57 protein-coding genes and 1 pseudogene are annotated in these 55836 nt (G+C 69.0%); 19 read left to right on the top strand and 39 right to left on the bottom strand.

Features of this window, described 5'->3' with window-relative positions; all coding sequences use genetic code 11:
* Positions 1-294: 294 nt before the first annotated feature.
* The 3 genes from AB0I54_RS42435 to AB0I54_RS42425 are packed head-to-tail and all read right to left on the bottom strand — an operon-like array spanning position 295 to position 4063.
* Positions 295-1062 carry an ATP-binding protein gene (locus tag AB0I54_RS42435; RefSeq protein ID WP_363301719.1) on the bottom strand — a complete coding sequence of 256 codons (768 nt, stop codon included), beginning with the start codon at positions 1060-1062 and terminating at the stop codon, positions 295-297.
* A complete protein-coding gene (locus AB0I54_RS42430; protein ID WP_363301718.1) occupies positions 1059-2738 on the bottom strand; it encodes a transposase in 1680 nt (559 codons plus the stop codon). Before AB0I54_RS42430 ends, AB0I54_RS42435 begins: the two co-directional genes overlap by 4 nt.
* 56 nt (positions 2739-2794) lie before the next feature.
* The gene (locus AB0I54_RS42425; RefSeq protein ID WP_363301717.1) at positions 2795-4063 is read right to left on the bottom strand and encodes an ATP-binding protein; all 1269 of its coding nucleotides are present in this window, start codon (positions 4061-4063) and stop codon (positions 2795-2797) included.
* Between the two features lie 234 nt (positions 4064-4297).
* On the opposite strand from AB0I54_RS42425, the gene AB0I54_RS42420 reads away from it, so the two are divergent.
* The 3 genes from AB0I54_RS42420 (at position 4298) to AB0I54_RS42410 (ending at position 7196) form a co-directional block, all read left to right on the top strand.
* On the top strand, positions 4298-4801 hold the full coding sequence (locus AB0I54_RS42420) for a hypothetical protein (protein ID WP_363301716.1): 504 nt from the start codon (positions 4298-4300) through the stop codon (positions 4799-4801).
* Positions 4802-5314: 513 nt separating this feature from the next.
* On the top strand, positions 5315-5836 hold the full coding sequence (locus AB0I54_RS42415) for a hypothetical protein (RefSeq protein WP_363301715.1): 522 nt from the start codon (positions 5315-5317) through the stop codon (positions 5834-5836).
* Between the two features lie 463 nt (positions 5837-6299).
* Entirely contained in the window at positions 6300-7196 is an 897-nt protein-coding gene (locus AB0I54_RS42410; RefSeq protein ID WP_363301714.1) for a replication-relaxation family protein, read from the top strand.
* 476 nt (positions 7197-7672) lie between these two features.
* On the opposite strand, the gene AB0I54_RS42405 is transcribed toward AB0I54_RS42410, so the two are convergent.
* The 3 genes from AB0I54_RS42405 to AB0I54_RS42395 form a co-directional block, all read right to left on the bottom strand.
* Positions 7673-8242 (bottom strand): maleylpyruvate isomerase N-terminal domain-containing protein, encoded by a 570-nt coding sequence (locus AB0I54_RS42405; RefSeq protein ID WP_363301713.1) that lies wholly within the window; start codon positions 8240-8242, stop codon positions 7673-7675.
* Positions 8243-8297: 55 nt separating this feature from the next.
* Complete coding sequence (locus AB0I54_RS42400) at positions 8298-9368, bottom strand: IS630 family transposase (RefSeq protein ID WP_363301722.1); 1071 nt, start codon at positions 9366-9368, stop codon at positions 8298-8300.
* 419 nt (positions 9369-9787) lie between these two features.
* On the bottom strand, positions 9788-11698 hold the full coding sequence (locus tag AB0I54_RS42395; RefSeq protein WP_363301712.1) for a multicopper oxidase domain-containing protein: 1911 nt from the start codon (positions 11696-11698) through the stop codon (positions 9788-9790).
* A gap of 384 nt (positions 11699-12082) precedes the next feature.
* On the opposite strand from AB0I54_RS42395, the gene AB0I54_RS42390 reads away from it, so the two are divergent.
* Positions 12083-12286, top strand: a complete 204-nt coding sequence (locus tag AB0I54_RS42390; RefSeq protein ID WP_363301711.1) for a hypothetical protein — start codon at positions 12083-12085, stop codon at positions 12284-12286.
* Positions 12287-12328: 42 nt separating this feature from the next.
* Here the strand turns inward: AB0I54_RS42390 and AB0I54_RS42385 are convergent, their stop codons facing one another.
* Entirely contained in the window at positions 12329-14101 is a 1773-nt protein-coding gene (locus tag AB0I54_RS42385; RefSeq protein ID WP_363301710.1) for an FAD-dependent oxidoreductase, read from the bottom strand.
* 283 nt (positions 14102-14384) lie between these two features.
* On the opposite strand from AB0I54_RS42385, the gene AB0I54_RS42380 reads away from it, so the two are divergent.
* On the top strand, positions 14385-15014 hold the full coding sequence (locus tag AB0I54_RS42380) for a hypothetical protein (protein ID WP_363301709.1): 630 nt from the start codon (positions 14385-14387) through the stop codon (positions 15012-15014).
* A 42-nt stretch (positions 15015-15056) separates the two neighbouring features.
* On the opposite strand, the gene AB0I54_RS42375 is transcribed toward AB0I54_RS42380, so the two are convergent.
* From AB0I54_RS42375 to AB0I54_RS42365, 3 genes are all read right to left on the bottom strand, one after another.
* Entirely contained in the window at positions 15057-15620 is a 564-nt protein-coding gene (locus tag AB0I54_RS42375) for a hypothetical protein (protein ID WP_363301708.1), read from the bottom strand.
* Positions 15614-16150, bottom strand: coding sequence for a hypothetical protein (locus tag AB0I54_RS42370; RefSeq protein ID WP_363301707.1), 537 nt, complete (start codon positions 16148-16150; stop codon positions 15614-15616). The genes AB0I54_RS42375 and AB0I54_RS42370 overlap by 7 nt, the downstream gene beginning before the upstream one ends.
* A gap of 439 nt (positions 16151-16589) precedes the next feature.
* Positions 16590-16772, bottom strand: a complete 183-nt coding sequence (locus AB0I54_RS42365; protein ID WP_363301706.1) for a hypothetical protein — start codon at positions 16770-16772, stop codon at positions 16590-16592.
* 655 nt (positions 16773-17427) lie between these two features.
* On the opposite strand from AB0I54_RS42365, the gene AB0I54_RS42360 reads away from it, so the two are divergent.
* Positions 17428-18321 (top strand): hypothetical protein, encoded by an 894-nt coding sequence (locus AB0I54_RS42360; protein ID WP_363301704.1) that lies wholly within the window; start codon positions 17428-17430, stop codon positions 18319-18321.
* A gap of 17 nt (positions 18322-18338) precedes the next feature.
* Here the strand turns inward: AB0I54_RS42360 and AB0I54_RS42355 are convergent.
* Both AB0I54_RS42355 and AB0I54_RS42350 read right to left on the bottom strand, forming a co-directional pair.
* A pseudogene (locus tag AB0I54_RS42355) lies at positions 18339-18512 on the bottom strand (sugar phosphate isomerase/epimerase); the annotation flags it as partial.
* A 258-nt stretch (positions 18513-18770) separates the two neighbouring features.
* Entirely contained in the window at positions 18771-19124 is a 354-nt protein-coding gene (locus AB0I54_RS42350; RefSeq protein ID WP_363301703.1) for a hypothetical protein, read from the bottom strand.
* Between the two features lie 63 nt (positions 19125-19187).
* On the opposite strand from AB0I54_RS42350, the gene AB0I54_RS42345 reads away from it, so the two are divergent.
* Positions 19188-19541 carry a DUF6233 domain-containing protein gene (locus AB0I54_RS42345; protein ID WP_363301702.1) on the top strand — a complete coding sequence of 118 codons (354 nt, stop codon included), beginning with the start codon at positions 19188-19190 and terminating at the stop codon, positions 19539-19541.
* A gap of 46 nt (positions 19542-19587) precedes the next feature.
* Positions 19588-20004 carry a hypothetical protein gene (locus tag AB0I54_RS42340; protein ID WP_363301701.1) on the top strand — a complete coding sequence of 139 codons (417 nt, stop codon included), beginning with the start codon at positions 19588-19590 and terminating at the stop codon, positions 20002-20004.
* 7 nt (positions 20005-20011) lie between these two features.
* Here AB0I54_RS42340 and AB0I54_RS42335 read toward each other — a convergent pair whose 3' ends face one another.
* The 3 genes from AB0I54_RS42335 to AB0I54_RS42325 all read right to left on the bottom strand — a co-directional run bounded on the left by AB0I54_RS42335 (position 20012) and on the right by AB0I54_RS42325 (position 24949).
* Positions 20012-20941: a Ku protein gene (locus tag AB0I54_RS42335; protein WP_363301700.1), complete on the bottom strand. Its 930-nt coding sequence runs from the start codon at positions 20939-20941 to the stop codon at positions 20012-20014.
* Positions 20942-21154: 213 nt separating this feature from the next.
* Entirely contained in the window at positions 21155-22405 is a 1251-nt protein-coding gene (locus AB0I54_RS42330) for a hypothetical protein (protein WP_363301699.1), read from the bottom strand.
* A 1644-nt stretch (positions 22406-24049) separates the two neighbouring features.
* Positions 24050-24949, bottom strand: a complete 900-nt coding sequence (locus tag AB0I54_RS42325) for a hypothetical protein (RefSeq protein ID WP_363301698.1) — start codon at positions 24947-24949, stop codon at positions 24050-24052.
* Positions 24950-25187: 238 nt separating this feature from the next.
* On the opposite strand from AB0I54_RS42325, the gene AB0I54_RS42320 reads away from it, so the two are divergent.
* Complete coding sequence (locus AB0I54_RS42320) at positions 25188-25361, top strand: hypothetical protein (protein WP_363301697.1); 174 nt, start codon at positions 25188-25190, stop codon at positions 25359-25361.
* A 112-nt stretch (positions 25362-25473) separates the two neighbouring features.
* A complete protein-coding gene (locus AB0I54_RS42315; protein ID WP_363301696.1) occupies positions 25474-26436 on the top strand; it encodes a hypothetical protein in 963 nt (320 codons plus the stop codon).
* A 169-nt stretch (positions 26437-26605) separates the two neighbouring features.
* On the opposite strand, the gene AB0I54_RS42310 is transcribed toward AB0I54_RS42315, so the two are convergent.
* The 3 genes from AB0I54_RS42310 to AB0I54_RS42300 form a co-directional block, all read right to left on the bottom strand.
* Entirely contained in the window at positions 26606-27541 is a 936-nt protein-coding gene (locus AB0I54_RS42310) for a ParB/RepB/Spo0J family partition protein (protein WP_363301695.1), read from the bottom strand.
* Positions 27538-28743 (bottom strand): ParA family protein, encoded by a 1206-nt coding sequence (locus AB0I54_RS42305; RefSeq protein ID WP_363301694.1) that lies wholly within the window; start codon positions 28741-28743, stop codon positions 27538-27540. Before AB0I54_RS42305 ends, AB0I54_RS42310 begins: the two co-directional genes overlap by 4 nt.
* 533 nt (positions 28744-29276) lie before the next feature.
* Positions 29277-29441: a hypothetical protein gene (locus tag AB0I54_RS42300; RefSeq protein WP_363301693.1), complete on the bottom strand. Its 165-nt coding sequence runs from the start codon at positions 29439-29441 to the stop codon at positions 29277-29279.
* A 335-nt stretch (positions 29442-29776) separates the two neighbouring features.
* Here AB0I54_RS42300 and AB0I54_RS42295 point away from each other — a divergent pair, with 335 nt between their 5' ends.
* Positions 29777-32110, top strand: coding sequence for a TerD family protein (locus AB0I54_RS42295; RefSeq protein ID WP_363301692.1), 2334 nt, complete (start codon positions 29777-29779; stop codon positions 32108-32110).
* Between the two features lie 211 nt (positions 32111-32321).
* Here the strand turns inward: AB0I54_RS42295 and AB0I54_RS42290 are convergent, their stop codons facing one another.
* The 8 genes from AB0I54_RS42290 to AB0I54_RS42255 all read right to left on the bottom strand — a co-directional run bounded on the left by AB0I54_RS42290 (position 32322) and on the right by AB0I54_RS42255 (position 36373).
* Entirely contained in the window at positions 32322-32666 is a 345-nt protein-coding gene (locus AB0I54_RS42290) for a hypothetical protein (RefSeq protein WP_363301691.1), read from the bottom strand.
* A gap of 66 nt (positions 32667-32732) precedes the next feature.
* Positions 32733-33284 carry a WhiB family transcriptional regulator gene (locus AB0I54_RS42285; RefSeq protein ID WP_363301690.1) on the bottom strand — a complete coding sequence of 184 codons (552 nt, stop codon included), beginning with the start codon at positions 33282-33284 and terminating at the stop codon, positions 32733-32735.
* Between the two features lie 26 nt (positions 33285-33310).
* Positions 33311-33595 (bottom strand): hypothetical protein, encoded by a 285-nt coding sequence (locus AB0I54_RS42280; protein ID WP_363301689.1) that lies wholly within the window; start codon positions 33593-33595, stop codon positions 33311-33313.
* Entirely contained in the window at positions 33592-34269 is a 678-nt protein-coding gene (locus AB0I54_RS42275) for a GGDEF domain-containing protein (protein WP_363301688.1), read from the bottom strand. Before AB0I54_RS42275 ends, AB0I54_RS42280 begins: the two co-directional genes overlap by 4 nt.
* A gap of 100 nt (positions 34270-34369) precedes the next feature.
* Positions 34370-34864: a hypothetical protein gene (locus AB0I54_RS42270; RefSeq protein ID WP_363301687.1), complete on the bottom strand. Its 495-nt coding sequence runs from the start codon at positions 34862-34864 to the stop codon at positions 34370-34372.
* Positions 34865-34904: 40 nt separating this feature from the next.
* Positions 34905-35357: a Pycsar system effector family protein gene (locus tag AB0I54_RS42265; RefSeq protein WP_363301686.1), complete on the bottom strand. Its 453-nt coding sequence runs from the start codon at positions 35355-35357 to the stop codon at positions 34905-34907.
* Between the two features lie 120 nt (positions 35358-35477).
* Positions 35478-35936 (bottom strand): RRQRL motif-containing zinc-binding protein, encoded by a 459-nt coding sequence (locus tag AB0I54_RS42260; RefSeq protein WP_363301685.1) that lies wholly within the window; start codon positions 35934-35936, stop codon positions 35478-35480.
* Between the two features lie 197 nt (positions 35937-36133).
* Complete coding sequence (locus AB0I54_RS42255) at positions 36134-36373, bottom strand: hypothetical protein (protein WP_363301684.1); 240 nt, start codon at positions 36371-36373, stop codon at positions 36134-36136.
* Positions 36374-36563: 190 nt separating this feature from the next.
* On the opposite strand from AB0I54_RS42255, the gene AB0I54_RS42250 reads away from it, so the two are divergent.
* The gene (locus AB0I54_RS42250; protein ID WP_363301683.1) at positions 36564-36782 is read left to right on the top strand and encodes a hypothetical protein; all 219 of its coding nucleotides are present in this window, start codon (positions 36564-36566) and stop codon (positions 36780-36782) included.
* A gap of 20 nt (positions 36783-36802) precedes the next feature.
* On the opposite strand, the gene AB0I54_RS42245 is transcribed toward AB0I54_RS42250, so the two are convergent.
* The 13 genes from AB0I54_RS42245 to AB0I54_RS42185 all read right to left on the bottom strand — a co-directional run bounded on the left by AB0I54_RS42245 (position 36803) and on the right by AB0I54_RS42185 (position 47404).
* Complete coding sequence (locus AB0I54_RS42245) at positions 36803-37363, bottom strand: hypothetical protein (RefSeq protein WP_363301682.1); 561 nt, start codon at positions 37361-37363, stop codon at positions 36803-36805.
* An 18-nt stretch (positions 37364-37381) separates the two neighbouring features.
* Positions 37382-37570 (bottom strand): hypothetical protein, encoded by a 189-nt coding sequence (locus AB0I54_RS42240; RefSeq protein WP_363301681.1) that lies wholly within the window; start codon positions 37568-37570, stop codon positions 37382-37384.
* A gap of 104 nt (positions 37571-37674) precedes the next feature.
* Complete coding sequence (locus AB0I54_RS42235; protein WP_363301721.1) at positions 37675-40140, bottom strand: DNA translocase FtsK; 2466 nt, start codon at positions 40138-40140, stop codon at positions 37675-37677.
* 113 nt (positions 40141-40253) lie between these two features.
* Positions 40254-40658, bottom strand: a complete 405-nt coding sequence (locus AB0I54_RS42230; protein WP_363301680.1) for a hypothetical protein — start codon at positions 40656-40658, stop codon at positions 40254-40256.
* Positions 40659-40676: 18 nt separating this feature from the next.
* Positions 40677-41570 (bottom strand): hypothetical protein, encoded by an 894-nt coding sequence (locus AB0I54_RS42225; protein ID WP_363301679.1) that lies wholly within the window; start codon positions 41568-41570, stop codon positions 40677-40679.
* 1258 nt (positions 41571-42828) lie between these two features.
* A complete protein-coding gene (locus AB0I54_RS42220) occupies positions 42829-43050 on the bottom strand; it encodes a hypothetical protein (RefSeq protein ID WP_363301678.1) in 222 nt (73 codons plus the stop codon).
* Positions 43050-43553 (bottom strand): hypothetical protein, encoded by a 504-nt coding sequence (locus AB0I54_RS42215; protein ID WP_363301677.1) that lies wholly within the window; start codon positions 43551-43553, stop codon positions 43050-43052. Before AB0I54_RS42215 ends, AB0I54_RS42220 begins: the two co-directional genes overlap by 1 nt.
* Positions 43554-43669: 116 nt before the next feature.
* Positions 43670-45724: a hypothetical protein gene (locus tag AB0I54_RS42210; protein ID WP_363301676.1), complete on the bottom strand. Its 2055-nt coding sequence runs from the start codon at positions 45722-45724 to the stop codon at positions 43670-43672.
* Positions 45725-45776: 52 nt separating this feature from the next.
* Positions 45777-45962: a DUF5999 family protein gene (locus AB0I54_RS42205; RefSeq protein ID WP_363301720.1), complete on the bottom strand. Its 186-nt coding sequence runs from the start codon at positions 45960-45962 to the stop codon at positions 45777-45779.
* Positions 45963-46148: 186 nt separating this feature from the next.
* Positions 46149-46286 carry a hypothetical protein gene (locus AB0I54_RS42200; RefSeq protein ID WP_363301675.1) on the bottom strand — a complete coding sequence of 46 codons (138 nt, stop codon included), beginning with the start codon at positions 46284-46286 and terminating at the stop codon, positions 46149-46151.
* A 112-nt stretch (positions 46287-46398) separates the two neighbouring features.
* Complete coding sequence (locus AB0I54_RS42195) at positions 46399-46575, bottom strand: hypothetical protein (protein ID WP_363301674.1); 177 nt, start codon at positions 46573-46575, stop codon at positions 46399-46401.
* A 91-nt stretch (positions 46576-46666) separates the two neighbouring features.
* Positions 46667-46861: a hypothetical protein gene (locus tag AB0I54_RS42190; protein WP_363301673.1), complete on the bottom strand. Its 195-nt coding sequence runs from the start codon at positions 46859-46861 to the stop codon at positions 46667-46669.
* Positions 46862-47008: 147 nt separating this feature from the next.
* Positions 47009-47404: a hypothetical protein gene (locus AB0I54_RS42185; protein ID WP_363301672.1), complete on the bottom strand. Its 396-nt coding sequence runs from the start codon at positions 47402-47404 to the stop codon at positions 47009-47011.
* Between the two features lie 609 nt (positions 47405-48013).
* Between AB0I54_RS42185 and AB0I54_RS42180 the strand changes: the two genes are divergently transcribed.
* From AB0I54_RS42180 to AB0I54_RS42150, 7 genes are all read left to right on the top strand, one after another.
* The gene (locus AB0I54_RS42180; protein ID WP_363301671.1) at positions 48014-48352 is read left to right on the top strand and encodes a GntR family transcriptional regulator; all 339 of its coding nucleotides are present in this window, start codon (positions 48014-48016) and stop codon (positions 48350-48352) included.
* A 503-nt stretch (positions 48353-48855) separates the two neighbouring features.
* Positions 48856-50556 (top strand): helix-turn-helix transcriptional regulator, encoded by a 1701-nt coding sequence (locus AB0I54_RS42175; RefSeq protein WP_363301670.1) that lies wholly within the window; start codon positions 48856-48858, stop codon positions 50554-50556.
* Positions 50557-50596: 40 nt separating this feature from the next.
* Positions 50597-51577 (top strand): asparaginase, encoded by a 981-nt coding sequence (locus tag AB0I54_RS42170; protein WP_363301669.1) that lies wholly within the window; start codon positions 50597-50599, stop codon positions 51575-51577.
* A 27-nt stretch (positions 51578-51604) separates the two neighbouring features.
* Positions 51605-52066, top strand: a complete 462-nt coding sequence (locus tag AB0I54_RS42165; protein ID WP_363301668.1) for a DUF296 domain-containing protein — start codon at positions 51605-51607, stop codon at positions 52064-52066.
* Between the two features lie 182 nt (positions 52067-52248).
* Positions 52249-52527: a helix-turn-helix domain-containing protein gene (locus tag AB0I54_RS42160; RefSeq protein WP_363301667.1), complete on the top strand. Its 279-nt coding sequence runs from the start codon at positions 52249-52251 to the stop codon at positions 52525-52527.
* 360 nt (positions 52528-52887) lie between these two features.
* On the top strand, positions 52888-53961 hold the full coding sequence (locus AB0I54_RS42155; RefSeq protein ID WP_363301666.1) for a helix-turn-helix domain-containing protein: 1074 nt from the start codon (positions 52888-52890) through the stop codon (positions 53959-53961).
* Between the two features lie 21 nt (positions 53962-53982).
* On the top strand, positions 53983-55758 hold the full coding sequence (locus tag AB0I54_RS42150) for a Helicase associated domain protein (RefSeq protein ID WP_363301665.1): 1776 nt from the start codon (positions 53983-53985) through the stop codon (positions 55756-55758).
* Positions 55759-55836 lie beyond the last annotated feature (78 nt).

The raw sequence follows: 55836 nt of genomic DNA, 5'->3' as shown, positions 1-55836 counted from the left end.
CAGCGGCCGGGGAGGGTGGGGTGGTCGCTCACCCGGCCTGCATGAGAGGAGATGTGAGGCTGAGTCGGAAACGGGTCTTCGGGATGGGGGTGACTGCGAAGGGGCTGGGGTTGTGCCTCCCTTCCGGTACCGTGAAGGTTCGGGCGGGCACTCGCGCTCGTGCTTCAAAATATAATTCAGATCGATTCTGGATCAAGGCTTCCTTGCCTCTGCTCCTGCGCGCGCTGCCGTGCCGACCGCTGAATCCAGGTGACGCCTCGTCAAGAGTCGGCCATGTTCTCGCCTTGGGGGGTGTCAGCTGCCCAGCCTGCTGAAGGCCCAGCGGAGCGCTTCCTGGTCCGGATGGTCTCGGCCTGTTCGTTCAAGTGCGGTCATAGTGTGGGCGGTGAGCCGGGCCCAGTTGCGGAAGTTGCCGTGCGCCGCGTGGCGGTCGGCGAAGGCGATGTCCGCGGGATCGGTTCTCGCCCAGATCGGATGGTAGAGCGGGATGACCTGCTGAACTTCCTCCAGGTGGAGCTTGGTGATGTGCTGCCAGATGAAGATGCGGGAGGAGAGCATCGGCTCCCTCCGCAACACGCTGTGCGCGCCTTCACCACCGGCGAAGATGATCGCGATCTGCGTATACGGGTTATCCCAGGCGAACCGGAAGTATTCGAACGTCTCTCGATTGAGCCACTGTGCTTCGTCCACGACCAGCGTACGCGGCTGAGCTGCAAGGGAGTCCAGAAGCAGCCGGTCGAACTCGGATGGGTGACGCGGGGGTTCGCCTGGCAGACCGAGAGTGGCGAAGAGTTCGTGGCGTACCGCGCGGGCGGTGGGGCGGGCGCGGAAGGTGATCCGGCAGACCTCCTCGCCGCGAGTGCGCTCGAGCTCGCGCAGGCAGACGTTGACGGCGAGGGTCTTGCCGACGCCGGCTGGGCCGTGGAGGCACATCATCGCCCTGGCCTCGATCGTGTCGGTGATGTTCTCCCTCGCGGCAAGGAGCGCGCGGGTCGTGACGACTGCGGCGTCCGGGAGCCGGGTGTAGTGGTCAGTCTCCCGCGGTGGCAGCTGGCTGGTCATCGGCTGTCTTCTCCGGTGGCGGGGCGCAGGGAGGCTGGGGTGTTCCAGTCGTCGGGTGGCGGGGCGGGCGGGATGAGGTCCGGCAGGGCGAGGGCGGCCATGTCGGTGTGGTCGGCCGTCGTGAGTTCCTGGTCGGCTTCGACTGCCGTGACGGCGCCCAGACGCTGCGCGGGCGTGGGAGCGGTGGCCGGTGCGAAGCGCTGGCGGCGCAGGGCCTCGGCCTTCTTCGCCTCCTCGCGCAGGCGGCGGGCTCTGGCGGTGCGGGTACGGCGCAGGGCGTCGAGCTGCTCGGGGGTTGCAGCGTCGGCGAGATGGGCGGTGCCGAGGTGGCGGCCGGCCGGGTCGCAGACCTCGATCTCGTGATCATGGTGGGGCATGTGCCGGATACGGACGCTGCGGCCGGCCTGGCCGGCCATCCACGCGCCGACGTAGTCGCGGCCGCGCCAGCGCACCCCATGGCTGCTCAGCTTCCGCACTCTGCCGTCGTCCTCCAGCATCAACCCCCACAAGGCGGCTTCGGGGATGTCCGAGAGCGGCGTGGGATCGGCCAGCCAGGCCTCAATGGGAGTCCGGCCGGCAAGACCGGCAGGGCGGTGCTCGGCGTTCCACCACCGCGCCCAGTCCAGTAGCTCGGCGGTGAACTCGGCGAAGGTCAGCGGCACAGGCTCGTCGGGTTCGGTCTTCTTCTTGGCGCGCCGCGGCGCTGGAGTAAGGGTGTAGCCGGGCAGGACAGCGAAGAGCATGCGGTCGGCACACCGGTTGAGGTTCTCCACCGTGCCCTTCAGGTGAGGGCTGTAGGCCGGCAGGTCCTCGACCTTGGCCTCCAGGACACCGAACGCGCCCAGGACCGTCTTCGACAAGAAATCCCGGCCGCGGTCGACGCGCACGTGCTCGGGGACGCCGCCCGCCGGTCCGTACGGTCCGGTGCGCAGCACCGCGGCGCGCAGGGCCGCCAGGATCGAGGCCCTGGACGGATGGCCGGGTGTGACTGCGGTACCGGTGATGGCCTTCGTCGCGACATCGATGTACCAGGTCACCCACGGGCGCACCAGTTCCCCGTCGGCGTCGACCAGGAGCGGCGCCTGGACGTGGTCGGCCTCCCAGGTGTGGTTCCGCCACACCCGGGGCCGCCGACCGAACACGTCATGGGCCCGGGCCGCCTCAGGACCCCGCGCCAGGGCCGCGCGTTCTCCAGCGGTCAGGTCACGGCGCACCGCCCGCAGGAACGTCGACAACGACGGGAGCGGGTCCAGCAACGGCACCGCCTCCGCTGGCGCCCCGCCCGGTACCGCAGTGCCCGGCTCCCCGGCCTCCTGCAGGGCACGGACGGCCAGCTGTCGGTGCACCGCCGAGGCGTTACCCCGCCAGTAGGCCAGCAGCACCCGAACCTCGGCCGTGACCTCGAACCGGTTCTGCGACCTGGCACCCGGGCCGGCGGCCGCGCTGGGGTCGGCTTCAGCCTGGGCAAGCCACCGCCACACTGTCCGTTCCGACACCCCCAGGCACTCCCCCGCCAACCGCACATGCCCCCGCGACAGCCGCCCCTGGACCCGCAACCGCAGCAACTGCTGCACAGCAGGACCACGCAGCGCAGCCAGAGCCGGACCCTGAAGCACCGACTCGGGTGCCGACGCGTCCAGCGGCATCGGGTCTTCTGCCTCGGATGGACTGATCATGGAACCGCTCCCCGCCGCCGTGCTCTCCCCATTCCCGCTCCCGTGCACCAGCCCCGTCACGGGTAGGGGCCCAGCCGGGCGCAGGCCTGCTCGATCAACGAACGGTCCACGCGCGTATCCGGGCCGCGCTTGGACAGGGCATAGACGTGGGAGGTGATCTTCGCCCAGGTACGGAAGTTGCCCCGCGCCACCGTGGCATCCGCCCACCCCACATCCGCCGGATCCGCGCCCTCCCACACGTCATGGAACATCGCCAGCGTCTCCGCAAGCCGCTCCTGATCCAGTCCAAGGACCTGATGCCAGGTCAGCACCCGCGACCGCAACGCCGGTGCCCGCGCAATGACCCGCTCCGCGCCCGCCCCGCACAACACCAACGCGGCCGCCGTGCCCGGCTCGTCCCACAGCAACCGCAGATAGTCCAGCAACGCAGGAGACAGACGCTGCGCGTCATCGAGGAACAGCACCCCCGGCCGGCGCAGCACCTCCCCGAGGGCGCGGTCCGCCGGCTGCGCCCGGTGCGAGAGCGAACCCGCCGCCAGCCCCAGCGCGTCCAGAAGCGACGCGCGCATCTGAGGCAGGCCCGGCTTCACTCCGACCACCGCCCGCCACACCGGCACCCGGGAAGGCAGCAGATACAGCGCCTGCTGCACCGCCACCGTCTTCCCCACTCCTGGATCCCCGAACACACACCCGATCCCACGCGCCGCCGCCGTATGCCCCACCGCCTCTACCACCGCAGCAACCCCGGCCGTCGACACCACACGCGCCCCCGGCACAAACAACCGCACACCACCCCGCGAAGGCCCGACACCCTCCTCGCCGTCCCCGTCCGCCGCAGCCCCGGGCGGGGACGGCGAATCAGCGTCGACCACCGGCAGGCCCTCACCCGCCCGCTGCAACTTCAACTCGGCCAAGACCCGGTCATAGCGGCCAGCCTCCACCCGATTCCGGGACGGCCTCGCCACCTCCAGCACCCGCCCCGCACGCAGGTCCCGCTGTACCGCGCGATGCAACGTGCCCAGCGACGGCACACCCCCAGTGAGGTCATCGGCCGTCATCTGCCGATACAACGCCGCGACGTTCCCACCCACCTCCGCCAGGACCGCCCACAACTCGTCATCCAGCGTGAACCTGTCCTGCCGCGACACCGGCTCCAACCGGCCCTCACGCGCCTCGGACAGCCACCGCCACACCGTCCGGACCGTCACCCCCGCAGCCTCCGCCATCACCCGCACATGCAGCGACGACACCGACCCCGAACCCTGATCCACCGCCAACAACCGACGCACCACCACACCCCGCGCCAGCCGGCCATCCGCGTCCATACCCACCAGCACACCCGAGCACAGAAACCACACACACAGGAATGAGCAACCCCATGACAGCCAACCACCACCCTGCTATGCAGCCCATGGCAGCAGCCTGGTCATCCCATGACAGCCGAGATCAACATAGAAAGACCACACGACCAGCGATAACCACCCCACACCAGCTGACGCCCAACCACCGCCACCCACCCACCCATTCACACATCTCTAGGCGAAACGAAGGGGAAAAGAATGCAGCTCAAGCCGGTTTCTCTGGACGTCATCGCAGAGGCCCGCGAGGAAGCGCACGCGGTCGTGATGACGCTCATGGCGCGGCTGGCGCCGGGTGAGCACGTCGTGCGGCTCGGGGTCGACATGGAGGGGCAGGAGCGCCCCTTGAGCGCAACTCTGCCGATCACCGTGGAGGGTGACGGCGGCTCTGATGACCTGGTGGGCGCGGAGCCCGAGTACCTGGACAACTTCGTCTTCCTGCTGACCTGCGGGCTGGCGCAGACCCTGTGCTCGGGCGTCATGTACCTGCGCTCCCCCGGTGCTGGCGGGAGCGCCACGGTGCAGGCCTGGCACCTGTGCTGGGGGGCGCTGAACGAGTGCCCCGCTGCTGAGGCGGCCGAGCTGCTCGGGGACCGTGAACCCGGCGCCTACGTGGACGCCTTCGGTGTGCACTCCGCCGACGACGGCGACGACGAGGACGGGTGCGAGGCGGTCTACCCGCCGGTCGCCTACACCGTCCTGTAGAGGCCCCATGGGCCCGGGGTGGCTCCCCGGGCCTACTTCCCTGCCCCGGTTGGCCCGTACCGGGGCGCGGAGGGGTGCTGGCGATGGCGACCCGGCACCCCTGCGCACACAGCTCCCCTCCCCAGCCACCAACGCCGGGGAGGGGAGCCCAGCGAACCGTGTCCCACTGGGCGGGGAGCGCAGCGGACCGCCCCGCCAGTGCGGACGGCGCAGCCGCCCGCCCTCACTTCCCCAGGGCGCGCAGCGCCCCGGGACACCCGCTCCGCGGGGGGGAAGAAATAAAGGCGAAATGCTGCGCCGCGCCATTCCTTGCCCGGGTGCTTTTCTTGGAATCGGGCCGGTTCATTAGTGGGGGCGAATTAAAAAATGCTGGCGGGGAATTTCGGATACGAGCGGGTCGGCAAACCCTCTCCGGAATTCCCTGCCAGCGCATCTCTAGGAGAGACTGGTCTAGTGTAACGGGAGTTGGTGGTCGTGATGCTGCGCTGCGCACAGCATGAGGGAGTGTCGGTGATGAGCGGGGACGGCGCGTCGCGTCGGATCGTGGGCGGCCAGTGGGTGGTGAGCCGCGCGTGGGTCATGCAGCTCACCGGAGCGTCGGCGGCCACCGTGGCCCGCTGGAAGGCTCAGCGTGAGCAGTACCCGCCAGAGCGCCGGTTCCCGGAGGTGGCGTGCACGATCGGGCGCACCCGCTTCTACGTCCAGGAGGCCGTAGAAGCGTTCTGGGCGGCTTGGCAGGAGGACGTCGGCACTGGTCGTCTCCAGACCGCTGGACGGCGCTCCGGAGACAGCCGTGGCAACCAGGGAGGCGGTCCCAGCCGCGCCCAGCGCGACCAGGCCGTGGCCACCGCCCTCGCAGAACTCCGGCAGGCCGGCGGATACCGGCGCGGCATCGCCGCCCAGCTGGCGCGCGAGCACGGCGGCAACGAGCGCAGCTGGCAGCGCGCCGTGACCGAGGCCCGCGCCCTGTACGAACACGGACAGGACCCGGACGACGCGGGGCCGGCCCCACAGTCGGCACAGCCGTCGCCCTGACCCTGTCGGCGCAGCTGCGCCCGGCCGGCGCTCCGGTCCCCTGGTGCGCCGACTGTCCGGCGCGGAGCTCGGCGGCCCCGCCGACGCGCAACACCCTTGAAGGCCGCCCGATCCCCCGAGGCTCCGCCACACCACGCCCGCCCTCCCCTTTTCCCTTTCTTCTTCTAGGCGGGGGCGTTGTGGGGGTGCAGAGGGGGATGTCTGGCTCTCCGACCACGCCCAAAAGGCATGGTGACCTGCGGATACGCCGTCAGACGCCCGGTGGGTGCGAGCAGTTGTCAGCGGGGATACCGGAGGGGTCCCCGGTGGGGTCCCGGGCGTGGTCGGGGGCGGGGTTATCGCATCGTGACGCTGGTCGGGCCTTCGTGGTCGGTCCTCTGGTCGGGGCCGGCTGCTGGCCTGGGTCCTGAGCGCGGCGCCGGGCAGAACGGCGCCGCACCGTGCGGAAGGGACGACGGTGGCGATGCTGAACGCAGACGCAGGAGGCGGGGACCGGCTGGCGCTGGCGGTGCTGGCGCAGTACCGGATGGCGACGACCGAGCAGATGCATCTGGCGATCGCACCCGGGGTGCGGATCGAGCAGACGCGGCGCCGCCTGGCCAAGCTCCGCGACGAGGGTCTGATCGAGCGCATCACCCTGCCGCAGGCCGGCCGCACCCGGGTGTGGTTCGCCACCCAGTACGGCGTGAACATCGCCTCCGAGTGGCCTGAACTGCGGGACTGGCGGCCGCCGAAGCTGATCGCCGACCCCACCGCCGCACGGCTACGGGTGAGCCACTCGCTGGTCGTGACGGAGACCGGGCTCGCCTTCCTGCAGGACGCCCGCCGCCGCGGCGACGTCTGCCGGCCTCTGGACTGGATCCCCGAGGTCTATCACCCTCTAGGCAGCGGCGAGGCCGTCATCCCGGACGCTCTTCTGTACTACCGCACCTCCGCCGACGGCGGGTCGATGCTGCGGGCCTTCGTCGAGGTCGACCGGGCCACCATGGGACCCGAACGCCTCGCCGCGAAACTCACCGCCTACGCCCGCCTCCACAACTACATCACCGCACCCCCACCCGGACGCCCACGGACCGCCGTTGGGCAGCAGCTCCTCGAAGAGAACTGGCGGCGCCGCTACCCGTTGTTCCCGCGACTGCTGTTCGTCCTCGACGGCACCGGACCCACCGGCGTCCAGACACGCATCCGCGCCCTCCACGCAGCCGCCTCGGAACCGGCACTGACCGGCTTCCTACGCAACGTCCCCGTCCTGGCAGCGCCCATGACCGACCTGCTCCAGGGCGGCCCTTCCGCACCCGTGTGGCGCCCCGCCCAAAACCCCGAACACCAAGTCCCCTGGAGCCACGCCCGACACCCTTAGACGAGCCTGCGCAATCGCTGCGGACCAGAGCGGGAAGCGAGTGGGGCGCCGCCGGTGCCACGGGCGGCGGGCGACTACCCATTGGACTCTTGGACGTGGTGCGCATCAGAGGGGCGGCTCGCCTGTAGGTGTCCGATGCTGCCCTGGCTGAGACGCTCCCTGACGCCGACCCCTAGGCCCCCGCGCTCCCGCGCGTCGACCCGGCCGAGCTGGCAGCGCTCTACTGGGATATGCACACCAAGCGCGACCGCGCCGTACGACCACGCCGTGGTCGAGCGCGGCCCGCTCGGCGTCGTCCAGTTCGGCGTCGGGGAGGAAGTCCGCAATCTTGCCCGGCACGTCGAGGGCGACCCGGCCGTTCCAGGGCCGGGGTGTCCTTGTGGCCCGCGGCGTGTTCGGGCATAAGGTCGGCGACGGCCGTGCGGATGGCTCCGCGGCTAGTGCTGTGACCGGGAAGGTTCGCCGAATCAGCTCGGTCAGTCCGATCGTGCTGCTTCCCACCTCCATGAGGTTTGGCGAGGGAGGCCGTCGAGGTCCCCGCGGCCGGTGCACCAAAGAAGTACCTGGGTGGGGTCTCCGGGCGGGGCGACGGGGAAGAGTCGGTTGAGTACGGCTGCGCTCAGTGGTGCTGGTGGTAGCCAGTCCACGGACAATCCCTGCGTGATGTCGTGGGTGTGCAGGAGTGTTTCGGCGACGCCCATCGCTGCGAACCCGTCGGGGTCGCACGGACCCCAGTGCCAAGCACGCAAGGTTGGGCTGGCCGTGGCCAACGCGCTGCTGAGCAGCCCGCCGCAGGCGGTGACGGCCTGGAGCACCTCAGCCGGTGAGGCAGTGGAACGGACGTTCAGGTCGAAGGGAAGGTAAGCGCCGGCGGGCTGTGCTGCCAGCTGTCCCGCGTAGGCCAGCAGGTCATGGCCGATGTGCGCTGCTGTTTGCCAGCAGGTCCATTCGAGCGGCCCCGCCGGCACCGTCCAGTCCTCGGCGGTATGGGGGCTGAGTATCCGCAGCATCTCTGCCACGGCGGCGTCGACGTCCTGATGGTCCATGCGGAGCTCCTTGCGGTTCGTGCTGTGCGACTGGGCTGTGACGGTAGTCGTCCATTCACGCTGCCAGGCACCTGGCACGTCCGCCCCAGCGGATGCCTTTCTCACTGCGAATGCGGGCGCGCTCGCGGCGTTGGGCGGCCAGTACGTCGGGGTGGCGAGCGTTCTTGTTGCGCCACCGCAGGTAGGCGTGCAGGGCGCGGGTCTGTGCGGTGTGGTTGCGGTGGTTGGAGTTGGCGACGGTGAACTGCCGCAGCGGTCCGAAGTGGGCCTCGATCGGGTTGGCCCAGGAGGCGTAGGTCGGGGTGAAGCACAACTCGACCCGGTTCTTCCGGGCCCAGCGCCGGATCGTGTCGCCCTTGTGGGCGGACAGGTTGTCCAGGATGACGTAGATCGGGGCGCCGTCCGGGCGGGCCGCCCGGATCGACCTCAGCGCGGCCAGGGTGTTGGCGGCGCCCTTCTTCCTACGATTGACGCCCCATAGGGTGTCGTCGCCGACCGAGTAGCAGCCGTGGAAGTAGCGCACCCCGTGCGTGCGGTGGAAGGTCGCGGGATGCCGCTCGGGGCGTCCCTTCCCGGCCCAGCACGAGCCGGCGGTCGGTCGGATCCCGAGCGGCCCGAACTCGTCGAACGCGAAGACCCGGTCCGGGAAGCGTTCCAGGACCTCCTCGATGCGGTCGAGCTTGGCGTCGCGCTCGAGGGCGGGTGACTCCTTCCATGTTTTGGTGCGCTGGAAAGTGATGCCACGGCGGGCGAGCAGGCACCGTAAAGCCTCTCGGCCGATACGGATCACGCGGCCGTGGACGCGGCGCAAGTAGGCGGTGAGTTTGCGGATCGACCAGCGGGTGAAGGGCTGGCCGAGCTTGGTCGGGCGGGTGGTGGCCGTCTGGATGACGAAGTCTTCGTCCTCAGGACTGAGTTGGCGGGGACGGCCTCCCGCCCACCGAGGGTCCAGACAGGCCAGGCCAATCTCGTTGAACCGGTGGATCACGTCCCGGACCGTGTCCTCGTCGGCCTGCACCAGCTTCGCAATCACCGGCACCCGGTTCCCGCCGCCCGAGGCCAACAGCATCATCGCGCGCCGGTATCGCACCGAACTGGTGCTGCCCCGGCGCACGATCTGCTGCAGCTTCTGCCCCTCCTAGTCGGTCAACCTGCGTACACGGACAGGCTCTCCCACCACACCCCCAGCAGTCGGATCCGACGTCATCGCACATCCAACCGCCACAACCACCAACCCGGCGAACCTTCCCGGTCAGAGCACTAGCGTCGTCTTCGCGGGCGAGACTGGCGATGGACTGGCCGTCCAGGTACGCGACGCGCACGTCGTGGGTCTTCTCGAGTGTGATGGCCGGGCGGCGCCCGCCCTTGTTGCCCTCGGCGGCCCGAAGCCCGTCGTAGGTCAGCTCGGCTGGAGGTCGCCGACGGCCGCGTCCGTCCTCTTGCGGGCGCCGTACTCGCGAGGATCCGGGGAGGGTCCGGTCATGGCGTCAGTGCCGGTCCGGGCCCCTTGGGCGCAGACCATCACACGCGGGTCGACCGATCCCGTCAATGGCCGTCGCCGTGGTCGTGGTCGTCGTGGCCGACGATCGTCCAGGGGCGCATCAGGTCGTCGTCCTCGTGTTCGAGGAGGTGGCAGTGGTGGATGTACGTCGCCGGGAGCTCGGCGCCGCTGCCCGGAATCGACGCAATCTCATCCTTCGGCGGAATGAATTCCTGAATGATGATTCTGGTCACCATCTGCGCAGGAGCCTTGACCGTGTCCTTGTAGGACAGCGCTTCGTCCGGGTCCGGCGGAATCGGTGAGCCGGTGAAATAGTTCGCCAGCACCGGTAGGTCCTCCGGTTTGCGGCCACCGTAGACCCAATTTTCGTAATCCGTCTGGTAGCGGGCCGCGTCGATCGGCTGTCTGTCCAGCACCTGGAAGTTGACGAGGTGGACATGCATCGGGTGGGCGTCGTGGTTGGGATTGATGTACTCCCAGATCTCGGTCGAGCCCTCCTTGATGAAGTCCTGGGACGGCTCCATAAACGGCACCGCGTTGAACGTCATCGTCCTGAAGAGCTGGTGCTGGTACACGACCCACTGCCGCCGACGGGTGTGCGGTTTCGGCTTGATGGGCGGGACCGACTGCAGCTTGAGTTTCTCGGGTGGCGTCGTCCTGTCCCCACCTCCGGACAGTGGCTTGTTGACCCGGAATCGCATGATGTCCGCGATTTCCGGTCCGCAGCCGGTGATGCCGGGGAAGTGGACCTGCGTTCCCGGGTAGTTCGTCAATGTTACTTCGCTACCCTTGGCCGGACTGAAGTCGACGATCAGGTCGTACCGCTCGGCTGGACTGATCAGGAAGTCCAGCATTTGCAACGGAGCACGGAAGCCGCCGTCTGTGCCGATCAGCCAGAACGGCAGTTGCGGCTGAAGAAGTACATCTCTGGGAACGTCGAACCTCAGCCGCCAGAAACGCTCGTTCGAAGCGTTGAGAATGCGCAGCCGGTAGCGTCGCGGCTCGACGTCCAGGTAAGGGTACGCCTTCCCGTTGACGACCGGGGTGTCCTCGCCTTCCCTGTCGACCATGGTGTAGGCGAGCGAGCCGTCCTCGTAGAAGGTCCGGTCCTGCAGGATGAGGGGGACCTCGAATTCGCCTCGCGGCAGCCCGAGCCGCTCGTCGGCGGGGTCACGAATGAGGTAGAGACCGGCAAGTCCCGCATAGACGTTGAGAGCGCTCATCCCCATGGCGTGATCGTGATACCAGAGCATGCACGAATGGTCGTGGTTGGTGTAGCCGTAGATCGCTTCGTTGGGTTTGACCCGGCCCGGGTCCAGGGTGGTGTAGCCCTCGGCATGGAAACCCTTCGGGCTGAACGACTGCAGCGGCAGGCCGTCGGACTGAGGTGCTGTGTAACCGCCGTGCTGGTGTACGACGTTCCACACGTTGATGTCATCGGGGAACTGCGGGACGTACTTGTAGGGAGGCGGAGGGATCGGGGCGACGACGGCTTTCTTGTTGCGAATGTCGTCGATCACGTCCTGGAACATGTGGGTGGTCGGCAGCTCATTGCGCCACTTGACGACCGTCGGGTGGTCCCTGGTCGTGTTGAAGGTCGGCCCGAGATAGCCCATGCCGATCGGGTTGCCGGGGTCGTGCGGGTTCGCGGCCCAGTAACCCCACACTGGTGAGGGTCCGAGATCCCGGTGGAATTGCCACGAGTCCTGCCGCATCGTGAACTCGTAGTAATCGGCGCCCGGATAGACGGAAGGATCCGAGATGGCTGTCATCGGCCTGGGCAGCGGGTCGACAAACCTCTCCAGCGGAGGGGTGTTCGGCGTCCCCGCAGGGTCCTCACACCCTGCCGGCGGGTCAGCCGGCGCCCCATACGCCCGCCCTCCCAGAACACCCTGTGGAAGCATGACCGCAGCCCCCAGGCCACCGGCCGCGAGGAATTTCCTTCGCTCAATCATCGTCTCCAGCCTTCCCTCGCCTCACATAACGTCCAAGGGGTACAGGGCCGGTTCGGAACGCTGCCGCAACACGCCGGTCCCGTCCGGGAAAGCCACTCATTGAACCGATCTCAGCAGCAATTCGACCGGCATCGGAATCGAATTATTACCGCCAGTCTGAATACATTCAAAACCATCTCACCTGGTGCGGCCGAACTCGTTCATCCCACCCGCAGCCGCTCCCGCCGAACGCCGACTTCCCTCCGCGAAGCAGTACCATGACGCGCCATCTGTAAGCACCCTGAATGAGTCGACAATCCACTAAACGTTCTTCTGGCGCGTCACATTCGGCTGCGCCGCGGACTGCGGGTCTAAGTTTCGGTCGACGGGTGGGGCGTGACCGCCATGACCAAAAAGAGAAGCGAGCTCACCCGCTGGGCGCGGATGGCCCGCTACGCGCAGACGCCCGGCTCCTTCGTGCTGCTGGGCGCAGGCTCGTACACGCCCGCCTCGATCCTGCTGCCCAAGCGCGGGGCGCCAACCCCCGCGGACGTCGAAAGGTTGCGGTCGATCCTCGACCGCAACCTCGAGCGGCTCCAGATGTATTGACCCCGCAGCGTTGTCCACGCGGCTGAGGGGCGGCTTGGCGGCCTACGGGCCGAGGTAGACGCTCGCCGGGAGCCATGGCGGGCGGGGCAGGCCGAAGTGCTCCTCCAGCATCAGCTCGGCCTGGGTGAGCGCGCCGTAGACCCATCCCTGCCCGGTCGACCAGGCATCTCCGCAGACGTACAGGTTGGCGTCGGGGAGCGGGCGGCGCATGCGCGGCATGACCTCCCAACTCTTCGCCCCCACCTGCCAGAAATGGTAGGCCGCTCCGTACGGGTCCTGCACCCAGTTCTGGAAGTAGGCGGACGTCGGCTCGGGGATACGGGCGTCGGGGCCGTGCAGTTCGCGCAGCTGACGCTGTGCCTCGTCGACCAGTGGCCCCGAGGCCGTCGCGTCCATCGGCCGGGGCGGCCGGGTCACCGACACCGGGGCGAGGCGGTTCGGGCGGGTCAGCAACTCGTTCCAGAACTCGACGTCGTTGAGGTCGTTGTAGGAGGCCAGCAGCAGGGCGTTGCGGTTGCCGGGGTCGGCCCCGGGCTGCTTCCCCTCCACGCCCCAGTAGTAGGTCTGGCGCAGCGGCAGGTCGGTCACCGAGCGGCCGGCGCGCAGGCCTAGATCCTCCCACCACGGCCGGTCGTAGCCGAGGAAGAGCTTGGAGGCGGGCCTCGGGACGATCGAGCCGAGGTCGGACAGGAACCGGTCGCTGGTGAAGAGGAAGGTGTCCGGGTCCAGCAGCTCGATCGAGCGCTGGGGCATCGCCAGCACGACGTGCCGCGCCCGCACCGTGAGCGGCCGTCCCTCGGGCCAGACGGACAGGGCGAGGTTCAGCACGTCCTCGCCGTGGACGGTCTCCCTGTCGATTCGGCGGACCTGGTGGTGGAGGTGGACGCTTCCGCCCTCCGCCTCGAACCGCCGGACGAGTTCCTCGGGCATCGTCTGATAGCCGTTGACCAGGAGCCGGTAGTGCGGTGGCGGGGAGCCGACGAAGTCGGCCACCGACGCCTCCATGGCCTCGATGCTGTTGACGTTGTCGACCACCGAGCCGTAGCCGAAGCCGTCGTGGAGGAAGTTCCACCCCTCTTGTCCGACCGTGTCGAGCAGCAGGTTCCAGAACCCGATGTCGTAGAGGAGCCGGCCGTCGGCCGACGCCGTCGGTTTGATCTTGTCCCACGCCTGGTGATCCATGGTGGCGGCGCCGGGGACGAAGCGCTCGATGACCGACACGAGTGCGTCGTCGGGCGTCTTGCCCCGGATCGCGGCCGGCAGGGCGTAAGGCACGACCGTGGGGTCGTTCCACTGGGCCTGGGTGAAGCGGTGGCCGCGCAGATAGACGAGGTTCTGCGGCTCGTCGACCGGGAAGCGGGTCGTCGGCAGCCCGAGATGGTCCACGAGTTGGGCCACGACCGGCTGGTCGGTCAGGTAGCGCATCCCGCCCAGCTCGGCGTGCAGGTGGGGCATACCGGGCGGCGTCACCGAGAAAAGGCGGCCCCCGACGCGCTCGCTGCCCTCGAACAGGCCCACCGCGAGAGGACCACCGCGCCGCCGCCGAAGCTCCTTCAGCGCGCGGCTGCGCTCGGCCTCCTGGCCGAGTAGCCGCCAGGCGGTGTACGCCCCGGACACCCCAGCACCGATGACCGCGACGTCGAGCACGTCGTGCCGGTCCGGCGCCGACGCGGCCTGGTCCGAAGGCGCCTGCTCCGGCCTCGTGCGGACGAGTGGACGCGCCTGGGCCGATGTCCCCAGAGCTCCGTCGGCGAGGGTGGCGGCGCCTAGCGCCGCGGTCCCCTTGAGCAGGTCGCGCCGTGTTGGTTTGCCCATCTCCGGCAGCCTCCAGCCTGGATGCCCTCGGTGTAGATCACCTGTTGCGGCCGCCAGACTGTACCAATTCGGACATTCCGCTACGTTGGCGAGTGGCGGCGGGCGAGTCGCCGGGAAGTGCCCGGGCGCGCAGGCGCAGGGGTGCACGGGGGCGTACAAGCAGTTCGCGTCCGGGCATACGAGCAGATCAAGAGGATCCGGTGCCCGCGCTCGGCATGGTGTCGGGCCTGTGGCGTGATCCGCGTGAACACTGGTGGTCTCGGAAGCAGGCGGGAGAGCGCGAATGCACAACCTCAGCCCTCAAGGAGCCGGGGAAACCACCTCTGTCGGGGCAGGCGGCCATCGAGAACCCGTTCAGCCGGGAGTCGTCGGCATCGCTCTCGCCGCCGTACTCACCTTCGCCCTCGCGCAGGGGTCCTGGCAGTGGTTCGCCACCTACATCGGTGTGACGCTTCTCGTGGTGGTCCTCTCCTCCTACCGACCGCCGACGGTCATGCCGGATCTCCGCTTTTCGTATGTGCAGGACCTGACGGCGTATTCGCTGGTGGTGGGTCTGTGTGCCGCGGTCGCGCTGGCTCCCATGATGCAGCGCTGGGCATGGCTCTTTCCGATGGCGGGGACCCGCAAGCAGTGCATTCGGCTGGGCACCTTCGAAAGCCTCCGCACGCAGGCCTCGTTGGCGAACCTCGCCAGCCGTGACCGTACCGCCCTGGCCAATGCGCAGGTCGTCCACCGCCACGACGCCATCGCCGACTGCCTGGCATCCACGACCACCCTGTGGCTGCCGGTCTACGGAGCCGGGGCGGCCCTGCTGACGGGTCTGGGCGCGTGGGCCTTCGGCCGCGCTCGGCAGGGGCGGCGTACGGCCGCGGGCAGCCCCAGTGCGCAGACCGGGCAAGGAAAACCGCCGTAAAAAGCGCGCAAACCAAACCGGCCCCAGGACAACTATCGCCCTTCAGGCAACATCTTGGTGAACGGCGAGCGCCACGCGGTCAGGACGCGGATGCCGCCCACGGCCGGATGGGGTGAGAGACGTGCTTCGTGGTGGGCTCACTGCGCACGACCGGGCTACCGGACCGACACGCCAGCGGCCGACGGCGCGCCGGGCGAGGGTCTCCGGGTCGACAGCGGGCGCGGCCGGGGCGGCGCCGTCCGGGATCCAGGTCACACCGACACGGCCCGTGTCCGGGCACAGGACCTGATGGACCGCCTCCTTGCCGCCGCGCCTCTTGCCGTCCTGCATAGCCAGGTTGTCCGCCGGCGGCTGAGGAACGAGCTTGGTGTAGGTGCACTTCGGCGCCGCGGAGCCGCCCTTGCTCTTGCCCGGGGTACCGGCAGACGCGGGTGTGCCCGAGCCGCCCGACAAGCTGGAGTCGTCGTCGGCGCAGACTTCGACGTACCTGGAGGCGCCCTTACAGCCGGGCGTGCCGATGCCGCGCCCGCTGTCGTCGGCGTGCGCGGTGACGGGAACGGCGGCGGCCAGGACCACGGCCGCGGCCGCCGCCGCGCGCCTCAGCATGTCCAGTCGCCCTGCGGGGTGAAATCGGTGACCATCCACCGGCCCTTCCACCGCTCCGCCTTCGCGGTGGCCAGGTAGCGCAGCGGCCGGCTGGTCGGGAGCGGGATCACCTTCTTCGCCCGCGTGTCGTACGTCTGGTACCGCGAGAGGTCAATGCAGTCCGACAACGTCGCCTTCGGCGTGCCGGCCTTCAAGTCGAGGCTCGTCACCTTCGGGTCGTGGCCGACCTCGCCCCGCACGACCGTCCCGGCCTCCTTCATCCGCGCCAGGTCCAGACGCGTCTGCCCCAGGGCATCCAGCGTCGCGTACTGCGCCAGGCCCGTGCCCTCCTCGGACCCCTTGCGGTACGCCTTCGCCTCAGCCGCCGTCATCCCCCGGTACGCCTTCAGCACGGCCGCCTTCTCCGCGGCCTGAGGGTCCGCCGACTCCGTCACGACCGGCCGCGACGGAGTCGCCGACGACACAGGCGTCGAAGCGGCGCCCTTGTCGCCGCCGGAGCCGCACCCGGCCAGGGCCGCCGTGAGTGTCACTGCGCATGCGCAAAGCCCAACCGTGCGCATCCTGCCAGCAGTTCGCATCCGCCCCCCTATTGCCGTCGCGCGATGATCGCCACCGTAGCCGCTCAAGCACCCATGGTTACAGGCAATTCAGCGCCAACACGCAGACCCGACCACGGCCCTCACCACCCCCGACCATGAACCCTCCAGGCCCGACCATGAGCCAGACCACGCCAGGTCACAGCGCTGCGCAGGCCATCCGGCCGAAACCTGCGCAACCGCGTCCCCGATTGCGCAGCAGCTGAAGTCAGCCACCCTGCCCGAGTGTGCAGCGGGCTGCGCACCCCGTGACCGCTGCGCACGTACGCACGCCTCCGACGAGGTCTGCGCAATGGTCCCGGACGCGAATGCGCAGCCCACTGCGCAGGCCCGCCGCGGCCGCGCGGGGCAGTGACGCGGCCGCCCGTGCGGGTCACCGCCCCACGCTCTGGACGATCCCGAACACAACGGCGGCCAAGACACCGGCACCGGCCAGGGCGACCGTCAGCGGCACGGCGAGCGCCGGACGGCGGTGGACCACGTAGCCCAGGCCGACGACGAGGACCAGGCCCACCAGGACCAGGAGCAGCACGACGAGCAGAGCGAGTGCGGACACGGGAGATTCCCCCTCGGGATCAAGCACGCGGCAGCCCCGCGTGCAGATGGATGGCAGGGCACAAAGGCCCCTTTGGCCCTGCGGCACCGGCAGGGGTGCCGCAGGGCAGCGCAAGAGTGCTGGGCGCGGGGGTTAGCCGCGCAACCGGCACTGACCAGCGCATTCGCCATCGACTCTTCGTAATCCCCATCCCGCATTCAATGAATCCGGCCTGCGAGAACACTGCTCTGCGGCCTTGAATACGCCCCGCCGCTCCGCTACAGCCCGGGAGAGGAGCAGAGCCTCTCTCCGGCTATTGCGGAGAGAGGTGTCGGCGTCCCCGAAGGGCTTGCCCACAGCACCCCACCTGCGCAAACGGGCTCCCACGCGATGAGAGGGGTCGTTGCCCATCGGTGCCCGGCCCGGCCCCGGAAGCGTACGCTTCTCGGCCTCCGCGATGGGTAGGATCACGCCGCACGCCGAGCGGACGGTTCGAGCCACGCAGCGCACGGCACAGACGAAAACATCGGGGGCGCACGGGATGAGTACGCACGGCAATGGTCAGTGGGGTCCGACGGGCGGACCCGGATACGGCCCCGGTGGACAGCCGGGCCCAGGTCCCGGCCCTCAGCCTTACGCCGGAGGCGGACCCCACCCGTACCCCGGCGGTCCCGGCGTGGGGCCCTACCCGCCGCAGCCCGCCCCCGTGCCGCCGCAGGGGTTTCCGGGACATCCGCAGGGCTGGGGCCCGTACCCGCCACAACCGCACGGCGGTGGCCCGCAGCATCCGTTCCCGCGACCGCCCCGGCCGCCGCTGACGCGCGGGCAGCGGATCCTCAAGTGTGTCTACAACCCGTTCTACGCCGCTCAGCGGGCCTTCCGCCCCTCGCGCCCGGACGCCGTCGAGGACCTGACGGTGCGCAAGATCCAGATGTGGCGGACCGGGCTCGGCGCCGCCGCCTGGCTCGTGCTGGTCATGTCATACAAGCCGGTCGACACCGCCAAGGGCGCCGACGCCGTCGCGAGCGACAAGTTCGACCAGAGCTGGACCAGCACACTCTTCCTCGTGTGCGCTTTCCCGTTCGTGATCGCCCTGTTCGCGTTCGCCGCGCAGGGCGCGCTGCGCCGGCTCTACCTGCGGCGGTCCCTGAAGCCCTTCGGGGCGGTGGCGGCTCTGATGGGGTCCATGGCAACGTTCCCCCTCGCCGTCGCGCCCGACCCGGCGACCACTGGCTTCCGTGACGCCATCGGGATTCCCGGCATGGTCGTCCTCATCGCCCTCTGCACATGGTCGCTGGGATTCGCCCTGTACGGGATCGCGCTCTGCCTCAACCACGTGTTCCGCACCGCCGACATCCACGAGGTGCTGCCGCCGGTTCTCGCCACCGTGCTGGCGTGGGTGATGGCCGCCCTCGACGTGATCAACAACGCGAACGCCGAGGTTCCCGTCCTTGCCCGGATCGTGTTTCTGCTCGGCGCTCCGGTGTCGGTGACGGTGTTGTCGTGCTGGGAGCTGTACCGGCTGCGGAAGTACCACAACCTGTCCGTGCGACTGGCCCTCGGCCGCTAGGTCGTCTCCGCGCGGCTTTACGCGCACTCGTTGAGCAGCCGCCCCAGATGCTCCCGTCCGTCGGCGAGCAGCCCCTCCAGCGGCGCCGCCTCCTCGTACCACCGCTTCTTGTACTCCCAGCACAGCCAGCCGTCTCAGCCGTGGCGGGAGAGGACCTCCACGCACTCGGTGAGGGGGTGCACGCCGGCGCCGGGGCCCCATAACCCGCGGTGGGGATGCACAGGGCGCTGGACTCGGCGATCGGCTTACCCAGGAGGTCGACCAGCGCATCCTGGATGCTCGCGTTCTTGATACCGAAGCCAGTGAGGAGAAGCTTCATCATGTCCTTCCCAAGGTGCTGGCCGCACGCGTGAACAACCAGCCGTTCGCCAACGCGTCACAGCCGCCGCCATGTCATGGTTGCATCAGGAACAGGCACTCACTTCAGCGTGAGGTGGTACCGGCCCGGCTCAGCCACGACGAGCGCCCTCGGCCCGTTCGACAAGGATCACCGGCGACACCACGCCCGCCTCGAACGCCGCGGCCCGCACGTCGGCGAGGACCTGCTCCACCGTGTCCGGCGCCCGTCCCGGGGCCATGCCGGCGGTGGCCAGGAAGCACTCCCGGCAGCGGTCCAGCCAGCGCAGCCCGTAGCCGGGAAGGTCAGCGGCGGTGGTCGCCCGGGCGGGCCGGCCGCATCCCGCACACGGCGGCGGAGGCGGGGCGAGCCGCACGGACGCCTCCCGCCCAGCCCACCCGGGCGGGGCCGGAGCGAGCGCGGCCGGATCCGCGCCGAGGAAGCGCAGCACGTCGTCGATACCCACCACGCTCCCTTCCGCCGGGTCCCTGGCGTGACCGTTGTTTCCCCCGATCATAGAATCGAACATGTGAACGAGGAAGCGCCGTCGCGGCTCCAACTGCTCCACTTCGCCCGCCGCGTCGTGGCCCAGCAGGCGACGGCAGCCCTCGCCCAGCTCGACACCTGGATAGCAGCCGAGGAGCGACGGGAAGCGGAACGCCGCCGCGGCGAGCAGATGCGTCCAGCCCCGCCCGAGTGGCTGATCCAGTACGGCCTCAACAAGCAGAACATCGACGCCGTGCACACCGGCGACTGCTGGGCAGCCGCGAAGAGCGGACGATGCCGCCCGGCCACCCGGCAGCAGGCACTCGACGCCCTGCGCCGACAGATACCCGCATGCATCCACTGCCGCCCCGACACCGCCCTGGGCATCCTGGACTAGTGCCGCATCAGGCAACGTTCGCCCTGTCGATGGCTACTCTGGCGACGTGGCCGATGAGAAGGACAGTGGGAGCGGTTCGATCCGACGCCACTCGTGGGACCACCCGGTAGTGGCCACCGTCGCGTTGGAACTAGGCGGCCTTGCTGTCTCCGGGTTGGTCGCTCTCGTGGGGTGGCCGTTCGGGTGGCTGCCCGACACTGGTTTCGTCCTCCTCGTGACGGGCCTGATCGCGATCGGGCCTGCGGCTGAGTTGTACCGCGGGGCGGGCCCGCCGCGTCGGCTTGCTGTTGTTGCCGCTCTCCTTGCGCTAGCAACGGTGAGACTGCTCGTGGCTGCAGCAGTGAACTGGGCCTTTCCTGCGCTGGCTGATCCGGGCGTCGGTATCCTCGTCGGCTACCTTGTTGCGTTACCCATCGGCGTGGCTGTGTTGGCTTGGTTCCTCACCAGGGCGAACGTTGCCTGATGCGGCACTAGGCACTGCGCGGCCGGCCCCCCGTCGTCTTCTTCGCGGTGGTCTTGCCAGCCGTGCTGTTCTTCGCGGCGGGTGTCTTCCTCGCCGCCTTCTTGGGGGTGGCCTTCTGGGGCATCTCGTGGACGTCGGCCTCGACGTCCTCGCCACGGGAGGCCTGCGCCCGGGCCACGGACTCCTGCAGCGCGGCCATCAGGTCCACGACCTTGCCCGGCTGGATCTCCGGCTCCGGCACTTGCGGCAGTGGCCTTTCCTCCCGCTTCGCCTCGATCACCTTCTCCAGGGCCTCGGTGTAGTGGTCCACGAAGTCCGCACCCTCCAGCCGGTCGGTGGCCATCCGGTCGACGAGCAGCACGGCCTCGTCGACCTCCTCCTGCGACACCTCCACCGCCGGCGGATACAGTTCCGACGGGTCACGGACCTCGTCGGGCCACCGCATCGCGTGCAGCACCAGCGCGTTCCCCCGCACCCGCAGCAGGCCCAGCCGCTCCCTACCGCTCCAGGCGAACTTCGCGACCGCCACCCGCGACGACCTCTCCAACGCCCTGCGCAGCAGCTCGTACGGCTTCACCGCGACCTGCCCGTCCGGCTGAAGGTAATAGCCCTCCCCGATCCTGATCGGGTCGATCGACTCCCACGGCACGAACCCCTGGATCTCGATCGCCTTCGCCGTTGGCAGTGGAAGGTTTCGCAGTTCCTCGTCCGAGACGGGGATGACCTGTGCCCTGGTGAGCTCGTAGCCCTTGCCGATCTCGTCCTGGCGGACCTCACGGTCCTCCAGCTCACACACCTTCCGCACCCGCACCCGCCCCATGTCCTCAACGTGGTACTGGTGGAAGCGCACGCTGTGGTCCTCGGTCGCGGACACCACGTGGATGGGAACGGTCACGAGACCGAAGCTGATCGCGCCGCTCCAGATCGTCCGGGGCATGGCAGAACCTCCGCAGAACACCCCGAGCACACCTGTAGGTTCTCAGATCCCGTGTCATTTTCTCAGTCGCGATGTCATGCGACTGGCCGAACTGACACGGGATTGAGAATCGCTGGCCACTGCCGTCATTCGTTCGGGTGGCCTTGCCTCAGGTCCGGCGTGGGCGCCTCACGCGGATGCGAACGTAGCGCTCGCGGAGGAGGCTGCCCACGTTCACTCGTTTGGGGACTCCGTTGCCAGCGGGATACCGCACCGCAGGCAGCCGTTCGCATGGTCGTCCTGGCAGATGTAGCCGATGGCACCTTCCACGCACCATTCGGCGGCCTCCTCGGACAGCAGGTCGGGCCCGGCATGGAGCAGCCGACGAAATTCCGTGGTGTCCGCAATGTCGGCCGGGCGGTTGGTGAACCACTCGTCGAACCAAGGCTTGTCCCGGTGTATGCGCCAGTGCGCATTCTCCCGGTCGTCGACAGCCGCAAGGAACCGATCGACGATGCGCCCCCAACTTGGTGCTCCGAACCAGCCGTTGTCGGACGCACAGAAGGATTCGATCAGGGTTCGCAGGCCGAACTCCTTCTCGCGAAGGCAGTACCTTCGCCCCCATGAGATCGCGACCTGTGCCATCTCCGCGAGTTCTTCTCGCGGATCAACCTCGTGCGCCGGGTCGTCAGGGTTGTGGCAGGCCAGCCCGAGCTCGAGCACGGACTGCCCTGTCGGTAGAACCCGGGACGGGTTGACGATCGCGAGACCGAGACCGATCCAGTCGACATGGTCGAACGACAACATCGAGCGCACGAGTCGGGTGGTTGCCGTGTTGATCCTCATCATTGTGCCGTCGTGGAGCGGACTCTTCCCGGCATGCCAGTTCTCGACGGGTGTGTTGCGCCACACGGCGAGCGTGATGCGGGTGGCAGCGAGCCACAGCAGGGCGTCGTCGTCGAGGTGCCCGAACCGCTTGGCACACTCCTGGGCGCCGTAGGTGATCAACTCTTCCGGTTTCGGCCACCTGTGGCTGTCGGGCCCTTCAGGCCCTTCAGGCGCGTACTCATAGTCGTCGGCGTACTCGTCGAGGATCGCGCTCAACTCGGTTGCGCTGTAAGCCTCGCTGTACTCGGAGCTGTCCGGCTCCTCGACGGTGTACATGTCGTGGTCCCAGGAGACGTACACGTCGCCCCAGAGCACGACGTCGTCGCACTCGCTGGCGTTGTCCGTCACAACCGGCCTGATGGTGATCGGGGCAGTACGCCCGTCGGTTCGCTCGCCGTCCTTCTTGGCCGCCCATGCGGTGATGACCCCGAGCGGCTTCGGAAGGAGAGGGCCGACCTTAGTGATGCTGAACGGCTCGTCGTCGTCATCGGTGTCGAACCGGCTGTTGACGAACGCGACCGCCTCGGAGGGCGTGCTGACGATGGACTGTGTACCACTCTCGTTGTCAACCACTCGCCACAACGCGCTGTTCTTCACGATGCTCTCCGATCGCGGTGAGTGCACCCGGGGCGGGTGCGATGCGCCGGGTCGCTCGGCACTGACTCCAATTATGGGCTGATCAACCCGTCCATAGTCCCGCAGACGCTTGTCGGCGACGACGCTCGGGACGTTCGTGTGCAACCTGCTTTTCGCGACCGCAGCGACACAGCCAAAATCACGCAAAGTGCAACGGAGTGTCCGCGCAACCTGCGCTGCACGTCACCAGGAGCTGATTGGTTGCCGATGCAGGTTCGTGACGCCCCGGGCCGCGTTGCAGCCTGCTGGACAGCCTGGGGAAATGACACCGATCTGAGACAGCCGCCTGCCGACACATCGTGAGACTCAAGGGAAACATCCGGGTCACAGGGTCGGCGCCTGACACTGAAGTTGAGAACCTACAACACCCAGCCTAGAAGCCAGACCAGCACTGGTCACCCGCGAGCAGAGTTTCCTGCGGAGGGCCGCCGGCTTCAATGGACTGCCCTGTGCTCTTCGGCTGTCTCCTGCTTCGCACTGGCCAGCGCCAGCCTAGAAGCGGGCCAGCGCCAGCCCGCCGCTGGCTACTGCCGCCGCAGGCACCCTCGCGGTACCTGCCCGCCGGGAACCACCTGCCACAGGTGACCGCCGCCGCACTCGCGGTAGAGCGACCAGCTGCCCCGTCCGATCGCCGTCACGCAGGACGTGACCACCTCGCCCCGGCGCAGGTACCGGACAACCGGCGAACGCGTCGTGGCCACCAACCCCTCATCCACCGGGGCCGGCGCACCGGCACCGTGGTGACGGCCCGCCACTTCGCGGCACAGGAGCGTACGACGGGAGGGGACACAGCCAACGCCGCCGCAGGACCGACAAGCCCGGACGCCAGCACGGTCACCGTGGCCGCCGCGGTGAACAAGTAACGGATCACGAACGGCCAACGCCCGTCCCACCGGCCAGCGTCACAGACACCAGGCGGAGATCACCCACCCGAGGCACAACAGCACACCCCGCGGCCCGGCCAACGTGCACGAGCGACGCCCAAAGCGTCAGACAGCCTGATCCGGTTCGGCCTCGCGCAGGGCGCGCGCTGCACGGTCGCAGGCGCGAGCGAGCTGCTCGCGGAATGGATAGATCCGCGCGGACCCTGCGCCGGTACGCAGTGCAGCCAGGGCTTCCACCCACTCAACGGCATCCGTGGGCAGTGTGTACGGCTCGCCGCTCAGCCGGACGGCAGGACGGGGCGCGGTCGGGACCGGGACAGTGCGCACGACGGTACGCTCCACCACTTCCCGGACGGGCTCGGCGGTCCGCCCGCCGGCCGCCACCGGTCGATCCGCGCGGCGGTCGGCGCTGCGCACTTCCCATGCCCGGGACCGGTGTGCAGGTGAGCAGTAGACGGGTGGCCGGCCCCTGCCCGTGTAGGCGATGCGCGCACCGCACCAGGCGCAGGTGCGCTGCACAAGCCGCTCTTGTGCGTCCGGACTGCGTTCCGCCTTTTTCGTCACAGACGTAAATCTACTACCTGCACAAATGCCGAGCTGGGCAGGGGGACGGTGGGCCGACCCCAGCCCCAGCCGTGACCGGCCACGTTGCCCGCAGCGAGCGACGCTTGTGTGTGCGGCCGTGCCAGAGGGCCCGCGCAACCCCGCTCGAACGCAGCCGTTAGCGCTGACCCAGGACTCGGGCCTCGGCGAATGTTGGTTGGTCAAGTCCGAGTACGTGTCCGAGGGCCGGGAGGAAGCCTGCCACGTGCTGCTTGACCTGCTCCTCCAGGTCCGAAGGCTTCTCGAACATTTCCGGCTTCGTGGCCTGGATCTGAAACTGTTCCCGCTGGGCTTCGTACGACTGCCAGTTCACGCGATGCTCAGCGCGGGCCTGGACGAGCGTAGCCTCGGGGACCGCTTCTGCAGCGAGTTGACGGCTCACCTTGTGGTTGAGCATCCACGTGGCGATGGCCTCCCGGACGCCGAAAGGGAGTATGGGCGTGCCGATGCTCCGCTCGATGCGGCTGCCGGGAGCCGCCGGCCAAGGAGAGCAGACCTCCGTCAGCGCCGAATAGAGCCGGTCCCAGTCCGCGGAGCGCTGCTTCTCACCCTGTTCGATCAGGAGCTGTGCCTTGCGGCGCTGGTGGTACGGGGCATCAGGGTGGGCGAACTGGTCAACGATCTGGCGAGCGGTCTCGCTTCGGTGAGCTGCGGTGCTCCTGGTGGCCCGCGCCCAGGTGCGCCAGCCGCGGCGTGCCTGGGTATCGGACACGACCGTGTCGTCGGTCAGCCATATGTACAGGACCACGCGGATCAGCGTGTGGTGCGGGACGCGTGCGAGTGGAGAGCGCTGGCGGGCCTTGAGCATCTCGGTGAACAGCCGCCGCTGATCGGCCGAGTACAGCCGTGCATCGCTGCCGTGCCGGGTGGACTTGCGGAACGCCGGAGCACCGAGCAAGCCGTACTCCGTCCAGTCCGTGATCATGCGCGGACTGGCCTTCGGGACGCCGAGCGCCACGGCATCGGCGACCAGGTCCTCAGCGGTAGCCGGCTGCCACTCATCGGTCTCGTCCGTCACGGCGTGGAACTTACACCCGGATCCGGGCCCCTCGAATGGCCTCCAGCAATCCCCTGACGGGATTGTGGTCCGCGGGTGCTCCGGCCAGCTGTGAGCAGACCGTGTCGGCCCGAAGTGGCGTCGCCAGTCCGGGTCTTCCAGGCCCCCACACCGGGCCGCCATGTACCCGAATCAGCTCTTCAGTCGTATGTACTGCGTGCTCCATTTCGGGGCCGTACTCAACTCCGAGGGAGAACCGTTGTCCACGCTCGCATCGCTCGTGCTTCTGCTCCTGGCCGCCGTCGTGGGACTGCTCGCGGCCAGCGCCGCCTACCTCGTACACCGCCACCCGACATGGAGCCAGCCACTCGGCGCCGCAGTCAGCGTGGTCACCGTCATGACCGCCGTCATCGGCGTGATCCTCACGCGGTGAAGCGGGCTGTATCCGCAGTCCGACGATCGGTACAACCTGAGGGCTGTCTGGCCGGTCTGGTCTTCGCAGGTCGGCGCGGTTTGTGCCGGAGTTCCTTTGAAAGCGGGGTGTGATGACCAAGGTTGTCTATCTGGATCAGAATCACTGGGTCACGATGGCCCGAGCACGTGTCGCGCCTGAGAAGATCCCGGTGGCCGAAGAGCGTCAGGCCGCAGACGCCTTGTGGGGGCTGGTCGCAGCAGGGCAGGTGCGATTGCCGCTGTCCAGCGCGCACCTGGTCGAAACGGTCCATGCCGGCACCAAGGAGCGCCGCCGACACCTCGCCCAGGCCATGCTCGACGCTTACAACGGGTGGCACATGCTGAATCCGCTGGTCGTGCGTCGGTACGAATTCGTCAGTGCCTTCGGTGGGCCGGAGCTGACTGCGGAGGATGTCTTCACCACCGCTGCAGAATCGCCGTTCTTCAACTACCAACCCGTCATTGGCAGCGCGGCTTCCGGATCAGAGCAGGTCCAGATGTCTGACCTCATCTGGCGGGCCACTTGGGCGAGTCTGCTGCTTGAAGAGACTCTCCCGAAGGAGGATCTGGAAGCCACAAGAGCCGTCGTCGAACAGTGGGCGGGAGTTCCGGCCGCCCTCGCCCGGTACCTTCGGGACCATCCTGCGGAACGCAACATGCGCATGGTCGCGGCCACGTACATGCTCGGCGACCTGAAGATAGAGATCGCTCAAGCATGTGTGCTGGCAGGCATCAGCACCGAAGAGCTCTCCGGCTATCTGCAGCCTGAGACCACGGTCGACTTCTTCACTCGTCTGCCCTTCAACGGCAGGGTGCTTGAGGTCACGCAAGCCCGCCTGCGCAACGCCGCGGACAAGTGGGTCAACAACGACCTGAACGACTTGTACTTTCTCGCCTGTGCTGCGGGCTACGCCGATCACGTTGTCGCAGAAAAGAAGACCGGCCACCTCCTCCAAGGAGCCAACAGGGCACTCGCTGCCCCACGGGCATCGGTCCACCTCAGCCTGCGCTCACTCATCCACGGCATACAGACATCGGAAGACTCGGGCTGCTAAGCGCAGTGGCTCTGTAAGCGAGTGCATCCACTGACGATGCCGGTCGCACCTCGGTCACTGGGGGCGGGCTGACGGTCGTGAGAGCGCCGACTCGGCGGGGCTCTCAACGGCGCCGCGCAGGACGCCACGGAACGGGGTGCTTACGGCGTAAGCACTCAAGGTGACTCACTCACGCCTTGAGCAGCTTGATCAGCTTCTCCATCTGTTCGGCTGTCAGGCGGTCGCGAAGCTCTTGAGCCAAGGCGTGCAGCTCGTGGTCTGAATTGACCGTGGCATGCGCGGACTGCTTCTCTGACGCCTCAGCCGCCCGATGAGCAGCTCCGTCCGTACGGGACGGCGCCGCAGGTTGCTCTGCCTTCTTCGTACGTTCGCGCTTCTTGGCGGCGCGCTGCTTCAGTGCCTGTTCGGCGGCGCTGTGCTGCTGCTGTTCTGGCAGCTGTCCGACTGTGCGGGCGACGTCCAGGGGGATCGTCTTCTGGGAGACGGCCTGCTTGAGCTCGGGGGTGAGGTTGAGAAGGGCAAGTCTCTGGGTGACCCATCCGCTGGACTTGCCGAGCGATCGGGCGACCGCCCGCTGAGAGCCGTGAACTGCGACCAGGCGCTGCAGGGCTCGTGCTTCGTCGAGGGGTTCGAGGTCCTCGTGTTGGACGGCTGCCGTGAGCGCGGTCTCCAGCAGGGTGTCCGCGTCCTCGGCGAGAGAATCGTCGATGTGGACAGGTACGTCATCGAGGCCTGCGAGCTTGGCGCCGGCGAGGCGGCGGTTCCCGTCGACGACGACGTAGTCCGCCGTGAGATCTGAGGCGTGGTCGGGATGGGCCGCCAGGAAGGCGTCCCGGGTAACGACGGTGACGGGCTGGATGACGCCCTTGCCGGTGAGGCTGTCTGCCATTTCCTCTATTGCCGCGAGGGTGGCCCGCGGGTTGTAGGGGTTGGGCGCCAGCTGATCGACGGGAACGCGGAGGGTTTCGCTGTGAACGGCAGCAGGACTTGCGGGCGGTGCGCTGGACTGCCCGGCAAAGGCAGCGAAGCTAGCGGCGCGGCTGCTCATGGGCTGGGCAACCGCGTCGAAGGTCGCGGATCCACCGAGAGCGTCGGCTTTGCTCATGTCAGCCTCCGGGCGATCTCGCGCATGTGGTGGGCCTGGTCGGATTCGGGGGCGTAGGCCAGGAGCGCCCTCTGAAGCCGCACGGCTTCGCGTTGTTCCTTCAGGTCTCCGATGACCGCAAGGACGGGGGGTGAGCCGAGGCTCTTCCACTTGTCCAGTGAGGAGGTGGCGATGAAGCCTCGTCGTGAGTCGTATTTGTTGACCACGAGCCCGAGTTGTTCGACCTCGATGTCGTAGTCGCCGGTGAGGGAGGCAACCTGGTTGATGAGCATGCCGTAGGCCTGCGCAGAGGTGTCTTCGGCTTCGACGGGGATCACCAGGCCGGATGATCCGGGCTTTTCCCCGTCGCGGCGGCGGCCGTAGTAGATGGCGGCGTCCATGGCCAGTCCGAGGCTGGGAGGGGAGTCGATGACGATGACGTCGAAGTGCTCTTCCAATGGCGCGAGGGCCCGCTCCAGGGCGGCGTGCCGGGGGCCGCGGAACATGGTGAGGCCGGAGTCGAGCAGGAACGCGTCGAATGCGGCCGGCAGGATGCGGAGCCGGTCGGCGAAGCGTGCCTCGTCTATGACGACGGTGAGGTCGATAAGGGGCGTCTTCGCCTGCTCCCTGTTGAGCATGTGGGTGATGAGGCTTTCCCCGCCGGCGGGGATGGCCTTGAGGCCCAGCTGGTGGGAGAGGTGCCCTTGGGGGTCATAGTCGACCATGAGGACACGTAGCCCGAGTCGGGCCGCGGCTTGGGCGACTTCAGCGGCACCGCCGGTCTTGTCCGACAGCGCGCTGGAGTCTTCCGCCAGCGCCTGTGCGAGGCCTGCGGTGACGGCGGTCTTCCCAACACCGCCCTTCTGGTTGCAGACGATGATGCGGCGCGTCGGCGCCTTCTCATCATCGGCGGGGTTCTGCTCCAGCCAGAGGGCAACAGCTTGGGCGAGGCCTTGGATGTAGGAGACGCCGCGGGTGGCGCAGTCCAGCTTGAAGTCGTCGTAGAGGCCTTCGGGCAGCCAGGTTCCGAACGACTCCGCTCCTGCGGTGTCGACAGCGGGAAGGGGCTCCAGATGGGCGCGCCATGCCTGGATGCCAGCCGTAACGGCGTCCTGGACGTCCGTACTGAGCTGGGCCGCCCGGACTTTGAGTGCTTGTCGGAGGGCGGCGGGCAGCTTGGATACGAGCTTCTCCCGCTCACCTCCTGGTGTCGGAGATGCCATGCACGGCAGCATACTGCCGTCGGCGATCGAAATATGTCGGGCGAGCCGTAACTTTCACTCGTATTGACGTTAGCTCCTGCACATTGGGGGTGCTTACGTCGTAAGCACCCCCGCGCCAGGAAGGCCTGAAAGACAGAAAAGGCCCGGACCCGCATCGCGAGTCCGGGCCAGGTCACACGGTCAACTCACCAGCCGTGAAAGGGGCGAGGCAGGAACGCTGAGGCAATCAGACGGGGCGTCAGCGTGCAGGGTGCGGCCATGGGTGGGCCGCACCACGACCCTCGCCCGGGCCGCCGGCACCGCGGCCGCCGAGTTGCTCACCCCGGCCAAGAGCGGCCACCCATGGACAGGGGAGTCGTTCTCCGCCGGGTGAGGCAGCCACCAGGTCCTTGAGGTCTCCCTGCCTCCGGCCGCCGGCGGCACCCCGCCCGCTTCCGCCGAGTCCGCCCCGACCTCCAGTCCGATGACGTCCCGCGCCTGGCCTCATCGCCTCCCTGACCGGAAGGGAATCAGCCCATTGGGCCGTGCCCTGCCTAGCGCTCGGTGTCGGCCTTGGCGCTGGTTGAGGTCTGGCGCTTTTTGCGGGCCCGGACCGCGGCGGCTGCGGCCGCTGCTGCCGCCGTCGTAATGAGTTGGGCAGGAAGCTCCGTGAGGAGTCCATTGAGAGCGATGTCGAAGGCGTGTTGGAAGGCGTGCATCTTGTGGGCTCCTCTACGGCGAAGGCTAAACGTTCAGCTGCGGTGCGATGACGCCTCTACGCTCTTCAGGTGGCCGGGGCTGGTCTACTTGTCCGGGTCGCCGCTTGGATAAGCCTGGATAAGGGCAGGTTGTTCGCTGTACAGGGGGTTGCGTGACCGGTGGGGGCAGGCGGACTCGTCCGTGGGGGGATTTAAAGGGGGCATCTGCTGAGGCCAACGCTGTCGCTGAGGTACTGAGACAGTGGCTGGATCGCGCGGGCCTGCGAGTCGATGACGTTCTGAAGCGGCTGACGCCGGAACACTTCGCCAACGGTCGCATCCCCAGCCGATCGACTATGTCGGATCGGCTCGCAGGCGTCGGGCTGCAGCAGGACTTCGTCGAGGCAATTGCCGACGTGTGCTCACGAGACGCTGCTGACCGGGGTCGGCTTCTTGCTCAAGCAGCAGCTGCCCGACAGACCGCGGCCAAGGCTGCCGGCGCGAGTGCCAGTCGATCAGCTGACGCGGCGGACCTTGTGATCCTGCAGCAGAGATCACTCGAAGTCTCGGACAAACTGGTCCGGGCCATGGAACGCGCAACGCAGCTGGAGCGCGAGCGCAACGATGCCAATCAGATGGTGCTGGTACTGCTGGCGATGGTGGACAAGCTCCACCGCGACATTGCCGCTCTGGCCCGGGAGCAGGACCGTCTTCGTTCCTCTCGCTCCGTACACACCGAATTGGAAGAGGTCCACGAGCGTCTGACACGAAGTGAGCAGCAGCGGGTCACGGCAGAGAGCGAGTTGGAGCGTGCTCGTGCCGAACGGCAGAAGGCCGATCGGCTCGCTGAGGAGGCCACCGAGCAGGTACGGCTGCTGACTGCCGAACTCGAGCGCCTCCGCGGTGAGGCTCCCGCCCCAGATGCCGATGACTCGGCCCAGGCGCCTGGCTCGCCACTCGACCTGCAGGATGCTGTGAACCACTCGGTCGACGATATCGATCTGGCGCTGGTCAAGGCCGCACGGCACTTGGACGACAGTGCTGACCGACTCGATCAGCTGGCCACCGAACTACACCTGGACAACCCGTCGGACAACTCTGCTGCCTCGAATGATGTGTCGGACAACCTCGCGAACAACCTTGAGGGCCTCTCATGGGCAGGGGCCGTGTCTGCGGCGGATGGAGACACATGGTTCGACATCCTCCTGATGGTGATCCAGGGTGAAAGCTTCACGGCTGACGAGCTCACGGAGTACCTCCGTCGCGTCAGCCGTGAACTACCGATAGTTGACGCCTTGGGAGTCTCCGCCCGGCTCGTGGGGGAAGCGTTGACCGATCCGGCTGCCGAGCTGATCATGCATGTGTTAGCCGAGGCTTCGGCTGCCGACATGCCCCTGGTGGTAGGGGAACTGCGGACCCTCACTGACGACGGGGTGGTGTACCAGGTCCTGAAACGCGTCGCTAGGTCCTGGCCAGCTGCAGACATCGTCGATGCTGTGGAATCGCTGCGGGCTGATGAACAACATACTGATGCGTACCAGATGCTCAGCGCTGTAGGCAGAGACAGTCCCCCGGTCCAGGTACTCAAAGTCATGCAGGGAGTGACCGAGCAGGACGCTGAGTGGGTTCTCGATGCAGCCTGCCGAGACCGTCCGGTGCCTGAGCTACCACCTCTAAAAAGCGCCTTACAGGCTTTCCGGCCGACAGCCGCCCACGCGATCGAGCATGCCTACCGTGAAAGGCACGGTGAGCGCCCGACGAGCTACGCCCCACATGAAGCGGGTACTCAAGGGAGCAGTAGCGAGGACTTCGCAGCCCCTAACACCATGCGCGGCGGCGTAGCGGAAACACACGGTGACCTTTTGCCGCTCGACACCGTCGTCCGGACTACCGCCACCGCCATAAAACACATCAACATTGGACAACATCAAGACCTCTACCGCCTCTGCCGCGACCCACACAGCATCCGGCAGATCGCCGAGCACCTCTTCATCTCCACGGCCGAGGCCCGGTCCCTGGTCACCAGCCTTGTGGACGCCGGGCTCCTGGCTGTCCAGCTCGCTCCGGCACCATCCACAGTCCTGACGGACGGGGACCTTGTCGATCTCGCAAAATCTGTAACTGCAGGGACGCTCGTCTTCGGCCTGGGCTGGAAATCCACGGACTCAGATCTAGAACTGGACGCGTCCGCGCTCGCGCTCACAGGGGACTGCGTCTACTCGGACAACTACTTCGTTTTCTACAACCAGCTGCAGGCCCCCGACCGCTCGATCGTGCATCCCGGCAGTGCGCCGGGCAACGGCGATCAAGCCACAATCCTTGTCAATACCGGCAGACTTCCGGCCGAAGTCACCAGAGTCATGTTCGCCCTCTCGCTCGACTCTGGTCAGCCGAACCGAACCCTTGCCGGAGTCGAACACCCCTATATCCGAGTCGCCACGCCAGGCGGCCGCGAGATCGCTCGCTATGAAATCTCCGCACTGTCACTAAGCGGCACAGCCGTCATCTGCGGCGCGCTGGAGAAGCACGTCGGCGGATGGGCGTTCATCGCTGGAGGGAGAGGCTACGCAGGAGGCCTGCGTGATGTGGCCCTGGACCACGGCGTACACGTAGCTGATGACGAAGATGAAGGACGTCACGCGCGCCATGCCCTGGAGCGTCAGGAGGTGCGGACTCAAAGCACCAACTGAGCATGTATGGGCAGATTGCCGTCAGTGATCGAAATATGTCGGACGTGCCGTACCTTTCACTCGTGCTGGCGTTAGCTCCTGCATGTTGAGGGTGCTTACGTCGTAAGCACCCCGTGCCGTGAGGCCTAGAAACAGAAAAGGCCCGGACCCGCATCGCGGGTCCGGGCCAGGTCACACGGTCAACTCACCAGCCGTGCAAGGGGCCGGGACGTCAGTGGGTGTAGCGGACGGGTTTGCGGAGGCGGTGCGCGTAGGCGATCTCGCGGCGGGTGCTGTCGCCGATGTAGCCGTCGGGGTTGACCACGAGGACTTCGTCGGCAAGGTCGATCTTTCGCAGGTGCAGGTCGTCCAGGACCGGCTTGAGCCGGTCGGCTTGTGCGGGGGTGGCCCACAAGGGGTGCGGTTGCTTGAGGTTGCAGCCGGGTGCGAGGACGATGCGGTCGGCGGCGGTCTCGTACAGCGCGGCTTCGGCGAGCTGCTCCCAGTACCTGGTCAACCCGCACAGGACGACGATCGGCGGGCGGGCAGCGGGGCTGTCAGCGGTCTGACTGGGCAATGAAGTCCCTCTCTTTGTGGGTGGTCGGAGTACGGAGCGGCCGCCGTGGAAACGGCGGCCGCTGTTTCAGAGCCGCGTGGTGGCGGTCACGGGTCGGTGTTCTCCGCTCCGGACTGCCTTCCTGGTCGCAGTCAGGAGCCGGTGTACGTTGCGCTGCTGCTCGCCGGGCGTGAGGCGCCAACGTGCGGGTGGCATGGGTCCGTTGAGGTCGCGGTCCAGGCGGACGATGCGTGCCTCGTGCACGGTGAGCGGGGCGTGGCGGGCGGCCTGGCGCTGCTCGCGCAGCCGGTCCTCGTGGTCGGCGACGACTGTGACCCAGTCGGTGCCGAGCCGGTCGGCCAGGCGCTGGCGGAGGTGGGTGCGCTGGCGTGCGGTGGTGCCGGCCCATACGCCGAGGCGTGCCTGAGTCGGGTGGGCCAGCGCCCACTTGAGGCAGCCCGTCACGATCGGGCAGCCGGAGCACAGCCTCTTGGCCTGCTCGATGTCGGCCCGCGCTGCGGGTGTGCTGGTCGCCTCGTGGGAGAACAGGCCGGGCTGGCGCTGGCATGCGGTGCGGGAGGCGGTGAAGGGGAAGGTGATCCGGTCGGAGGCCGGCGGGGCGGATCGGGATCCGGGCATGGCGGAGCTCTCCTGCAGAAGGGAAGTCAGGCGTGGTCTTGGGCGTCGTCGCGCGTGCGCTTGGGCTGGACGTCGGAGGCGAACCGTCCGGTCCGTGCTTTCACGGGGTTGGCGGTGATCCAGTCCTCTGCGCAGGCCTTATGGACGGGCTCGCCGTGGTGGGAGCGCATCGGCGTCGGGTGGCTGCACAGCGCGCATGGCAGGTCCTGCCAGCGGTCGAAATGGCGGCCGTCGCGCCAGTCCAGCAGGCCGCCGGGAGCCGGGACACAGCCCGGCTCCCACAGCGGCGCCTTGCGGGTCCGGCTGGTCATGCGAGGGGCAGGTGCGTGCCGGGGCGGCCGGGACGGCGTCCGTAGACCGTGGGCGTGTAGGCGTCGTAGTGGGTCGCCAGGTAGCCGGGCGGCTGCTCGCCCGTTTTCACGCGGTACATGGCCATGTCCGCGCCGCGCAGCAGGCGGATGTCGGCTGCGTCGGGCAGGTCGACGGCGCGGGCGGTGCCGATCGACACGGCCGGGTGCAGTGCTTGCCCGTCGTGGTCGACGGGCCGTGTCAGCAGCTCGTGCAGAGCGCGGATTTCACGGGCGGTCGTGGTGGGCGACACCCGCGCCGCGACGCCGAATTCGTCACCCCCGAGGCGTGCGGCCAGTCCGCCGTGGGCGGCGGCCCATGTTCCGAGGCGGTGGCCGATGGCGGCGATCAGGGTGTCGCCGGCGGCGTGTCCGAGGGTGTCGTTCACCGCTTTCAGGCCGTCGGCGTCGGCGACCATGACGTGCAGCTGCTTGTGGTGGGTGCGGGCGAGCCGGACAGTGCGTTCCTTCAGGGCGTCGCGGCCGGGCAGGCCGGTCAGCGGGTCGCGGCGGGCGTTGTCGAGCTGGCGGCGCACGCGCAGGTCGTCGGCCGCGAGGGCGGCCAGGGCGAGCGGCACGGCGGCCGCCGTGATGACGAACGTGCGCTTCGGCTGCCGTAAGGCGCCGGATGCAGGCATGATGGTCTCCGGTCTGCCCCCTCGGGGGGGGCGATTGAGAGAGGCGCACCCCGCGTGCTTGCAGGCTTTTGGGGGTGCGCTTCTTGCTGTGTGTGCGGGGTCAGAGAGCGCGGACGGAACGGACGCTGTGGCAGTCCGGGTGGCTGGCGTCGTGCGGGCTCCGGCCGTTCGTGGCGCGCAGGTCGGCGAGGATCTCCAGCAGGTCGTCCTCCGTGTCCAGGACGATGTCGGTGTATCCCTGGCCGCATGTGCACGGGACGACCAGGGCGAGGACGTCGACGGCCCCGTTGATGTCGGTGCGCAGCGTGTGGTGCAGCCACAGTCCGCCGTCCAGCCAGGCCACGGCCGACGGCTCGAACTCCGGGAAACCGCTCGGGCGCAGGGCGGGGTAGCCGCGCCAGTCTCCCGCGTCCAGGACCTGGCCGATGGTGGAGTGGTAGGCGTCGTAGATGTGGTGTGCGGCGGTGGTGACGGCGTCCTCGCGCTGCTCGTCGTCGGTGGGCACGTAGTGTGCCTGGTCGGCGAGGTCCATCAGGTAGGCGAGCGGGGAGTCGTCCGCGTACGGGCGAACCGGCGGGTTCAGGGTGTCGGTCACGGCATGTCCTCTCGTCACAGCAGTGAGCGGGGTGGGTGGGTCACAGGGCGGCGATGCCGGCGGCGGCAAGCAGGGCCAGCGCCGTCAGGGTCAGGTCGACGGCGCGCCGCAGGAGGTTGAATTTCCGCACGGCGAGGGCGGACAGGACCCGGATCCGGGCGGCTCGTGTGTCGCCGTCCATGCGGGCGCGGATCGCGTCCTCGTCCATGCGGGCCCAGAACGGGAAGGACGCCTGGTCGTCGCCGCGCAGGCGGGGCCGGACGACGAGCAGGAGCAGCACGGCAGCCGTACCCAGCGCGAGAACGGCGAGCGTGCCGAACACCTTCGCCGTCGGCGGCAGCTGCCTGCCGGTGGCGGAGGCGAGGCCTGCGAGGACGGCGCCGTCGAAGGCGAGTAGTAAGGATGCCTTGCCGTCCGTGCGTCCGATCTCATTGACGACCGAGACGCAGGCGGCATCCAGGTTCTTGTCGGTGGTGGAGGCCGTGGTAGTCATAGGCAGGTTTCCCTGAACTCGAAGGGGTGAGGGGGAGCGGGGGCGGCCGGCCCTTGCCGATGCGACGGCCGCCCGGTGATCCGTCCCCCGGCCCTGCAGGGCCGGGGGACGGTGATCGCACTACGCGGCCAGCCGGTGTACGTCCGGGGCCGGGGGAGCGAGGTAGCTGCCCGGGTCGGCCGGGGTGCCGTCGTGGCACTCAAGGCAGCTGCCGAGCATGCGCAGCGGGAGGCAGTAGATGTAGCGGCGGAGGCAGAGCGGGCAAGTGGTCCGCGCTGCCATCGCACGGTCCAGCGCCCACTCCTGAGCCAGCGTCGGCACGCGTTTGGGCACGGCCAGGTCGAGGCGGTACAGCCAGGCCCGGGTGGGGTGGGTGCACGCCTGGCCGGGCCGGTATGCGCAGCGCTTGCAGCGCAGAACGCCGACGGGGTCGTGGCCGCCGGGGCTCAGCCCGAGCGCCCGTAACTGCCGCCGGGTGGCCAGGCCCTCGGTGGCGCCGCGGTCATACTCCGGCAGACCGCTGCCGGTGCGCGGAACCCGCACGGCCTGGCGGCACTTCTTGCGTATCGCCGTGCCCATCAGCTCCCCCACGATGCAGGCAGCCGGCGGGGCCGGTGCGGGTAGCGGGGTCCGGGGCGCTGCGGGCGGGGCCGGCCGATCCGGCGGCGCGGGCGGGGCGTGAGCACGGGTGATGTCCTCCAGTCGTCGGTGAACAGCGCTGTGCCCCGCCTGTGTTCGGTTCGTCGGTGGGGCACAGCGGGGTGGTGCGGCTGGTGTCAGGCGGTGAGTCCGAGGGCCGAAGGCGTGCGGTGCGCGCCGGACGTCGCCGGCGCGGGCGTGGTGTGACCCGGGCGCGGGGCGTCTGGCTGCTGTGCCGCGGCGCCGTGCAGGTGGGTGCCGATCAGGTAGCCGATCAGTAGACCGGCGACGCCGAAGACTTTGTGCCGGTTCGCCTTCCACCAGGTCGGTCGCGAAGGTTCGGTCAGCACGCCTATGACGGCGGGACCCTTGGCCACGGTCTCGTCTCCTTCAGGTCGGGGTCGGGTAGTGCTGGACGGCCGGGCGGCCTGTGCCGCAGCCGAATTCCTCGTGTATCTGGGCGGCGAGGGAATCAGCTGCGAAGCAGGGAACCCGGCAGGGCGAGGCCTGTTGTGCGGACCGTGCGTGCGGCACGCTGGGAGCCGGTATCGCGGCAGGGGGAGTGAGATGGGCTTCTTTCGGAGCGATCCGCCGGTGGTGCAGTTCGAGGCGGTGATCGACACCGACGGGATGACGTGGCAGGCGTACACCGACGAGAACGGTGTGCTGGTCATCGACACCGCCGCCGACGTTGAGGTGTTCGTCAACCGCGCCATCGTGGACGGATGTGTGTATCCGGCGTGGGTGGACGACTACGGGCAGCTGGTCATCGAGCTGGATAGCTGACCCGCGTCAGGTGCTGGCCGTTACAGGCCGCGGGCGTCAGCCAGACTGGCTGCATCACCGAGCATCCGCAGCGGGGTGCGCCCGCTGCCGTGCGCGTCGTTGAAGGACGGCACGGAGTCGACGTCGCCGAAGCGGCGACGGATGGCGTCCAGCAGCACGGCAGCGGCGTCGGCTTCCAGTCCGCGGTCGCCGGCTGCCTCGGCGCGGATGGCTCCCAGCAGGCAGACCGCGCCGTCCTCGTCGACCAGAGTGCCGGCGCACCATCCGTCGGCTTCCATCCGGCGGTGGGCCCGCTGAAGGAGCGCGGCGACCGGGGTGCTGTAGGTCTGCGGTGCGGGCTGGGGCAGGGTCGGGGTGAGCGGGACGGTGACGACGTCGGCAAGGTCGACCGGCTCTGCGGGAATGTGCGCGGTGCGCACCTCGAACGCGACGGCTGCTTCGTCCAGGCGTACCGACATGGCCGCGTCCACGGCGGCCAGCCGTGCCTCCAGGCTCAGGTCACCGGCGCCGCTGGCGACCCGCGTGGTGTCGGTCGGCGGGGCCTGCCGTGGGGCGTGGTCCGGGTGCAGGGCGGCGGGCATGGCAGGCCTCCGGGCAGGTCAGTGGAGCGAGGTGAACTGGGCGACGCTGTGGAGCAGGGCGGTGATCGCGGGGGCGATGCCGGTGGAGGCGAGGCAGAACCCGAACGCGGCGCAGGCGAGGGCGGATCCGCCGCGCACGTAGCCCTGCCGGAGCAGCGCGACCACGACGATGAACAGCAGCAGGGCGCCGGGGACGGAGACGATCACGGTGTGTCCTTCCAAGGGGTGAGCGGACGGCGCCCGGGCGGGCGAGTCCGGGCAGCGGGCGCCCGGGGCCCCGACAGGTGCCGGGGCCCGGGGGCGGGGGTGGGTCAGTCGTCGGCGGCCAGGGCGAGATCCGCGCGGAGCTCCCGCAGGACGTCGTCTGCGGCGTCCGGCTTGACCAGGACGGCGCGGGCCTTGCTGCCGTCGGCGGGTCCGACGATGCCGAGCTGCTCCAAGGCGTCCATCAGACGCCCGGCGAGGGCGAAGCCGACGCGGAGCTTGCGCTGCAGCATCGAGGGCGATCCGAACTGGCTGCTGACGATGAGGTCGGCGGCCAGGATGACGAGCTCGCCGCTGACACCGTCCGGCAGCCGGCCGTTGCCCGGCTGCGGCTCTGGGACGTCCTGCTCGACAGCGGCCACGGTGTCCCTGCCGACGGGCGCATACACGCCGTGGTCGACCTGGGTGAGCTTGCCTTCGGCGACCAGGTCGCTGAGGGCGTTGCGGACGGTGCCCGCGGCCGCGTCGACCTGCTCGCGGACCTCCTTGGCCGTCATCTCCCGGTCGACCACGGCCAGGATCTGGTCCTTCACCGTCGTCTTCTTCGGCTTGACCACGGGCGCGGGCGCCAGGAAGGCGGGGACCGCCGGCATGCCGCCGTTGCCCCGGCTGCCTTCGCCGTCGGTGGCGTAGTCGTCGACGGGGGAGTCCCAGTCGCCGTACAGGTCACCCATCGCGGCCAGTGCGTCGATCTCGCGGTCGGTGAGCGTGTTGACCGTGCCGCCCTGCGGGAAGATGTCGTCGAGGTTGTGGCCGGTGCCGTCCTTGGGCAGATGCACGTACAGGGCGCGCATCATGCGGGGGGTCTCCCCGCCGGTGAGCACGTGTCCCATGCCGGCGGTGGACTGGCCGCGGGCGGCGAGGGTAACGCCGTTCATGCGGTCTTCCAGCGACAGGCCGCCGCCGACCACGGTGGGGATCGTGGGCAGCGTGACGCCGTCGGGGAGCATGCCTTCGGTGGCCTGCCGGTCGGAGATGCCGGAGACCGTGCGCAGCACCACGCCGGTGCCGGAGCGGGTCTGTTCGCGCAGGGACCGGTCGCCGCCGATGCGGGCGAGGTCCAGCATCTGGCCGGCGAACAGGACGCCGATGCCGTACTTACGGCCGCGTTCGGCGATGTACACGGCGTTCTGGGCGATTTCCTGCCCGGCGGGGGAGTCGTCGCACAGCCCGTTGAACTCGTCCAGGTCCAGCACGAGCAACGGGTACGGGGAGGCCGGGGAGAAGTCGTGCCCCACTTCCTTGTTGATCTCACCGCGGATCGTCATCAGCGCGACCGCGGCCCGCGTGGCGCGCGCGGCGTAGGCGCGGCCGGCACCCTGGCGGTCGATGTACTGTCCGGCGGCCGCCAGCTGTGCGTCCGGGTCCAGGGAGGCAAGCCAGGAGACAGCGCCCGCGTTGGCCTGGGCGGCCAGCCCCAGCACAATCACCACGGTCTTGCCGGAACCGGTGACGCCGACCACGTAGCCGTGCACGGCGCCCTTTTCGTCGAAGAGGCGGGCCTCGACGTCGGTGCCGTCGTGGGCGGTGCCCAGCACCCAGTAGCCGTCCGCGTCAGGGGTGAGCAGCTCGCGGGTGGCCGGGCGCATGCCGGTCAGCGGGGAGTTCTCGTAGAGGGTGACCAGGACCTGTGAGCCGCCGTCGGCTTCAGCGACCAGCCGCAGTTCGGAGGCTTTGACGCCGAACGCGGTGCACAGCTGGGCGTGGGAGACGCGGGCGACCTGGCCCGGCTCGACCTCGGCGAGGATCATCCCGCGTGCCGGGATCTGCCCCTGGGCTTCGTGCCGTTCGACGCGCACGATGCTGCTGCCGGGGACCGCGCCGCCCGGTTTGGCGACTCGTTCCGCCCAGACGCTGTTCAGGCTGCCGCTGCGGACGCGGGTCGGCGTCACGGTCAGCTGCGCCCTGCCGGGGCCGGTGTTCGGCTTTTCCTGTACGTCCACGCACGCGGTGGGCACCCCGAACGCCGCGGCGACGTCAACGAGGTCGATACGCGGGACGGGCTTGCCGACGGGGGCGACGATGTCGGCGGCGAAGTCGGGGTGGGCGGGCGACGCCAGCTGCTCGACGTTCTCCAGCCAGGTGCCGGGAGCGACCTCCGCTTCGGCCCACAGACGCATCACCAGGCCGGTGAATCCGGGCGGGTAGGCCGCTGCGGTCACGGTCGCGTCGGGTGTCCAGCTGGCGCGGGTGACGGGCAGCGCGGCGGCCATGCCGGCACCCCAGCCGAGCGCGAGCACCGGCTCCCACCACGGGCGGCCAGGGGTGCAGGCGGAGACGGCGTAGACGGCACCGCCGGTGACGGGACCCAGGACCTTCTGCGCAGTCCGGATCACTTTGCGGAAATCCTTGGTTTTGACCTTGCGGTACAGCCACCACACGCAGCCGCCGCTCACGGCGGCGACGGAGGCGTGGGCGGCCAGCAGGTCCATGGAGGGCACGTAGGTGAGGGCGGCAGCGGATGCCCCGTAGGCGGCCATCTCTGCCTTCGCCCGTGCGGGCATCCTGCGCATCACGACGGATCCAGTCCTTCCTGATCTGACGGGTGTAGAGGTACGGAGTGGAATGCGGTGGGGCCGCACCCGATCCCGGGTGCGGCCCCACGAGGGCGGTGCGGGTGTGGTGGTCAGAGCGGCCGGTAGAAGCCGGGCTTGGCCTGGCGGGCGTTGGAGGCTGTGGCGGCGGCATGGATGCCGCCGTATTCGGCCTGGTGCTCGCTCTTGAGGTGGCCGGCGGCCTGGTGCATCGAGTCGGCCGCGGACATCAGCCGCTTGCAGCCGCCGACGACCCGGCCGAAGGCCTCGCCGACATCGGCGACCCCGGCGACGTGACGGGGGTCGACTTCGGCGGCCGCGCACAACTCGGCGACAGTGACGGCCGCATCAGCGTTGGCGCGCATGCGCTGCGCCACGTACTCGGCATGCTCGAGCAGTTGGGCCGCAGCGTGCTGCAGCGCCGTGAACTTGGTGACGAGGACGGTGTAGCCGTTGGCGGCTCCGTCCGCGCCGACGGCGGGTGCGATCTGCCCCACGGGGGCGCCTCCTTCCGATCAGTTCTCGTTGTGGATGCGGGCGCTGGGCGCGGCCAGGCCGGCGTCGACGGTCGCGTCCTGGGTGGGCCGGTAGTCGCGGGCCATCGTCGTTTCCTCGGCTTCAGCGATCTCAGCGGCGTCCAGCGCGGCCCTGGCCATGCGTTCGGCCTGCACCACCAGCTGCGCGACGGCCTCCATCAGCACCGCCACGGCCTGCAAGGTGCGCGGGCCGCTCACGTTGTGGTTCTCCGTGAGATCGTCCGCCATCGTCTCCAGCTCGCTCAGCAGCCGGCGGGCCTGGCGGGCGAGTTCCGCGCACTCGTCGTGGGTCTCCATGCCGGCCGTGGTCAGGAGCGTGAGTGCCCTCAGCGCGTCATCGAGCCGAATTTCGGTGGCGTGCTGGGCGGACATGCCGCCCGGTGCCGGCAGCGACGCTGCGACCGGTGCGGAGGCCGTGCCGGTCCTTGCGGGGGCTGCTGCCATCGGGATGGGGTCCTTTCTGCGGGTGGTGCCGGGCCGCTGTCCTGCCGGCCGCTGTGGCGCGCGCGGCAGGGCGGGCGGTCCCTGGCGGGGCAGCTGCCGCTGTGCCGGGCCGATCGCGGTCGGTTCCCAGCGCTTGGCATGGGCGCCGGGCGGGTCGACCTGCTCCACGGTGATCGTCACGGGGCCGGGCGGGTCGGTGTCGAACGGTGACGTCCTCGGTCCATAGGACGCCCTTGGTCCGTAGGACGCCCTCGGTCCGTAGCCGGGTCTTGAGCCGCCGGCGCCCGCACCGGCGCCGCGCCCCGTGCCGCTGTTGGCTGCTGAGTCTTTGCCATGGGTGCGGTTGCGGGGGCCGCCGCCGTTGGCCTTCCAGTGGCTCTGGCGTTTCTTCCAGCGGTCGTTCACGGTCTCGTAGACGGCATCCCACAAGCCCGTCCGGTCGCCGGGCGCCGTCCAGCCGGTGCCGTTGTTGACGGGTCCCGTGCCACCAGCACCACCGGCGGCCTGCCGAGGACCAGTACCGCCCTGGGCAGCGCCCGAAGCGCCGCCACTGGACCGGCGGGCCTTCCACCGGTCATTCAGCCGGTCACCAGCGGCCTCCCAGAACGTCGGCCCGGACCGCGCAGTGCGGACCGCGGCCTTCGTGGCGGCCGCGCCAACGCCCGCGGTACTGCCTGGGTTCTTCGAACCCGGGCTCGCCCCCGTGCCGCCGGACTTCTTCCTGTGCCACCAGTCGGCGACGGCCTGGCGCGCCGAACGGCGCCCCGACCCGGCAGCCTGCGAACCGCCACCCGAGCCGCCGCGGCCGCCAGAACTGCCGGAGCCACCGCTGCCTGACGGCCCACCACCTCGGCCAGAGCCGCTGCTGCTTCTTCCAGACGACCCACTGTGCCGGCCCCCACCACTGCCGGAGCCCGCCCCGCCGGTGCCACCTCGACCCCAGGAGGAGCGCCCGGACGGCCCGGTCGACCGCCCCTGCACAGCGCCGCCACCCAGCCCGCTGCGGCCCATTCCCGACCTGCCGGAACCGATGCCACCACCACCCCGCACAGGGCCACCAGGGCCGCGTCCGAGGGCGCTGCGGCCGTATTCGTGACTGGAGGGGACACGGCGCGCCCGGGCACGCGCGGCATCGGCTTCCGCGGCGTGCCGGGTGGCGTCCGCGGTGGCCTTCGCGCCCAGCAGTTCCAGCTCCCGCTGGTGCGCGGCCGCCTCGGCGCGGCGAGGCCCGGATTCCTGAATCCAGGTCTGCAACCCCTTGAACGCGGCCAGAGCGATGGCCAGGATCGCCGCCAACGACAACGCGCCCGTCCGGGGCGGCCCCGCATCGGGTACCGGTCCGTCGGGCAAGCCCTCGCTGCGCAGCGACGCCGGCACCGTCTCCGAGGTGCGCGGCGCATGGGGTACTTCCGGGGCATCGAACGCAGAAATTCGAACATGCCCAGGCTCTTCATCGGGGTCCCCGCCGTCGCCGTCCAGGTCCGGTACGGACGGGACGGGCGGGGGCGGCGGGGAGCCGATCCGGGGTAATGAGACCACGTTGTCCAGGCTGTCGTCGTCGGACACACGCCCTCCCTTCCTGGTGACCGCCGGTGACGGGAGGGCGCCGCCTCGCACGCGTACGCGTACGCGTGGTTGGGACCCCCGTCAACCCCGATTCCGGCGGTGATGATGATGACAATGACGATTACTGACAGTGATCCCGGTAGATCCGTTCCAGCTCCGCCGACAAGCCGTTGAACACGCTGTGATCGCCGGTGCGTCGGACCTTCTGGACCGCGGAAACCTTCACCAGGTCGAGCCAGACCCGGAAGAACTCCTCCGGCCCGCGCTCCCCTTGAGCACGGGCCTGTTCGAATCTGCTGTTCCAGTAGGCGGCCTTCCTCGGGGACAGCTGCGGAGCTCCCATCAAGCACCCCGCCGCCGCTGGCTGTTCGGGCCGAAGAAGTCACCCAGCACCTTCACCTGGCCGGCCGGACCGTCGTCGGTGTCGGCCGGAGCGAGCCGCTGCAAGGTCTGCTGTGCGCTGTTGTGTGCGACGGCCTGCAGCTGCTGCTTGCGCTGGGCCTTCCTCAGCGCCTTGTCCTCACGCCGCTGGGCGACCACTTCCGGCTGGGTCTCCTCGTAGGCCGCCACAGTCGCGTTGATGGCCCTGGCAGCCTTGCGCATGGCCTTCGCGACGTCCCGCAGCGGCTTGACCCGCTTACGGGCCCGCAGAGCCGCCGACCAGGGCATGTCCCCGTCAAGGGGCCGGGCCTTGAGGTCGGCCTGGAGCGCGTCGGCGAGCGCGTCGTAGGCCTGGGCGTCGGTCAGCAGGCTGCCACGGTGCTGGGCCTGCCAGCCCTCGCGCTGCCCGGGCAGCGCGAGGGCCTGCACGCCGTTTGTGACACGGGTGGCAATGTCCTTGCTCATCAGGGGGTTCTCCTCGGGACGGGGTGGTGTACTTGACGGGCTGTCGACTTGCTTCCGGCAGTCGCAGCGAGGGCCAGCCCAATTCCCGTGGGCTGGCCCTCACTGGTGATGCCGGATCACGTGAGGTACTTGTCGGCGTCCACGGGACGCAGCAGGCCGGCCTGGCTGAGCAGCCGGATGGCACGCGGCTGGTTCACGGACAGCTCGGTGCGGGCGCGGGAGATGTTGACGTACCCGTCGTCCTCGCGCGGCAGCGTCTGTACGAGCGGGAGCAGATCGGCGTCCGTACGGGGCGCGGTCGCCGTACCGGTACGCCCGGCGGGGACCGTCCCGGACGGGGCCGTACGGGCGGAGACCGTACTGGTACGCGTCCCGCTTCCATGTCCGGCCGCGCTCGTACGGGCGGGGCCCGGTGTACTAGTACGCGCCGTCCCGGACGGGGCAGCCTGTACGCCGCTGGTACGGCCACGGTTCGCGCCGGTCGGGCCCGCATTCGCGGCCGCCTGACCGGTGCCGTGCGGGGCGCCGTGTACAGGCTGCGTACCAGCCGGACCGGGAGCTGTACGGACGGGCGCCGTACCAGCGGGAGCCGCGTACGAGTGCGTCCCGGCCGGGGCTGTACGGGCGGGCGCCGGGCCGTCTGTACGTGCGGCCGTACCGGTACGCCCGCCCGTCTGTACGGGCGTGTCCGTACCGCCGTGGCCGTCCGTACCGGCGTGGTGCATGAGCGTGTGGACGCGCCAGATGACGGCCACGAAGATCAGCACCACGAAGGTGGTCAACGGCCACGGCGCCGACTGGCCCGCCTTGACGATGTGGGCCTGCTCGGACAGGTGGTACGTCACGTTCGCCGACGCCATCAGCAGCAGCGCCGCCGGGATGTCCCGCCGGGTGCGGAACGCGGTGACGCAGTACACGTCGATGCTGACGGGGAAGAGCGGGGCGACGTACGGGTGGATGCCGACCATGTGCGCCAGCTCGTACTCGCCGGACGCGGCGAGGCCGATCCCGGCGAGCAGGGCGATCCACGGCGCGGTCCGCCAGCCCGCACGGCCGACCCTGCGATGCAGACCACGCCAGCGGGAAGCCTCCCGCCGGGCCTCCTTCAATTCGTCCAGCAGCCGGCGGGCGCGGGCCTCGTCGGCCTGCGCCCGCTCCGTGACGGCCGCCGCCTTCTTCTGTGCGTCGGCGACGATCCGGGCGGCTTCCTTCTGCGCCGTCTCCCGCAGCTGCGTGGTGACGGTGGTGGCCTCGCGCTGGAGGCGAGCGCGCTGGTCGTCGCACGCCGCACGTAACTTGGCGAGGTCGGCGTCCAGGGCGGCCCGCTTCTCCGTCGCGTTCTTGTCGAACGCCTCGCCCATCTCCCGCAGCTGATCGCGCAGTTCGGCGCGGATCCGCTCCGCCTCGGCGTGCGCGGCGGTGACGGCCTGGTCGGCCTCGCGGCGGCGGGTATCGGCGGCGGTGACCGCGTCGCCATACAGCGTCTCCGCCTCCGCCCGGCGGGCGTCGTAGGCGGCGGCCGCCACCTCGGCGAGCTGCGCGGCACGTGCACCAGCCTGGTCGACCTCCGTCTGTGCGGCGGCCGCCAGCTGCTGCGCGTGCTCGTGGGCACGGGCGAGGATCTGCCCGGCCTCCGTGCGGCGGCGCTCCACCAGGGCGTCAGTCTCGGCGAGGTTGGCCTCCGCCACCCGCCGGAGTTCGGCGACCTGCATGCGGGCCAGGTCGTGGTCGGCGCCGGCCTGCTCGGTCAGGTCGGCGACCTGCGCCCGGGCCTCCGCGAGGATCACGGAGGCGCGGTCGCGGGCCTCGGTCAGGATCCGGTCGGCGTCGCCGCGCGTGGCGGTGGCGTCCTGGCCGGCCGTCTCCTTCAGTTCGGCAGCCTCACGGTCGGCGTCGGCGGTGATGCCGGCCGCCTGCTCTTGCGCGTCGGCGAGCATCACGGAGACGCGGTCGTGGGCGTCGGCGACGGCTTGCGCGGCGCGGGTCTCCGCCTCCGTCTGGAGGGCAGCGGCCTGCTCGCGTGCGGTCTCGATGATGTCGGCGGCCCGGTCCCTGGTGTCCGTGGCCGACGCCGTCTCCTGCCCGGCCTGGTTGGCCGCGGGCGGGGTGGGCGCGGCGGTGGTCGTCTTCCTCGGGGTGGGGGTGGGCCTCTTGCGGGTCCTGGCGGCCACGCCGCCTCCTTCCAGGTCGGATGCCACCCGGGCGGGCGGCATATGAGGGGGATCAGGTCGCGGGCGGCCGGTGCGGGGCGACGATCCGCCCGTCGGGCAGCAGCTCGCCCGTGTCCTCAAACACGAAGGCGCCGTTGCAGAGCAGGCTCCAGCCCTGCTCCGGCTGGCCGGCCACGACCCGGGCGGCTTCCGCGTCCGTGCTGTCGGACGTCGGGCACGGCGGGGTGTGCAGGCACAGGGAACGCGGCTGGCGGCGGGTCAGGCCGGAGTCGTCGAGCAGGGTCGGTACCGGGATCGTGCGCATGCGATGCCTCCGGGTCCGGGGTGGTGGGCTGCGCGGCTGCGCGGCTCCCCTGGACGCCGCCCGGACCCGCCACCCGTGCAGAAGCGGGAGCGGGGCCGGGCGGGTCAGGCAACCGGCAGGTCAGACCTGGTCCGTGTTCTCCGCGAGAGAGGAGACGGCGATCAGGACGTCCACGGCGGAGTCCAGGGCGTTGAGATCCTGCTGCGGGACGTCGGGCGTCGGGTGGTCCTGGTACACGTCGGTGCGCATGTCGGGCATGACGGTCCCTTACTTGAGATGGGAGGCGCCTCCCCCGCCCGCACCGGCAGAGGCCAGTACGGGCGGGGGAGGCCACCGGCAGAGGTGGCGATGCCGGTGCGGGGGTGATGGCTCAGCGGCCTCGCTGCCGCAACTGGCGGCTGAGGTGGGCGTCCTGCAACGAGGCGAAGCTCTCGTACAGCCGCTGCCCGACGGGGCAGCGGCTGGTGTCGGTGCAGGACTTGCAGGTGGTGCGGTGGGTGCGGTGCGCGGTGTGTGCCGCCTGGTAGCGGTCGTACAGGTCGGTCACTTGGGCCGGTCTTCCGACCGCTTGTTGGCCTCCCGCACCCTGCGGGACAGTTCCGCGCGCTCTTCGTCGGTGAGGCTGAGGATGGTGGTGATCATGCCGTCACCTCCTCGCCAGCACCGGCGGCTGCGAGGCGGGCCCGCATCTCCGCGACGGTGCGCGGCGCGCGCCGTTCGGCGGGGATCACAGCGTCCTGGCCGCGGACAACGTCCAGGAGGTGAGCGCCCAAACGGCGGTTGGCGTCCTGGCCTGCCGGGGCGGGCCGGGGGCGTGTCATGCTGTCGATCACAGGGCCTCCTTGTCAGGTCCTGTACTGGCGGTCCCGGAGGGTCAGAGCTCCGGGGCCGCCGCCCTTTGACTGGCCGGACGGCCAGCCACGCTCCGTCTCACACCCCGTGACGCTCTGGTGGGGTGGGAGAGGGACCGTGGCGGATCGTCAGGCCGCCGTCGCGAACGACTCCGGTGTCCGGCCCGCGCGGACCAGGTAGTCGGACGTCGTCCACGTGTCGCCGACTGCGTACGGCTCGCTGTCCGCGCGCGTGATGTCGCGGACGATCACCGCCCACAGCGCGCAGCGCTTCAGGAGCGCGCTCGCGCGCTCGGGATCGCGGATGACCGCCAGCACCTCGTACGCGCTGACGCTGGTCTGGTAGATCGCGCCGACGGCGCGGGGGCCGATCTGCCCGTCGACCCGGGCGTCTCGTTGCGAGTGAGGACGTCCCCCGGGATCGGAGGGCTGGCGGCCATCCCGCTCGTGCGGGGTGGGCCGCATAGGAAGCTGGGGCTTTTCGGTGTCGTCTGCAACGACGGGGAGTGCCATGATGCTGGGCATGCAGGTCGGTCCTTCCATGGGGTGACCTGCGACAAGAACCCCCAGGGGCGCAATCCCTGGGGGTTCGTCGCTGTGTGGTCCCGCCGGGATGGCGGGTAGTGCGTCCTGCGCACTCCGCCAGCCACCAGGCCCGCGCGAGGCGGACGATGGTCGACGGCACGGCACGTTGGTGCCGCAGTGCCCCGGACCGGACTCGAACCGGTCAACTACTTCCAACGGGGCCCGCGATCTTTGCCCTTGTCTCACCTGCGCGTTCGGCTCACTTGTCTGCCCGCGAGGGTGGCATTGCGGAAGGTACGTGCTAGTCGCGCAGGCAGGGCCGACGGCTTGTCGCTGTTGCCTGATCCCGGGTGACCAGAGGACTCACCTGATGGCGCCCCTCCGCAGATCTCGTACTCGGGGGTGCCGGCTTGTCGTGGCTCCGGGTGTCCCATATGGAGTTCTCAAGCAGCGAGCGCTTCCTTGGCCCCTCCCTCGGGGGAGGGGACTTCCGGGCGCCAACCTTGCCGACTTACTTAACTTAATTGGTACAGTGCAGCACCCAGCAGACCGTGTCAACCAAGTTGGGAAAGCTATCTAGATCAACGAGGGAGCCTTACGATGTGGCTCATGACGGCCGAGGACCTGCAGCCCTACCAGCGCATCGTGCAAGACGTGAAGGACCAGGTCAGGCTTGGTCGGCTGAAGGGCAACGACAAGCTGCCCAGCACCCGAGAGCTCGCGGACCACTACGGCGTCGCCCCAGGCACGGTGCAGCGAGCCCTCGCGGAGCTCCGCACGGAGGGCGTCGTCTACTCCCACCAGGGGCGCGGATCCTTCATTCGCGAGTCGGCTGTCGACGCCGTCGCCGATCCGACTTCCCAAGCGATCAAACGACTGGAGGAGAAAGTGGCTGAACTGACCGAGCGGCTGGAGCGACTTGAAGCAGGCGACGGCAAGAGAAGCTGACCAGGTGCCATAGATTCGGGTGGACACGACCGCGTCAGGCACAGCTCTCACCGGCCCCGCCTATCGGAGTGCGCCAGCAGGGCCTTCACAATCAGCCCGGTTGCGCTAGTGCTGGCCACGGTGGTGACCATGTCGCGCAGCACTACAAGAAGTACCGATGTGACCAGTCCGCCGGTAAGGATGGCGGCGACGTGAACTATCACGGCGGCGCGAGGATGCCCGCGCAGCTGGGGCCCTCCTGCAGGTCTCGTGTCAGCGGAGGTGTGCACGTGCGCCGATCCGCCGGGCGTGAGGTCAATGGTCCGACCGTGCGCATCGGCCACATGGTGAACTTTGTGGGCATGACGAAGTGTGGTCATCTCGCCCCCCTGGAGCGGTAGTTGGTGGCAGCCGGCTGAAGGAGCCGGTACTCCAGGTGTAGGCGTGATCTTCGGTGACTTCTACGGTTGCCGTGTATCCGTCGGCCGGATACAGAGACTTGGATACATGGAGGGGGCTCAAAAATGGGGCAGCGGCCGAATGTGCTGACGCCGGATCAGTCGCCCCAGCACCGCCTTGGTTACGTGATCCGGGAGCTGCGCGAGGCGCGCGGTCTGTCTATGCGGGAGCTGGCCGGCAAGACGTTCGTTTCACACTCCAAGGTGCAGCGATGGGAGAACGGCGAGCGGCCTCCGAAGGACCGGGGCGAGGTTGAGCTGATCGACCGGACGCTTGGTGCTGGCGGGTTCGTGATCGAGCTGTGGCAGGAGATCAGCCGGGGTTTATCCGAGCCCAGCCATGTATCCGATGCAGGCTCCCATGTATCCGATACATCGCTGGACCTGGCCACAGCCCTATCGCAGGCGGCAGCGTCGGATGGCGAGGGGATCTTCGTACCTCGACGTCTAGACGATGGAACGGTGGTGCTCGTGGCACTCGATCGACGCGCGCTCCTGCGCGCTGGCGCGGTGATCGGTGCGGCAGCGGTGGCTGGCTTCCCCATGCCAGCGTCCGCGGCAATCGCGGAGGATCCATTCGGTTTCGCAAGAAGTGCGACTGAGACCTGGTCCGGGCTTCGGCTGTCCCGGCCGGCGCCTGAGTTCGGTGTCGACTGGCACGCTCTTCTTCCAGGGGGCCGTTCCATGCTCGGCTCGCAACTCTCGCTCCAGGTCCACCCCGCACGCATCGAGGGGGGCCGGGTGATCGTGTCTGTGCCTGACCAGCGGCGCACGGAAGAATTCCTGGCACGGCCGCATCGCGGTCTGCTGGTCGGGGCAGTCGACACCGGTGGCGCCTCGAGGTTCTACGCTCTGGACGGTCGCACGGCACGTGCAAAGATCACGAGGAACGACGGCGTGTGCGAAGTCGCCGCCCCAACTGCCTACGAACTGGACGATCTCACCTACGGCATTCTTTGGGCTGTCAGCAACTACGACGACGCGCTGCAGGCAGATGACCAGGTTCTGTCCGAGACGCGCAGCGATCTCAGAGCGTACGAGCGGCTGTCCGCGTCTGCAGTCAGTAGGGAAGCCGCGCCCGGTCTGAACCCAGTAGCCCACATGTGGCTGGGCTCGGACTTCTGCGCTCGCCACATCCTGCGTGCGCTGCCGGATCTGCCGACGTTGCCCGCGTTCTGGACGCGGGAGCAGCGGGGGGAAGAGGCCAGTGCCTGGCTGATCTTCGATCACAAGTTTCCGTACCTGCGGGAGACCACCAAGGCCCTCGGCAGCACGAGCACCCGGGCGTTCTGTATCCCGGAGGGCGTCGTCCGCTCCTCCCCGCGGTATGAACGGATCCTGTTGTTCCTGGCCGTGGCACTGATGGAGTCGTTGGGAATCCACGCCCAGTTCACGGCGGATCCCGCGTACGAAGCCGTCGAGGGCTTCGTGGTCGCTCCCAACAAGGAGGCGGTGATCGCCAACTGGGTCCGCGGGGACGGGATGTGGCATGTCGACGTGACGGCCCGCTCTTCGATCGTCCGGGAGTTCACGCTCGCAGCGCATGACGTCAACGCAGGCTCGATCACCGCTGCGCCAACGGCTGCCGGACGGCTCCGTGCTCTCGCGCAGTATCTCGAGCTGCCGTGGTCCTGGCTCATCGAGCGGTGCAGCCAGCTCGCCCGGTACGGGTCATCTGGGCTGATCCAGTCCCGCAGCAGGCTCGTCTCAGCGGCGGGCATCGATGCCGCGTGCGCGTATGTGGGCTCTCTCCCGGCCGACCACTGACCCACACCACAACCCGCATGGCACGAAGGGGAAAGAGATTATGGACGACAATGCCCGGAGCGTCGTGGTGCTCTCTCTTGGCGGCACCATCGCAATGACTGCCCAGACGGACGGCGGCGCAACACCGACGCTGTCGGCCGACGACCTTGTCGCGGCCGTACCGGGCCTTGCCGACACAGGTTTCCACGTGGAGGTTCATGACTTCCGCCGGCTTCCCGGCGCCTCACTGGCCTTCTCCGACCTGCTCGAGGTTGCCCTCAAGGTAGAGACGCTCGCGGTCGACGGCGTGGTCATCACCCAGGGGACGGACACGATCGAGGAGACCGCGTATCTGCTAGACCTTGTCACCACCGGGGACACGCCGATCGTGGTGACGGGCGCCATGCGCAACGCGAGCATGGCAGGTGCCGACGGTCCCGCGAACGTGTTGGCTGCCATCCGCGTCGCGGCCAGCACTGAGGTGCGGGGAGCAGGGTGTGTGGTGGTGTTCGCTGAAGAGATCCATGCTGCCCGTTGGGTCCGCAAAACCCACGCCACGAGCCCCACCGCCTTCACTTCGTACCCCGGACCAATCGGCTACGTCGCAGAAGACCGTGTGCGGATCACGGCGCGCCCCACCCCTTCCCCCGTGATCGATCCGCGCAGTGCCACCTCGCCCGCGCGCACCGCGATCTTCACAGTCGGCCTCGGAGACGACGGGGCGCTCCTGCACGCCCTGGGCGACCATGTCGACGGCCTGGTGGTCGCGGCATTCGGAGCCGGTCATGTCCCCATGGCATGCGTGGACGCCCTCAGCGAACTCACCAAACGCATGCCCGTAGTTCTCGCCACGCGCACTGGCTCGGGCCCCGTCCTCCGCCGCACCTACGGCTTCCCAGGCTCCGAATCGGACCTGCTCGGGCGCGGGCTGATCTCCAGCAGCACACTGGACCCGATCAAGGCGCGCATCCTGCTGCAGCTGCTTTTGATGACCGCCGCCGACAAGGACCAGATCGCCCAGACTTTCAGCACCGTCTCCTAACCGACCCAACCGCCTCGGGAACTCATCTTGCGCAGCTACGAACTGACCACCGGCCGGACCTTCGGCGTGACCTTCGACCACGGCGACGACTTCTTTCCCACCCTTGCCGAGTTCTGCCGCCAGAACGGCGTCCGGCACGGCTACATCCCGATGTTCATCGCTGGCTTCGCCGAGGCGAACATCGTCGGTGCGTGTGAGAAACTCGAGGACCCCGAGGCCCCGGTCTGGAGCAAGGTCCATCTGACCGGCGTGGAGGCGATGGGGTGTGGAACGCTCGCCTACGACGCAGAGACGGACTCGGTCCTGCCGCACATTCACACCTCACTGGGCGAGAAGGCTCGATCGGCCACCGGCCACACGAGCCATCTGCTCAGTGCTCGCGTGCAGTTCCTCGTCGAGATGCTCGTAGTCGAGGTCACCGCGCCTGTGATGACGCGACCGAAGAACCCCAGCCTCTACGACGTGCCCCTGCTGACCTTCGGCGCGTGAGGGCGCATGATCGCAATTCGGTCAGTTCCTACTCCGGCATTTACCCACAGGGGTATCCCAAGTGCCCTCCCCCGTCGCTACAGGGCAGGGCGTTGAGAGGAAGCGCTGACACGGCCTCAAATGCACTACTAGACGCAGCAATTCATGTACAGTTTCGGATCACACATGGAAGGGGGGAAGTGATGACGGATCTATTCGAGGCCGTGGATTCGCTACTCAGCCGATCTGCTGATGCCCTGCCTCCTCCTGAGGTGCGGGCCAGGCTGCGCAAGGCTTCTGGTCTGACACAGGAGGGCGTCGCCGAAGCCTTCGGGGTGCACAGGATGGCCTTCTTGCGTTGGGAGAACGGTCAATCCATGCCCCGGCCCAAGCACCGCGCTGCCTACCTGCGTCTGCTCAAGGGCTGGGCTCGAAAGCACCCGGAAGCCGCTGAAGGCTTCGAGCTCGCAGAGGCTGGCTAGCCATGCGGTACCCCAATCGCCCCCCGTAGACGCGAAGCGGCCTCCGTCGCCACAACGGAGACCGCTTCCCAGCGAATCGACTCGCGCCCTGTCAAAAGCTCCGAGTCGCGAGCAGCGAGGTGACCTCAACTGCCGGGTGATGCCCGTGGGCCGTAGGCCCGCGTGGTCACCTATACCCAGAGTATGCGCAATAGATTGCGCAACGCCACTACTCCGGGCTCCTGCTAGGTCACAAGCGCTGGTCGTGGCTCCCCTATCTGGGGAGATGACCCACTTGCGCAGCAAGCATCATCCGTCGTACAGCTCCATCTGGCTACCCGTCATTGAGGCGGTGCTTCAGTGACCGCTGAGCATATGGGCATGGTCTTCGCCGCCCAAGGGCTGGATGGGGCCGAGAAACTGCTGCTGCTCGCCTACACGAACCGGACCGACGATCACGGGTACTGCTGGCCTGGTCAGAAACGCTTGATCGATGACTGCGGGACGTCGGCTGCGACAGTGAAGCGCGCCAAAGCAAGCCTGATCAAGAAGGGACTGATCGCGTCGGTGCGCCGGGTGGACCCGGTGACCGGCGACCCGATCACGAACCTGACGCGAGTGAACGTGCCATTACTGGCATCGATGGCGCGGCCGAAGACGGCCTACCACGACAACGTGATCGAGCAGCTGACGTTCGCCCCAGTCCAGCAGACCCCGCGTCCACAAAAGTCCGCCCGAACCTCGCCCCGAATGGGCTCTAACCAGCTGAAGGCTCATCTTGAGCCCGACCCCGGCCCGCTGCGGGCTCAAAATGAGCCCACCCTAAGCTCAAATCGAGCCCAGCCCCAGCGCAAGATGAGCCCACCCCCGGCTCAGAATGAGCCCCTAAACCTCAATGAACTCTCAGAGAACCCTCACCTCTCTCCGGCAACTGGTACCCCAGTCGTTGAGACAGCGCCCACCGGGCCTGCGAAAGAGAGAAAGAGGCAGGCTCTACACAAGACAGACTCTCCCTCCGCTCCCCCTGCCACGCCGACTGCTGCGGGAATGCCGAAGCAGCGCGATCCGTTAGAGCATCAAGCAGCAGGGAGCCGCATCGTGGCCGCGTACTCGGCTGCCCTTGGCCGCCCGGTGCTGAACGGGACCCGAGCCAAGCTGGAAGGCCAGGCCGTCGAACTGCTTGCGCAAGGGCTGCCTGAGGCGTGGCTGTGCGACCGCGCTCGGGAACTGGCTGCCCGTGGCTGGTCGGATCTCGTCCGGCACGCTGAGCGCTCCACAGCTCCACTCTTCTCGAACGCCACCGCCGGGAGCTCCGATTTACCGGAGTGGTGTGGCGGATGTGGCAAGGGCACCCCGGCGGCCCGGCACAACGCGCGGTTCCGGACCCTCGGCGAGCTGGGCGCCGGAGAGAAGTGCCCGCAATGCCACCCGGACCGCGTCTACACATCCGGGTGAGTGGTGACCGGGCTAGCCTCGATGGATAACCCACGGTCGCTCGGGAAGGCGTGGGCGGCGGTGCACGACCAGGAGCTGCTGCCGTCGATGCGGCGGCTCTACGTGACGGCGCCCCCCCGGATCTGGATGGAGCGGACTCCTCGGCGGTGGCCGCGGGAGGGGAGACCGGGGGTGCCGGCGGCCCGGCTGGCGGAGGAAATGGCCTGCTCCATCGACGACGAGGCCATTTACGGGCCGGTGCTGCACGAGCTGGACCTGTCGGAGGCGATCGCGCGGGGGCTGCTGGCGCGGTATCAGATCGTGGTGGTGGAGCTGCGGGACGAACACCTGACGCCTGCGGTGCTGTACGGCGAGGACCGGCACGAGGAGACGGTGCGCGGGGAGCGGCTGGCAGTGCTCCAGGCGGCGCTGATGGAGACGATGGCCGAGCACCGGCTGACGCGGTGCATCACCTTCCACCACCGGACCGTGGAGGCGCGGGCCTTCGCCGAGGGCCTGGACCGCGTGGTAGCGCGGCTCCACGCCCAGAACCCCGAGCGGTACCCGGAGCGGGTGTGGTCGGGGTGGGTGTCGGGTGAGCACGATCCGGACGTGCGGGCGGACCGGCTGTCCCGGTTCGGCGCACGGGCCGGGCGAGCAGTGCTCTCGAACTGCCGGGTGCTGAGTGAAGGGGTGGACGTACCGACCGTGGACTCCGTGGCGCTGATCGACCCGAAAGGGTCGGCGGTCGACATCGTCCAGGCAATCGGGCGGGCGCTGCGGCAAAAACCCGGCCAGGGGAAGCTCGCCACCCTGATCGTGCCCATCTTCCTGCGCACCGACGAGACCCAGGAGGACATGCCCTACTCGGTCTCCTACCAGCCCCTGATCAAGGTGCTCACCGGGCTGCGCGCGCTCGACGAGCGGGCCGTGGAGATGCTCGCCGTCCCACAAGAGGCGCTGCACCGCACCCCAGCCCAGCCCTCATACCTAGGCGAGGCACCCGAGGAAGGCGCGGAAGACCAGCGGATGCTGCTCCGGTTCGGTACACACCGCGACCCCGCCCTGATCGCCCGGCTCGTGCGCTACAACCTGCTGGAACCGGAACACGAGAACTGGAAAGCCGGACACCGGGCCGCAGTCGCCTACCACCGGCGCACCGGACACCTCTCGGTCCCCTACGAACACCGCGAACTGATGCCGAACGGACACTCCCACCCGCTGGGCAGGTGGCTCGCCGACCAGCGACGCGCACTGGCCGCCGGCGGACTCGCCACCCAACGGGCAGACGACCTCGACAAACTCGGCATGGTGTGGGACCCGGCAGACGCGGCGTGGGAAGAGAACCTCGCCGTCGCACGCGCCTACTACGCCGAGACCGGCACGCTGGCCGCCCCCGTCACCGCGACCGCGCTCGACAAGCCGGTCGGCCAGTGGCTGGCCAACTGCCGCAAGACCGGCGGACTCTCCAAGGACACCGCGACCGCCGCCCGGCGCGAGCAGCAGCTCGCCGCGATCGATGCCGACTGGCGGCCCGGCTGGCCGATCGACTGGCAGCGCAACTACGCCGCCGTCGCGCGCCTGCTGGCGGCCGGCGCCGAGCTCGGAGAGATCCTGCCGGGCGTCACCGCGGGCGGCACCGACATCGGCAGGTGGCTGCACCGCCAGCGCCAGCACGTCGTGTGGGAAGGCCTCGCCGAGGGGCAGCGTGCGCGGCTCACCAGCCTGGGCGTCACACCCCTGCCCCCGCAGCAGGCGCCCGCGAAGGCCTCCCGGGGTGGCGGCGCGGCGTTCGAGCGGGTGTTTGTAAGCACGTGATTGGGCTCCAGTGCACGGATGAAAAGTGGCTCCGGGTGTACGGAGTTGATCTGGCTCCACTCCGGTGAGGTGGCCTCC

It is taken from the genome of Streptomyces sp. NPDC050625, assembly GCF_040654755.1.
Lineage (GTDB): Bacteria > Actinomycetota > Actinomycetes > Streptomycetales > Streptomycetaceae > Streptomyces.
This window is presented reverse-complemented; position numbering and strand designations above follow the sequence as displayed.

Bases quoted from the DNA above. Each gene is read 5' to 3' on its own strand.
- AB0I54_RS42435 (WP_363301719.1), bottom strand. From the start codon at position 1,062: ATGACCAGCCAGCTGCCACCGCGGGAGACTGACCACTACACCCGGCTC.
- AB0I54_RS42430 (WP_363301718.1), bottom strand. From the start codon at position 2,738: ATGATCAGTCCATCCGAGGCAGAAGACCCGATGCCGCTGGACGCGTCG.
- AB0I54_RS42425 (WP_363301717.1), bottom strand. From the start codon at position 4,063: ATGGACGCGGATGGCCGGCTGGCGCGGGGTGTGGTGGTGCGTCGGTTG.
- AB0I54_RS42420 (WP_363301716.1), top strand. From the start codon at position 4,298: ATGCAGCTCAAGCCGGTTTCTCTGGACGTCATCGCAGAGGCCCGCGAG.
- AB0I54_RS42415 (WP_363301715.1), top strand. From the start codon at position 5,315: ATGAGCGGGGACGGCGCGTCGCGTCGGATCGTGGGCGGCCAGTGGGTG.
- AB0I54_RS42410 (WP_363301714.1), top strand. From the start codon at position 6,300: ATGCTGAACGCAGACGCAGGAGGCGGGGACCGGCTGGCGCTGGCGGTG.
- AB0I54_RS42405 (WP_363301713.1), bottom strand. From the start codon at position 8,242: ATGGACCATCAGGACGTCGACGCCGCCGTGGCAGAGATGCTGCGGATA.
- AB0I54_RS42395 (WP_363301712.1), bottom strand. From the start codon at position 11,698: ATGATTGAGCGAAGGAAATTCCTCGCGGCCGGTGGCCTGGGGGCTGCG.
- AB0I54_RS42390 (WP_363301711.1), top strand. From the start codon at position 12,083: ATGACCAAAAAGAGAAGCGAGCTCACCCGCTGGGCGCGGATGGCCCGC.
- AB0I54_RS42385 (WP_363301710.1), bottom strand. From the start codon at position 14,101: ATGGGCAAACCAACACGGCGCGACCTGCTCAAGGGGACCGCGGCGCTA.
- AB0I54_RS42380 (WP_363301709.1), top strand. From the start codon at position 14,385: ATGCACAACCTCAGCCCTCAAGGAGCCGGGGAAACCACCTCTGTCGGG.
- AB0I54_RS42375 (WP_363301708.1), bottom strand. From the start codon at position 15,620: ATGCTGAGGCGCGCGGCGGCGGCCGCGGCCGTGGTCCTGGCCGCCGCC.
- AB0I54_RS42335 (WP_363301700.1), bottom strand. From the start codon at position 20,941: ATGCCCCGGACGATCTGGAGCGGCGCGATCAGCTTCGGTCTCGTGACC.
- AB0I54_RS42315 (WP_363301696.1), top strand. From the start codon at position 25,474: ATGACCAAGGTTGTCTATCTGGATCAGAATCACTGGGTCACGATGGCC.
- AB0I54_RS42310 (WP_363301695.1), bottom strand. From the start codon at position 27,541: ATGAGCAAAGCCGACGCTCTCGGTGGATCCGCGACCTTCGACGCGGTT.
- AB0I54_RS42305 (WP_363301694.1), bottom strand. From the start codon at position 28,743: ATGGCATCTCCGACACCAGGAGGTGAGCGGGAGAAGCTCGTATCCAAG.
- AB0I54_RS42300 (WP_363301693.1), bottom strand. From the start codon at position 29,441: ATGCACGCCTTCCAACACGCCTTCGACATCGCTCTCAATGGACTCCTC.
- AB0I54_RS42295 (WP_363301692.1), top strand. From the start codon at position 29,777: ATGTCGGATCGGCTCGCAGGCGTCGGGCTGCAGCAGGACTTCGTCGAG.
- AB0I54_RS42285 (WP_363301690.1), bottom strand. From the start codon at position 33,284: ATGCCCGGATCCCGATCCGCCCCGCCGGCCTCCGACCGGATCACCTTC.
- AB0I54_RS42280 (WP_363301689.1), bottom strand. From the start codon at position 33,595: ATGACCAGCCGGACCCGCAAGGCGCCGCTGTGGGAGCCGGGCTGTGTC.
- AB0I54_RS42275 (WP_363301688.1), bottom strand. From the start codon at position 34,269: ATGCCTGCATCCGGCGCCTTACGGCAGCCGAAGCGCACGTTCGTCATC.
- AB0I54_RS42265 (WP_363301686.1), bottom strand. From the start codon at position 35,357: ATGACTACCACGGCCTCCACCACCGACAAGAACCTGGATGCCGCCTGC.
- AB0I54_RS42260 (WP_363301685.1), bottom strand. From the start codon at position 35,936: ATGGGCACGGCGATACGCAAGAAGTGCCGCCAGGCCGTGCGGGTTCCG.
- AB0I54_RS42250 (WP_363301683.1), top strand. From the start codon at position 36,564: ATGGGCTTCTTTCGGAGCGATCCGCCGGTGGTGCAGTTCGAGGCGGTG.
- AB0I54_RS42245 (WP_363301682.1), bottom strand. From the start codon at position 37,363: ATGCCCGCCGCCCTGCACCCGGACCACGCCCCACGGCAGGCCCCGCCG.
- AB0I54_RS42235 (WP_363301721.1), bottom strand. From the start codon at position 40,140: ATGCGCAGGATGCCCGCACGGGCGAAGGCAGAGATGGCCGCCTACGGG.
- AB0I54_RS42220 (WP_363301678.1), bottom strand. From the start codon at position 43,050: ATGGGAGCTCCGCAGCTGTCCCCGAGGAAGGCCGCCTACTGGAACAGC.
- AB0I54_RS42215 (WP_363301677.1), bottom strand. From the start codon at position 43,553: ATGAGCAAGGACATTGCCACCCGTGTCACAAACGGCGTGCAGGCCCTC.
- AB0I54_RS42200 (WP_363301675.1), bottom strand. From the start codon at position 46,286: ATGCCCGACATGCGCACCGACGTGTACCAGGACCACCCGACGCCCGAC.
- AB0I54_RS42185 (WP_363301672.1), bottom strand. From the start codon at position 47,404: ATGCCCAGCATCATGGCACTCCCCGTCGTTGCAGACGACACCGAAAAG.
- AB0I54_RS42180 (WP_363301671.1), top strand. From the start codon at position 48,014: ATGACGGCCGAGGACCTGCAGCCCTACCAGCGCATCGTGCAAGACGTG.
- AB0I54_RS42175 (WP_363301670.1), top strand. From the start codon at position 48,856: ATGGGGCAGCGGCCGAATGTGCTGACGCCGGATCAGTCGCCCCAGCAC.
- AB0I54_RS42170 (WP_363301669.1), top strand. From the start codon at position 50,597: ATGGACGACAATGCCCGGAGCGTCGTGGTGCTCTCTCTTGGCGGCACC.
- AB0I54_RS42160 (WP_363301667.1), top strand. From the start codon at position 52,249: ATGACGGATCTATTCGAGGCCGTGGATTCGCTACTCAGCCGATCTGCT.
- AB0I54_RS42155 (WP_363301666.1), top strand. From the start codon at position 52,888: ATGGTCTTCGCCGCCCAAGGGCTGGATGGGGCCGAGAAACTGCTGCTG.
- AB0I54_RS42150 (WP_363301665.1), top strand. From the start codon at position 53,983: ATGGATAACCCACGGTCGCTCGGGAAGGCGTGGGCGGCGGTGCACGAC.